Below are 56577 nucleotides of genomic sequence, written 5' to 3'. Positions count from 1 at the left end.
CTGCTTCCCGGCGACCCGGCGCGACTGATTGCCGGGCCGGAAGCGGACGCGCAGGTTATCGCGATGGTTCGCCAGCAGTTAGGGCTGGACCAGCCGCTGTACGTTCAGTTCTGGCACTACATAACCCACGCAATACAGGGTGATTTTGGCACCTCAATGGTGTCGCGCCGCCCGGTATCTGAAGAGATTGCCAGCCGCTTTCTGCCAACGCTTTTCCTGACCCTCGCTAGCATGGTGTGGGCGGTGATTTTTGGTATGGCCGCCGGGATTGCCGCCGCCGTATGGCGCAACCGCTGGCCGGATCGTCTCGGCATGGCGCTGGCGGTCACCGGGATCTCCTTCCCGGCGTTTGCGCTGGGGATGCTGCTGATGCAAATTTTCTCCGTCGAGCTTGGCTGGCTGCCCACCGTGGGCGCCGACAGCTGGCGGCACTACATTCTGCCGTCAATCACCCTCGGTGCTGCCGTGGCCTCGGTGATGGCGCGCTTTACCCGCGCCTCGTTTGTTGACGTGCTTAATGAAGACTATATGCGTACCGCCCGCGCCAAAGGGGTGAGTGAAAAAGTGGTGGTGCTGAAGCACGGGCTGCGTAATGCCATGATCCCGGTGGTGACGATGATGGGGCTGCAGTTTGGCTTCCTGCTTGGCGGCTCGATTGTGGTGGAAAAAGTCTTTAACTGGCCGGGGCTTGGACGCCTGCTGGTGGATTCGGTGGAGATGCGCGATTACCCGGTGATTCAGGCCGAGGTGCTGCTGTTCTCACTGGAGTTTATTCTTATCAACTTAGTGGTGGATGTGCTCTACGCCGCCATTAACCCGGCTATCAGGTATAAATAACGTGCGATTATTCAATTGGCGTCGACAGGCAGTACTTAACGCCATGCCGGTGATGCAGGCGGGCGTTCCGCGCACGCCGTGGCGAGAATTCTGGCGGCGTTTTCGCCAGCAGCCGGTGGCGATGGCTTCCGGTATCTTCGTGCTGCTGCTGATTATCGTGGCGGTGGTCGCTCCGTGGATTGCGCCGTTTGATGCGGAAAACTACTTCGACTACGACCGTCTGAACGACGGCCCATCGCTGATCCACTGGTTCGGCGTCGACTCGCTCGGGCGCGATATTTTCAGCCGGGTACTGGTCGGCGCGCAAATCTCACTCACCGCAGGCGTGTTTGCGGTGCTGATTGGCTCGCTGATTGGCACCGTGCTTGGGCTGCTGGCGGGCTACTACGAAGGCTGGTGGGATCGTATCATCATGCGTATCTGCGACGTGCTGTTCGCCTTCCCCGGCATTCTGCTGGCGATTGCCGTAGTGGCGATTATGGGCAGCGGTATGACCAACGTGATTATCGCGGTGGCGATTTTCTCGGTGCCGGCTTTTGCTCGTCTGGTGCGCGGTAACACGCTGGTGTTGAAGCAGCAGACCTTTATTGAGTCGGCGCGCAGCATCGGCGCCAGCGACCGGGTGATCTTGTTCCAGCATATTCTGCCCGGCACGGTCTCCTCCATTGTGGTCTATTTCACCATGCGCATCGGGGTGTCGATTATCTCCGCCGCTAGCCTGTCGTTCCTCGGCCTCGGCGCACAGCCGCCCACGCCGGAATGGGGCGCGATGCTCAACGAAGCGCGCGCGGATATGGTGATTGCGCCACACGTTGCGGTCTTCCCGGCGCTGGCGATTTTCCTCACGGTGCTGGCGTTTAACCTGCTGGGTGACGGCCTGCGGGATGCGCTTGATCCGAAGCTGAAAGGATAAGGTGTTGTTGCCTGATGGCGCTACGCTTATCAGTCCTACAACGTGTGCCGAACGTAGGCCGGATAAGGCGAAGCCGCCATCCGGCAATGTGCTCGTGGGCCTATCGCCCCGTACCCACTCTCGTTTTCCCCCTCCAAATTCATTTCTATTTTGTTAAAAATGTTATGAATGATGAATTGTTGATATCGCGCAGCATTCCTTCCGTTAAGTAATCTCATAATGAAAAGGCCAATGGGTGGCAAGGGAGGTAAATGCATGACGGATAGCAAACTGAAACGCCAGACGATGAGGCGACTCATCAATGCGCGAATTGACCTTGATGCCTATTTGCAGCTTCGAAAGGCAAAGGGGTATATGTCAGTCGGTGACAACGATCATCTGCGTACTAACCTGCTCGAACTGTGTTGTGAACTACGGGGTAACGCTGTACCGCTGAAGCGGTGTAGTTCGCACAAAGAACTGGAAATGATGCGGCAAGCGGGTGAGGCCTTAGCTTCCGCTGCCGTGTGCTTGATGACGGGTCGTTACGACTGCCCGTCCTATATTGCGGTTAACGTGGAAACGCTTGAGCGCTGCCTGACGGCGTTGACGAACAGCATTCGTAAGCTGGATGCTGAATCACCAATGACTCACGCTTAACATCAGGGGGACGTTTGTCCCCCTGTCTATGATCCTCTCCCTTAGCGCATGATTCGCCGCAGAATACGGTTTGCCTGTTCCTCAAAGTTGGTTGCCGCCTGGTCGACGGTTGCCTTGCCGTAGTCGATGCTTTGCAGCGCGGCCAGGAAGAGGGCGGTGAACTGCGGGTCTTCAAGATAGGGGAGCGCCTTGGCGTTATTAGGTAATGAAGCCGACTGCGTCAGCCCGGTCAGCACCGGATCGTCCTCTTTGAGTAACCCGGCATCGCGCAGGATTTGCGCCCCGGCCTTGCTCAGCGGCACGCCGCGCTCAAGACCCACTGGCACCACGCCTTCTTTTTCGCTCATCAGGAAGTTAATCAGCAGCGCCGCTTCCTGTGGATGGCGAGTGTTTTTACTGATGGAAAGCATCAGCGCGGTCTTATTAAACTGCCCGGCATCTTTGGCCCCTTCACGCATTGGGTAATCGCCCATCACCAGGTCTGTCGGGTTGCTCAGGTTCTGCGATTCGGCGGTGTACATGACGTTCCAGTTATAGATACCGCCCCATTCACCGTTGAGCCACGGCTTCATTTCGTAGGCGACACCTTTACCGTAAGAGGCCATCGTGCGGGCATCCGGTACGGTATGTGCCGCCACCAACTGGCGATAGAAGGTGAAAGCCTGCACCAAGTCGTCATGGTTCCAGCCGAGCTTGCGGGTTTTCTCATCCACCATCGGCTTCTGATTGCCCTGATAGACCCAGGAGTTCAGCAGCAGCAGCGAATCCTGCTCGGTCAGGATCAGCGGATAGTAGTTATCCCCGAGCTTTTCTTTAAATACCGGCCCGGCTTTCAGCAGGTCGTCCCAGCTTTTCGGCAACGGCACGCCGGCTTTTTTCCAGGTCGCCGCATTGTAGTAAAACAGCATCACGTTGGCAGAAACCGGGATAGCGTTGACCTTGCCGTTCACCGTCGTGCTAGCGAGCGCGGCAGGGGAGAACTGATCCAGCCCGATAGGCTGGCTGAGCTTGTTAAGATCGTAAAAACCTTCGCCGGTTTTCGACAGCAGCGTCAGCCAGTTCCAGTTGGTCTGGATGACGTCGGCTTCGGTGTTGCTGTTAATCTGCGTGGTCAGGCGCGAGTAGAAACCGTCCCAGCCGGTGTACTCCGCCTTCACGTTAATGTTCGGGTATTTGGCTTCAAAAGCGTCCAGCGCTTTTAAGGTGGCCTGGTTGCGGGCTTTGCCGCCCCACCAGGCAAAACGGAGTTCCACCTGATCGGCGCTGTGCGCGATAGGCATCGCACCGAAACCGCAGCAGGCAAGCAGGAACAAGGCTGATTTTTTCATGGATGAATCCTCCGTGTAGTTCAATTAACGACGCGTCAGGCGATAGCCGGTCAGCGCTTTCACCAGCTGCATTTCCTCTTCGCACCACGGTTTGCCGTCGGGCGTTAACACGTCGTGGAACCACAGCGATTGAGGATTGGGGTGATCTCTGTTGACGCTGGTCCACGGGATCCAGGTCTGCGTTTTGCCCTGCACCAGCCCCCACTGATAGCAGCCGGTATCGAAGGCGCAGAACAGCGGCAGCTGCTCGCTGAACGTGCAGTCCATATGCCGCGCCAGCCATTCGGTGCACAGCACCGGACGCTGATATGCCGCCAGGCTTTCCAGCACGCCGAGTTGGCGGGCGGCGTTGTTGTAGTTGTGGTAGCTGATGATGTCGGAGAGCCGCAGTGCCGCAAGATCAATCGGGTGTTGCAGCGTGCCGTACTGCGGGTGGTCAATGTGCCACGCGCCCACGGTGAGCGGCTGGCTCGGGCCTACTTCACGCGCCCAGCCGAAGGTGGCGGTCATCAGCTCCAGCGCGAAGGTTTCCAGCGCTTCGTCATACTCGGTCGATTCGGTGGGGGACAGGTTAATGCCACGGTTGCCCGGCTCGTTGTAGAGATCCCAGATAGTGATGCGTTCGTCGTCTTTAAAACGACTGAGCACGTCGCGGACGTAGGCTTCTACGCGCGGCCATTGTGCCGGGTCCATCACCATGGCTCGGCCAGGGCTCGCCGCTGCCTGGCTGTTGTGCACCCCTTCGCGCGGTGGTTTTTGCGGGCCGAGGTAGGGCTCATCGCCGGAGAAACCGCAGTCGTCCATCAGCGTGAGCATCACCTGAATCTGGTGCTTTTTGGCCAGCGCTAAAAAGGTGTCGATGCGCGCCAGCAGGCCGTCGCGGTCGGCTTCCCAGACGATAAACGGCAGGTTGGTGCGCAGCGCGTTATAGCCGCAGTCATGCGCCCAGCCTAGCTCCTGGTCGATGGTCTGAGCATCGAACGTCTCCGCCTGCCACATCTCGGTCCAGTTGACCGCGCTGCGCGGCAAATAGTTAAAGCCGCATGCCCAGCCGTGTTGTTGATACCAGGCCTGCGCCTGTGATTCGCGCCATTGCGAGTGCATTGTTTTTCTCCTTGCTAATAATTATTAGCTAATATTTATTAACCAGCGTGCAGGGCGCAATCCTGATGCGGTTGAAGTGTCGGGTTGTTCACAAAAAAAGCGTGGGATAACTGTGCTATAGTCGGCGGCGACAAGGAGCGAACATGGCGAAGAAAAACAAAATAACGATGAGTGATATTGCCAGGGAGGCGGGCGTTTCTCAGGCGACGGTTTCTCTGGTGCTCAACAATAGCCGGGCGATTCGTCTGAGTGAAGCCACTCGCGAACGCGTCTATGCGGCCGCGGCGGCGCTGGGCTATCAAAAGATTATCGTGCCTCATCGTCAGGAAGGGCAGGAGGAAATTGCCCTGCTGCTGTGTGGGATGCCGAACTACGATCCCTTCGTCGAGGCGATTAGTGATGCCGTCTCTGCCGCCTGGCAGCGGGACACCCTGCTGACCGTTTATGACTATGGCGACGATCTGGAGATGGCGGCGCACATTCTGCGTCAGCTTGACCAGCGCGCCTGTGCGGGGGTGATTCTGGCAAGCCCGGTGACCCGCGCCTTTGATTTCTCGCCGTTCGACGCGCTTATTCATAAGCCAGTGGTGCTGTTAAACCAGTACGACCCGCAGCGTCCGCTGCTGCCGACCTTTCTTCCCGATGATCGCGCCAACGCCTGCCAGATAGTCAGCCATCTTCTGTCCCAGGGGGTAACGCGCATTGCGCATATCATGGGCGATGACTGGATGGATGCCAGCGTGCTGCGCCTCGACGGATATCGCCAGACGCTGGAGCAGGCCGGTATTGCGGTGGATGAGACGCTTATCAAACAGACCGACTGGTCGCTCAATGCCACCTTTAACGCCACGCTTGAGCTGATGCGTTTGCCCGAGCCGCCGCAGGCTATTTTCTGCGCCAGCGACTGGATGACCCTCGGCTGCTATCAGGCGCTCGCTATGCTCAATATCGCCATTCCGCGCGACGTGCTGGTGTGTGGCTATGACGATCAGCGCATTGCGCATCAACTGACGCCGGCACTAACCAGCGTGCAGTTAGCCTATAACGAGCTGGGCAGAATGGCGGTGAACTACCTGTGTGAAGGGGATGATACGGCGGCGCATGTCCGGCTGGTGGGGAAATTGCAGGTGCGCGGAAGTAGCCTGCGCACCTGAAGATATTAACTGACCGGGATCATCACTACGTCGCGGAAGGCCGGGCGCTCGCCCAACTGCTGGTACCAGCGCGCCAGGTGCGGTCGCGGCTGCCAGGTTTTGACGGTTTCCAGCACGTTATAAACAAACGGCGCAACGGCGATATCGCCCACGCCGAAGCGGTCGCCGGAGAGCCAGGTCTGGTTTGCCAGGGTGTTATCCAGAATGGCCAGCAGCGGCTCGCAGGCTTCAATCGCCGCGTTGATTTCATCCATGTTGCGCTGCTCTACCGGGGTTCTCACCAGCCCGAAGAGAATTTTACGGTGCACCGGCGATAGGGTTTCGTTGGCCCAGTCCATCCATTTTTCGCTTTTCGCACGTTGAACAGGCTGCGCCTGCCACAGACTTTCTGCGCCGTACTGCGCTGCCAGATAACGCACGATGGAGTTTGATTCCCACAGTACGTCGTCGCCGTCTTTTAGCATCGGGACCAGGCCGTTAGGGTTGAGCGCCAGATAGGCCGCATCGCGGTTCACGCCAAATCCCTGACCCGCCATAATTTGCTCATAAGGCAGGCCAAGCTCTGCCAGCGTCCAGCGCACTTTTTTCACGTTTGTTGAGTTATTTCTTCCCCACAGCGTTAGCATATCCACTCCCGTTTTTTTAGCAGAGATTAAATGTGGGCCAAAGTAAACGCTTACGCAATCTCTCTCAAAAAAAATGTCAGGTTTTCAGCACAATCAGGGGATCTTGCGTAAACTTAAAAAACTTTACCAACTCACTGTTTCTTTAAGAGAGTTTCTACGCTATTACTCACGGCCGGGTGCAGCACGGTACTGTCGTGGCGCGTTTTTGGGAATGGATACTTGGGTGGCTTTTATGATGTGTAACGCTAACTCCTTCAAGAGCCTGATGGCAGGCTCTGCGCTTTTACTTTTAGTGGCACCGGCGGTGCAGGCGGCGGAACAACTTCCGGACGCGCCGGCAATCGACGCCCGTGCCTTTATATTAATGGATTACGCCAGCGGTAAAGTCCTGACCGAGGGCAACGCCGATGAGAAACTCGACCCGGCTAGCCTGACCAAAATCATGACCAGCTACGTGGTCGGTCAGGCGCTGAAGGCGAATAAAATCAAGCTCACCGATATGGTGACTATCGGTCGCGACGCGTGGGCCACCGGCAACCCGGCGCTGCGCGGCTCTTCGGTGATGTTCCTCAAGCCCGGCGAGCAGGTGTCCGTTGAGAACCTCAATAAAGGGGTGATTATCCAGTCGGGCAACGATGCCAGCATCGCCATTGCCGACTACGTTGCCGGCAGCCAGGATTCCTTCGTCAGCCTGATGAACGGCTACGCGCAGAAAATCGGCCTCACCAATACTACCTTCAAAACCGTTCACGGCCTGGATGCGCCGGGGCAGTTCAGCACCGCGCGCGACATGGCGCTGCTGACCAAAGCGATGATCCACGATGTGCCGGAAGAGTACGCGATACATAAAGAGAAAGAGTTCACTTTCAACAATATCCGTCAGCCGAACCGTAACCGTCTGCTGTGGAGCTCCAACCTCAACGTCGATGGCGTGAAAACCGGGACCACGGCGGGGGCGGGCTATAACCTGGTTTCCTCGGCCACTCAGGGCGATATGCGCCTGATTGCAGTCGTGCTGGGCACCAAGAGCGACCGCGTACGTTTTAACGAGTCGGAAAAGCTGCTGACCTGGGGCTTCCGGTTCTATGAAACCGTCACGCCAATCAAGCCGGATGCCACCTTTATTAGCCAGCGCGTCTGGTTCGGTGATAAGCGCGAGGTGAATCTGGGCGCGGGGGAAGCCGGTTCGGTGACCATTCCAAAAGGCCAGCTCAAAAACCTGAAGGCCAGCTACACCTTAACGCAGCCGCAGTTGACCGCGCCGTTAACCAAAGGTCAGGTCGTCGGCACTATCGACTTTAAGCTTAACGACAAAACCATTGAACAGCGTCCGCTGATCGTGATGGAAGCGGTCGAAGAGGGCGGCTTCTTCAGCCGCATGATGGACTTCGTACTGATGAAATTCCACGAATGGTTCGGTAGCTGGTTCTCGTAATATCCCGCTAATACAGCAGCGAAATTTGCTGCTGTTTCGCCAGCGCGACCAGTTCGTCATCCGGGCAGGTATCGCTGGCAATCACATCAAAGCGCGTCAGTTCGCCCATGCGGGCCGGGCGCACTTTGCCAAACTTGCTGTGATCCGCCACCAGCACATGGTAGCGCGCCTGGCGCATCGCCCAGTGCTTTACCGGCAACTCTTCAAGATTAAAACAGGTCGCGCCCATTTCAATATCGATACCCGCTGCGGAATAAAACGCAATGTCCGGGCAGAGGTGCGAGAGCGTGTCCTGCTCGCTCAGCGGTTTGAAAATAGCGTTGCTGGCGTGGAATTCGCCGCCGCAGAGAATGGGCCGACAGTTGGGTTTATCCTGCAGCGCTAAAAAAGTGTTTAGCGAGTAACAGACGGCGGTAAACGGCAGGTCGTTATCAATGGCGTCAATAATCCACGGCGTGGTGGTGCCACAGTCGAAGAAGGCCATCTGATGAGGTTTGAGAAGCTTTGCCGCGTGGCCTGCCGCCCGTTTTTTCTCTTCAACCAGTCGGGTTTTCTGGTCGCTTAACAGGTAATGTGGAACGCTGCGCGGTTCCAGTACCACGTAGCCGCCGAGCAGCACGACGGGCCCGCTTTCGCTGTTGAGATCGCGACGAATCGTCATTTCAGAAACGCCAAGCAGAGCTGCCGCTTCTTTGAGATGGAGCTTATCGCTGCGTTTCAGTGCCTGAATCAGTTGACCTATTCGCTCGTCGCGTCGTGTTTCCATAGTTCCTCTACCGGAAATGCCCCGGTAAGGATACCGGGGTCAGCGCGTTATTTTACCTGTGAGCGGCCACTTCGGAAAGGCTTCAGGAGCGTCAAAGATATTGTGCGAGCAAGGTTTCCAGACTGTTCTGGTCTACGGCGAACAGACGAATACCCTCGGCCAGCTTTTCGACTGCCATGGCGTCCTGGTTGTGTGCCCAATAGAATTCAGCTTCGCTGACAGCATCAGGCTTCGGCTGTACTTCTCCGGCATAGTGCAGCGGTGCCGGGATGTCGGCATCGCGCTGCTGAAGCGTTGCCAGTAGCGACGGTGAAACCGTCAGACGATCGCAGCCGTTCAGGGCCAGAACCTGCTCTGGCGTGCGGAAGCTCGCGCCCATCACCACCGTCTGGTAGCCGTACATTTTGTAGAAACGGTAGATATTGCGCACCGATTCCACGCCCGGATCGTTATCGACGGTATAGACGGTGTCCGGGTTATTTTTCTTGTACCAATCGTAGATGCGTCCGACAAACGGGGAGATGAGAAATACGCCGGCATCGGCGCAGGCGCGTGCCTGAGCGAAAGAGAAGAGCAGGGTCAGGTTGCAGCGGATCCCCTCTTTTTCCAGCACTTCAGCGGCGCGAATACCTTGCCAGGTGGCGGCAAGCTTAATCAGGACCCGTTCTTTACCTACGCCTTGTTCGGCATACAGCGCAATCAGTTCGCGCGCTTTGCGAATGCTGGCCTCGGTATCAAACGACAGGCGAGCATCAACCTCGGTGGAGATTCGCCCCGGTACGCTTTTCAGAATCAGTGCCCCGATACTGACCGCCAGATGATCGGCAACGGTGGAGGGCAGGAGTTCCTTTCCGGCATAGCGCGATTTTAGCGCGGCGACCGTCTCTTTAATCAGCCCCTGATATTGCGGTAGCTGTGCGGCTTTATAAATAAGAGAAGGGTTCGTGGTGGCATCTTCGGGTTGATAGGCAATGATGCTATCAATGTCCCCGCTGTCAGCGACAATAATGGTGCGCTGCTTTAATTGTTCAAGCTGATTCATAACCAGTACCTGTTTTTATTGGGTCGCGAGTAAAGAGTAGGCCGGATAAGCGAAGCGCCATCCGGCAGGTTGGGGCGGATAGCCGGATGGCGCTTCGCTTATCCGGCCTACGACGTTATTTTTTATGGCATTAACGGGCTTGTGCGACGCGGGTGGTCAGGCCCGGCATGTTAAAGCACTCGGCTTCATTCTGAATCATGTCTTTAATTTTGTTCACCACGTAGCGTTCTGGCTCAACGCCAAATGATTTCAGGTTGGCAAACATGGTCTGCATTTCTTTCACCACCGCCGGTTTTTCGTAGTTATAGTGGCCGCTAAGCTCAAGAATCTCCTTCAGCAGCGCGGGCTCGCTGAAGATCTGCTCTTCAGATTTATTTTTATGCTCGTCGGTCATCCATTTTTCCCACTTGTGGCTCAACACGCACTCACGGGTCAGCACGGTTTTTAAATCTGATGCCGATTTAATAAACCCTTTGGCCGCCAGATCTTTTTCCACTTCCGCGAGCTTCAGATAGGCGCGAGTTTCAATGGTGCCGTACGCCGGGGCGACGTTCATGGCGGTGATCCCAAGGCCCGGGTGTTTAAGCAGAATTTCGTCCGGCAGATAGTCGCCGTTGTGCTCTTTCAGCCCCACGCCGTAGCGGGTGCTGATAGCCGACAGCTCCGCCGACTGGGTGTCGTTGAAGTGGCCAACGTTTTTGGTCAGGCGGGTGAGGGTACCGGTCTGACCGACGATAAACAGCGGCTGCGGCAGACCTTCGTCGTTCAGACGCTTGTTCAGTTCAACGATAAAGCCTTCGTAGGCGCTGATGTCGGTCAGGCCGCCGTTGGTCTCTTCGGTGCCCACTTCGTAGAAGAACTCTTTCAGGTTGTTCTTTTTACGATACGCTTCGCAGAAGCGAATCAGCTCGACGGTGCGGCTCAATACCAGCTCGATATCAATCACTTTGCCCATGACGTACGGGTCCTTAGTGGGGTCGATGTGCAACAGATCGAACCCGGCATCCATATCAATCTGGTAGGAGCGGCGCGCCAGCTCCATCGCCTGCGCTTCCGGAATATGGTCTTTACGCTCTTTATCACGCTGCCACGGGCCGCCGTGGTCGCGGCAGAGGAAGTAATCGCCGTCGAAGCCGACTTTATCAGCCATCGCTTTCAGGTCGGCGGCGAAGCGGAACTGGTCCCAGTTATTAACGTAGCCTGCGCCAAATTCATCGGCATCAACCTGGTTACGGCTGGCAATAAACATTAGCGGCAGATCTTTTTCTTTGCCTAATTCAAAACATGCCTGAATAAGCGCCGGAGACATTGGGCCAATACCCAGCATCGTGGACTTACCACCCTTAACGATATAATCAACGTACTGCTTCATGGTGTTTTTCATGACAACTCCTTAGGCTTTATTCATATCTGAAGTGACAGTTTTTTTAGCGTCGGTTTTCTTCACCGGCTCGCTAATATTTGGACGCAAAATATGCAGACAGATGGCGGTCACAATGACGCCGATGGCCATATCGAGGACGTACCACAGCGGAGCTTTATTGACGCCCGCGATGGCGATTAACCCGCCGTGCGGCACCATCGATTCCACGCCGTGAATCATCGCCAGGCCCGCACCGACGGCGCTGCCGATAATGATTGACGGCAGAACGGTCTTGAGGTTTTTCACCGCGAAGGGAATAGCGCCTTCGGTAATCCCGATAAGGCCCATAAAGGCGGCGGAGGTACCCATGCGGCGTTCATCCTCGGCCCATTTGCGCTGCGAAATGAACGTAGAAAGGGCGATACCCAGCGGTGGAATCGCGCAGGCAATACGGTAAGCGCCGTTCGGGCCGTAAATGCCTTCGGCCATCAGCGCCAGGGTGAAGGCGGTTGCGGTTTTGTTGACCGGGCCGCCCATATCGAAGGCCGCCATGGCGCCAAGGATCAGCCCCAGTACGATGCCGCTGCTGCCCTGCATATTGGAGAGCATGGAGACCAGCCATTTCATGGCGGCGCCAATTGGCCCAATCAGAACGTACAGGTAGAGCATGCCGACGATGCAGGTTGAGACGATAGGGATAATCATGATTGGCATGACCGGCATCAGCGCCTTGCCAACCTTCCAGGTTTTAATCCATTTCGCGACGTAGCCACTGAGGATGCCAAGCAGCATCGCCCCGAGGAACCCGGTCACCACGTGATCGGCACCCAGTGGAGTGCTGGCCATAAAGCCGGTAATGACCCCCGGCGTCAGCCCCGGTTTACCGGCGATGGAGTAGGCGATATAAGCGGCGAGCACCGGGATCATCATCCCAAGACCCGCGCTGCCGATAGCGCCCAGATTCAGTAAGAATGGGTTAGTGACCACCATCCCTTTGCCCGCGACCGGCTCACCGCCAACCAGCGACAGCGCGAGGCAGATCCCGCCAACCACCACCACCGGCATCATGTATGACACACCGGTACTGAACGCTTTAACCAGCTCATCCTTTACGGCTTTCATATTTTCCGACATTTTCAATCCTCCTGGTTCCCGCTATTTTTTATTAGGCGCACGCCATATTCAGGGTGTCGTAATCCCCCAGACATGAATGTCTGGTTAAAAAAGTAACGGGCTCGCAGAAATTAAATTACGTTTTATTTGCCTTCCCGGATGCCGAAATAAATCCGGGAAAGGTCGCTTAAATTAACGCACCAGCTTTTCAGCTTTATCGATAATCGCCGCAGGGTCGCGCACGACTTCGGCAGGGTTGAGTGAAATCACCAGCCCGGCATCTTCTTTTTCTTCAAAGCGCTCAACGCCTTCGATGCCGATGGCAATCGCCAGAATTACCACATCGGCTTCGGCGATTTCGTCTTCAGTTAATTCATTCTCAATGCCCATGCCGCCCTGGGTTTCGACCTTCACGTCGTAACCGCGTTTTTTACATTCTTGCTCAATGGCTTCCTGCGCCATATAGGTATGGGCAACACCGGTAATACATGCAGCAACTCCGACAATTTTCATGAGTGACTCCTGATTTTTTATTTTGGCTGTTTATTTAAAATTCTAATTCGAGACCATGAAGTTATACGTCTAAGGTTCTGGTCATCAGGTTGTAGAGTACGTCGACGCTATCGGCATTTTTTATTTCATTGCGGAATTCCTCTTTCATTAATTTACGGGCGAGAGTGGAGAAATATTTCATATGCGCATTGGGATCGGCAGATTTGCTGACCGTGAGCATAAAGACGGTTTCCACCTGCTGGTCACCCCAGGTAATAGGGGTTTCCAACGTCGCCATACTGATGGTCGAATCGGTAATATGGTCAGATTTGGTATGTGGAATGGCAAAGCCGTAGCCGACGGCAGTGGAGAACGAGTCCTCCCGCGTCCAGATGTCGTCGCACAGACGCTCCCGGTTGTCGGTGCGGTGGTGCAACCACAGGTTATCGGTCATTTTCTTGATGGCTTCGTTTTTATCCCGGGCATCAAGATTAAAGAGAATAAATTCCGGCGCGAGAATTGGTTTCTGACTTTCTGCCTTCACCACGGGAGCCTGAAGCGCGGCTTTCACCGCCGCGGATCGCGTCAACGCGAGGGCTTCCAGCGCCAGCCGTTGGCATTGGGCAAAGTTAAATTCACGCAGCGCGTGCTTCACGCCGGGGATCGCGGTTCCACTCATGCTGAGTTCGTCGAACCCCATGCCGGTGAGCAGCGGCAGAAAATCTTTGCTGGCACCCAGTTCGCCGCACAGGCCAATCCATTTCCCGGCGCGGTGGACTTCATCAATGGCGAACTGCAACGCACGCAGGAAGGACGAGGCGTAGTTGTCATAGACGTTCGCTACCTGCGAATTACCGCGGTCGGCGGCGAAAAAGTACTGCGTCAGATCGTTGCTGCCGACGCTAAAGAAGTCGGCGTACTCGGCCATTTCAGGAATGGCGAAGATAACGGACGGCACTTCCAGCATAACGCCGAGCGAGATAGCATCGTTGAACGGTAAACCTTCTTCGCGCATGGTCTGCTTGACGGATTCCAGCACCTCACGACACCAGATAATCTCTTCCACGCTAGCGATCATCGGGATCATCACCTTCGCGTTACCCACGGCCGAGGCGCTGAGAATGGCCTTGAGTTGCATAGCAAACAGCTCGCGATAGCGCGGATAGGTACGCACCGCACGATAGCCGAGGAACGGGTTCTCTTCATCGCCGAGATTCAGGTAGTCGACGGGTTTATCGCCGCCGATATCAAAGGTGCGGAAAATAACCGGCTTACCGTTGGCGCAGGTCATTACGCGGGTATAAAGTTCGGCCAACTCGACGTAGTCCGGCGGCGTTTCGCGGTCCATAAACGACATTTCGGTACGGAACAGCCCGATTCCTTCAGCCCCGTTATTAAACGCGGCCTCGGCTTCCTCGAAGCTGGCAATATTGGCGGCAATTTCAAGGCGATGGCCGTCGGCGGTGACCGCAGGCTGATGGACGTTGCTCAGCATCTGCTGTTGCATCGTATGCTGTACCGCCATTTCGTTGCGGTAATAACGCAGCACCTGCTCATCAGGCGCGGTGACTAAGATAGCCGGGTCGCCGTCAATAATAATGTCCTGCTGTGGTTGCAGATTGAGCGCGGAAAAATCGATATCGGTCAGCGTCGGGATGCCCAGCGAGCGGGCAAGGATCGCGGTATGTGATGTTTTGCCGGTGGCGGTAAGTACCATGCCCGCAAGCATCTGCTTATTAATGCCGAGGAATTTACTCGGCGTCAGGCTATCAGCAAAAATAATTGACGGTGCGCTAAGCTCAAGGCCATGTTGTGGGAGAGCATGCTCGCCATAAACGGTAGTTAGCAGCTGGCTGGTAATATCCAGCACGTCCAGCACTCTTTCTTTAATATATTTACTGGACGAGCGGTTAAGTATTTCGCAGAAATCCATTGCCGCTAATACGATGGCGCGCCAGCTATTCTCACCGTTATCAATAAAGTGAACTATCGCTTGCTGGAAGGCGCTATCGGTAATAATGGATAAATGTGCCTGGATAATATCGTGTTCGACGCCGACTTTGCTTTCCAGCGCATCCAGTTTGGCCTGTTTTAATGCTCCAATACCGGCTTTCAGCGCCTGTTTTTCCTCGGCGGCGGCACCGGTTTTCATCGGGGCGCGTGCCATGATGTCGTCAAAACTCAGGCTCTGGACCACCACTGGGCGTGCAATCGCTACGCCGCCGCTGATACGCGAGCCCTGAATAAAACTGAGCTGGGTTTCGCGCAGTGAGCGGGGAAGATAGCCGGCGGGTGCCTGCGTTTCTTCTGCTGAAACAACCTCAAACTGCGGGAGCTTTTTCAACAGCGCGGAGAGCTCAGCCGTTGCGGTGTGGGCGTCTTCGCCGCTAAGGGTAATTTCGCAATCGTCGTTCAGCAACGTATCGGTGGCGACGAGAGAGAGTGCGCTTTTGGCGCTGCCCTGTAACCCGGTACGGATGTTCTTCCAGCACACCTCAGACTGAAAGGTGTTACAAAGGCGCTCAATATGTCCTGCCGGTCTGGCATGGATACCGTCCTTGAGCTCACACTGATAGGTAATCAATTCCGACATAACCACTCCCAAAACTTTTCGCCAATGCGGGTGAATTTTGCTTTGCAGAACGCTGTCTGCATTTCATGTATCTATCCTTGACCGTTCGCCTTGCAGTTTGAATATAAAAAAAGTGACGTTTTCTTGAAAAAAATAGCCTGGTATTTATTTTGTGACCCTAATCATAAAAATGAGTTTGAATGCGGGGAAATAAATTCGTGATAACGGAATTACTATGAAAACCACTTTATTTATATTTATTCATCATCGCTGGCTGCGATAAAAATAAAGAATGTTATTGGCGGCTGATGGTGGTAAATATGCATTTTCGTGGACTGCTTTTTGATTTAGATGGCACGCTGGTGAACTCGCTGGATTTTGTTGAGGCCTCGTGGAGCGCCTGGGCGGTACGTAAGGGATTCAGCGCGCAGGCGGTGCGTCATTATCTGCACGGTAAACCGGCAGTCAGCACGTTGCGCCATTTTATGCCGGGAGCAAGTGACGCGGTAATTGAGCAGGAGTTCCTGGCGCTTGAAGCGTATGAAGCCAGCCATGCGGAGGGCATGACGCCGGTGCCCGGTGCGGCGGCGTTTCTCCAGTCGCTCAATACGCTCAATGTCCCCTGGGCTATTGTCACGTCCGGCTCGCTTAAGGTGGCTTCGGCGCGCATTCACCATGCGGGGCTGCCTTTCCCTGACATCCTGGTCACCAGCGAGGATATTACGCGCGGCAAGCCCGACCCGGAGCCCTTTCTGCTGGGCGCGCAGCGTCTGAATCTTTCCGCTGCTCACTGCGTGGCGTTTGAGGATTCTCACGCTGGCTTACTGTCGGCACAGGCAGCCCAAAGCGTGGTGGTTGAAGTGCTAACCGCGCAGTCTACTACCCACGATATCGACGCCTTCGCCACTATTCCGCACTACCAGAATCTCTCCGTCTGCCATAAAGGCGGGGCCGAATTTTTCCTCAGAATTGAAAATGGAGCAGGTCATGATCGCTAAAAAAACGCTGGCGAATGCAATTCGCTTTCTTAGCATTGATGCGGTGCAGCAGGCGAAATCGGGTCACCCCGGCGCGCCGATGGGGATGGCAGATATCGCGGAGGTGCTGTGGCGAGATTTTCTCAACCATAACCCGGCGAACCCGGGCTGGGCTAACCGCGATCGCTTTGTGTTGTCGAATGGCCACGGTTCGATGCTTATCTACAGCCTGCTGCACCTTACCGGCTACGATTTGCCGCTGAGTGAGCTGAAAAACTTCCGCCAGTTGCACTCAAAAACGCCAGGGCACCCGGAGGTGGGTTACACCGCAGGCGTAGAAACTACCACTGGCCCGCTGGGACAAGGGATTGCTAACGCCGTGGGAATGGCGGTTGCCGAGAAAACGCTGGCGGCACAGTTTAACCGCCCAAATCATAAAGTGATTGACCATTTTACCTACGTTTTTATGGGTGATGGCTGCATGATGGAAGGAATTTCGCACGAAGTCTGCTCGCTGGCGGGTACGCTGAAACTGGGTAAGCTGGTGGCATTTTATGACGATAACGGTATCTCAATTGACGGTGACGTAGAGGGTTGGTTTACCGACGACACCGCTCTGCGTTTTGAAGCCTACGGCTGGCACGTGGTGCGTGATATTGATGGTCACGATGCCCAGGCGATACAACGTGCCGTCGAGGCCGCCCGCGCGCAGACGGATAAGCCTTCTTTGCTGATGTGTAAAACGGTGATTGGCTTTGGCTCACCGAACAAGGCAGGCACCCATGATGTCCACGGCGCACCGCTCGGTGAGGCTGAAATTGCCGCCACCCGTGAAGCGTTGAACTGGCCTTACGCACCGTTTGATATTCCTTCTGAGATTTATGCGCACTGGGATGCCAGGGAAACCGGTGAAGCCAAAGAGTTGCAGTGGCAGCAAAAGTTTGCCGCCTATGCGCAGGCTTTCCCGGAGGCGGCGGCTGAGCTGACTCGTCGTCTGAATGGCGAACTCCCGGCGGAATTTGACGCAAAATCGCAGGCCTTTATTGAGCGCCTGCAGGCTAAACCGGCAAAGATTGCCAGCCGTAAAGCGTCGCAAAATGCCATTGAGGCCTTCGGCCCGCTGCTGCCGGAGTTTCTCGGCGGCTCGGCGGATTTAGCCCCCAGCAACCTGACGCTGTGGTCGGGCTCAAAGGCCATCAATGACGATAGCGCCGGTAACTACATCCACTATGGCGTACGTGAGTTTGGCATGACCGCCATTGCCAACGGCATTGCGCTGCACGGTGGTTTTCTGCCTTACACCTCCACTTTCCTGATGTTCGTTGAGTATGCCCGCAACGCGGTGCGCATGGCGGCGCTGATGAAGCAGCGCCACGTGATGGTCTATACCCATGATTCGATTGGTCTGGGGGAGGATGGCCCGACGCATCAGCCGGTGGAGCAGATTGCCTCGCTGCGTCTGACGCCGAACCTCAGCGTGTGGCGACCGTGCTGCCAGGTTGAAACCGCCGTGGCCTGGAAACAGGGCGTGGAGCGCACAGACGGGCCAACGGCGCTGATCCTCTCAAGGCAGAACCTGACCCAGCCGGAGCGTACCTGGCAGCAAATTCAGGATATTGCGCGGGGTGGCTACGTGCTGAAGGGCGGCGAGGGAGAGCCGCAGGTGATTCTGATTGCCACCGGTTCAGAGGTAGAGTTGGCCGTAGCCGCCTGGCAGCAGCTGACCAGCGAAGGCATTCGCGCTCGTGTGGTATCGATGCCCTGTACCGACCGCTTTGATAAACAGGATGCAGACTATCGTGAATCGGTGCTACCCGCAGCGGTGACCGCGCGTGTGGCGGTCGAAGCCGGTATCACCGATTACTGGTACAAATATACCGGGCTGGGTGGGGCGATTATGGGCATGCACGGCTTTGGCGAGTCGGCCCCTGCAGAACAGCTGTATGAAGCCTTTGGTATCACCGCTGAGGGCGTGGTTCGTCAGGCTAAAGCGTTGCTGGCGTAATCACGCAGGCCCCTTCATATGGGGGCCACTTTTCACCAGGAGGAGCCATGTTCAACGTCGATTTACATCTGCATACCGTGGCCAGCACCCATGCGTACAGTACCGTTCACGATTATCTCGCCGCTGCCGTACGTAAAGGTATCCGGCTAATTGCCATTACCGATCACGGCCCGGAGATGGTCGATGCGCCTCATGCATTTCACTTTAACAATATGCGCATTCTGCCGAGAGTGGTGGAGGGCGTGGGCCTGCTGCGCGGTATTGAGGCCAACATTAAAGCCAACGGCGAGACCGACTGTAGCGACAAAATGCGCAGCGCATTGGATCTTATTATCGCCGGTTTTCATAAGCAGGTTTTTGCCCCCGCCGACGTGGTGACTAACACCGAGGCGATGATTGCGGCGATCGCCAGTGGCAAGGTGCATATCATCAGCCACCCAGGTAATCCGGAATACCCAATTGATATTCCGGCAGTTGTTGCCGCCGCCCGTGAATATGATGTGGCGCTGGAGGTAAACAACGCCTCGTTTCTGCTTTCCCGGCGGGGCAGCGAAGGTAACTGTCGCAAAATTGTGGAAGCGGTGCGAGATGGCGGCGGCTTACTGTCGCTGGGAACGGACTCGCACAGCGCCTTTGCATTGGGTGATTTCAGCGCCTGTCAGCCGCTGCTGGTGGAGAGCGGATTCCCTGAAGCGCGAATTTTAAACCGCTCGCCGCAGCGGGTTCTGGCATTTCTTGAACGTCGCGGCGGCGAACCTATTGCAGAGCTGAATGCGTTGTTCGCTAGAGATCGATAATGTTGCCTCTGGGGAGATTCAGCGATTTGCGGATAGCAGAAATGACCTCGGCGGGCTTGAGCAGCAGCGAATTGATGCAGACGTTGAGAATGCGGCAACCGTCGAAGCGCGTCGGGTTATCGATGGTGATGTCAGAGGCAATGATGGCAAGTTCGGCCTCAACTAAGTCTTTTTCGGTGATCTCATTTTTCAGCCCCAGCACGCCCTGGGTCTCGATTTTGATCGAAAAGCGGTAGGTTTTTGCCAGCTTTTCCAGCTGTTCCGCGGCCATATAGGTATGCGCCACGCCGGTAGCGCAGGCAGTGACCGCCACGATATGCAGATGGCGATCGCTGGAAAAGGGCTGCACGTCATCTTTTGCGGTACGGGTCATGATAAGTTTGCTCCCTTGTTCTTACGCCGGTACTCAAGCGGCGTACAATCGTTGATATCCCGGAACACTTTGCAAAAATAGTTGGTATCGGTGAAACCGCACTTCTCGGCGACCTCGTTAATTTTCATGGTGGTGTTGGTCAGCAGCGTTTTCGACCGTGAGATCCGGGCGAGCTTCAGGTACTCATTAAACTTCACGTCTGATTCGCGGGAGAACAGACGTGAAAGATAACCGGGGGAAATATTAAAAGCTTCCGCGACGCTTTCGCGGCTGATCTCCTGATGATAGTGGCTATCAATATGGCTTTTGATGTCGTCCAGCAGCGAAAAGGGCCCCCTTGGGTTGTTCATCCCTTCGGCCACCTGATAAAGCAGGTCGTTAAGCAGCGCGTAGACGATGTGAGCGAAGGTCTCGCTGGTTTTATCCTGTGCCCACGCCATCGATTCTGCTAGCTCCAGCAGCCGGTCGCGTACCGTACTGCTGGAGTTTTGCAGGTTAAATTTTTCCACCTCTTTGAATTGCGTACCGTCCCAGTTGCTGATGCTAAAGCCGACGTCCTGCTTCCAGAAAACAATCGACATACAGATAACCGGGCTTTCCCACTGCGGTGAATTCCAGCTGTTGGCGGGAATGTAGGTGATGGTGCCGACAGCACGCTCGCACTTAATGATGCGGTCGCTGCCCTTTGGCAGCAGCATACTGAGCGCGCCTTTCACCGTCAGCTCAATGCGCGGCACGTGCAGATGGTAGGCCATCACCGGCGGCTGGGCGTCGCCGTTGGCGACCAGCACGCCTTCGCCGGTGGCGCTTTGCGCGCTGAACTCGCTTAAAATTGACTGGATAAATGCGGCCATTGTCTGCGTCCTTATTGCTCATCCTGGGGTTTAACCACGGTTTTCAGCACTTTCACCGCAATGGCGGTAGTCAGCGTGCCGGCAATCACCGAAACGATATAGCCGAAATGGTTACCCACCACCGGCAGCACGATTAGCCCGCCCCAGGGCGCGGCGTTGGTCGCGCCAAACCACAGCGATGAAATCGCTGCCACGGCGCTCCCCAGCATGATGGCCGGGATCACGCGGATGGGGTCGGCGGCGGCAAAGGGGATGGCTCCTTCGGTGATCCCCATAAAACCCATGATGATCGCGGGTTTACCGGCTTCGCGCTCCACGTCGTTAAAGATGCCTTTAAACATAAAGGTGGCCAGGGCAAGACCGAGCGGCGGCGTGCAGTCGGCGGCGGCGACGGCGGCCATGAGCTGTGGGTTGGTGGAAATCAGCGCGACGGCAAAAAAGAAGGCGGTTTTGTTCATCGGGCCGCCCATATCGACGGCAATCATGCAGCCCAGAATTCCGCCGAGGATGATAAATGACACTCCCTGCATATTGGCGAGCCATTCACTCAGCCACTTCATGAGCCCGGCAATTGGGTCGCCGATGATGTAGTACACCGCCATCCCGGTCACAAAGGTGCCCAACAGCGGGATAATAAAAATCGGCAGTACCATGCGCAGAAATCCGGGGATCTTCAGACGGGCAATCACCGCCAGCAGCACCCAGACCACCAGCCCGGCGATGATGCCCGCGAGCATGCCGCCCAAAAAGCCTGCGCCCATTTGATAGGCCATCAGGCCGCCGATGGCACCAGGAGCAATACCCGGTTTATCCACCATCGACCAAGCGATAAACCCGGCCAGAATGGGAATAAATAGCGTTAATCCGGCCATGCCAATTTGCGACATTGCTTTCAGGAAACCGCTCTCAGGTACTGCCGCATGGCCGCTGAACATAACGGCCAGCGCCAGCAGTACGCCTCCCGCGACGACAAACGGCACCATATAGGACACGCCGGTCATGAAATGCCGCTTGGTATTTTTTAAGAGTTTTAACATACCGGCCTCGTTGCAGGGGTGAGCGAATCAGCGCGTTAACGCGCTAAAAATCAGGTTATAGAGCGCATTGGGGGTGGTGGCCGCTTTGGCTTTGCTGACGAATTCGTCGTTCATCAATAAACGGGCAAGGCTTGAGAAATGGCGCATATGCTCGTTTTCCGCTGCAATTGCGCTGATGGACAACATAAAAACGGTATCCACCGGTACGCCGCCCCAGGCAATCGGCTGGCGTAAGCGAGCGATGCTAATGGTGGAATGTTCGACAGACGTAGTACGCGCGTGCGGAATGGCAAAACCTGCGCCAACCACGGTCGGGAACGGGGTTTCTCGCGCCCAGATGTCGTGGCAAAGCTGATCGCGCGCATCCGTACGCTGGTGTAGCCAGAGGTTATCGACCATGCTTTTGATCGTTTCGTTTTTATCCTCGGCATCCAGATCCCACTGGATCAATTCCGGCGTCAATAAAGGCCACTCGCTCCGGTTAACGGCGGCCTGCTGTCGTTTTTGTTTCTGCACATCCATTTCGCGGCGGAAGTAGCGCTCGATTTTGTTATCGACCTCGGTAATCAGAATGCCGTGTTCGCCGTCGAGTATCAGAAGCGGCTGTTGAGAAAGTGCGGCAGGATCGACATCGATATCCGCAAGCGTTGGAATATCCAGCGCTTGGGCGAGGATCGCGGTATGTGAACTTTTCCCCGTCTTGGAGAGCACCAGGCCCGCCAGATTTTTCCGCTCCAGCGACATCAGTTGGCTCGGGGTAAGCGCGCTGGCAAATACTAAGCCAGGGCGCGTGAGAGAAGGGGCAGGCTGCAGCAGCGGGTGGTCTGGATAGAGCACATGCAGAATTTGCGTGGCGATATCAAGAATATCCAGCGTGCGCTGCTGAATATAGCGGCTCGGCGAACGCGCCAGCAGGGCGCTAAAATCCATAGAGGCCTGGATAACGGCAGACCAGACGTTCATTCCCCGATGGAGATAATCGCTGATGCTGGCCTGAAACTCGCTATCGGTGATCAACGTCTGATGTGCTTCCAGCAGATCTCGTTCGATGCCGTTCGTGCGCTGGAGGTCGATTTCTTTTGTCTGCCCCAGGATTTCCAGCGCGGCCTGCAGTCGCTGCTGGGCGCGCTCTGCGCTTTCAAATTCGTCAGGGCTCTGCACGAGCAGGGCGTCAAGGTTGGCACCTGCAATAAAGACCGGTGGCGCGATGGCTATCCCGGCGCTGATACGCGCACCGGTGAAATAGTGCGGGTGCAGCTCTTCAAGGCAGCGTGGAAGCTGTCCGGGTGACGATTCCTGAGCGGTACTGAAATCTGGCAGACACTGGAGCAACGTGGTCAGCGCAATGGCTGCACTCTGGCAGTCCGGCCCACTTAAGGTAATGCGGCAGATATCGCCGGGTAAGGTATCGGTGGCGACCAGAGAGAGCGCATTTCTCGCGCTGCCAGTGATCCCGGTGCGTAGGTTCTGCCAGACAACATCGGCCTGCCAGCTATTGCACAGACGAGCAATATGCCCCGCAGGTCTGGCATGGACCCCCTCGCTTAACGAACAGTGGTAGGTGATTTCCTTCGCCATGGTGACTCCTGAGGGCATAACACGGATGGGTCGGATAGACACCTGCTATCTTTTACCGATCCCTCAGGGGTTAATATAGTAAAAATGTCACCTTTCCTTGAAAATAGTGACCTGATTGTGAATTTGTGACGTTAGTCATACTTTGCTTTGCGAGGAGTGTGCGCTATCTGTTTGTTTTTAATAATGATAATTATTCATCAAGCGCGAGTGGAGTTTGCGAAGTTAGTCACAAAATTTAAGCAATGGGGGGAGTAAGACAAACCGCCCATTTCTGGGCGGTAGCGGGAGATTTATTCGCGAACCCAGCCTTTACGAATAGGTACCGAGAACACAATGCGGTACAGCTGTTGCAGACGCGGATAAACCGTCGCACCGATGTATTGCCACAGCATTTGTGCCACCATGCAGCCGGTAAGGCCGCTGAGAAAACCGCCAAGCATATCCATTGGCCAGTGGACGCCAAGATAGACGCGAGACCAGGCAATCGCCACGCCAACCACCATCAGCACCAGCCCGGACCACAGGCGATGCCAGAACAAAAACGCCAGCGCAAAGGTGAAGATTACCGTGCCGTGGTCGCTTGGGAAGGAGTTATCCGGTGCGTGGTGCAGGAAGGTGTGACCGATGTTGTCAACGAATGGACGTTCATGCGGGAATAGCTGACCAATCATCCACGACAGCGAGAGGCTGACGGCGATAGCCAGTGCGACTTTAATCACCAGATGGCGCTGCGCATGAACCTGACGACGTTCACCCCAAAGCCACATTGCTGCGGCCAGCAGGGGAACAATCAGGATCAGGTCCTGAGCAATAAATGTGGCAAATGAAATTGCCCATGGGGCTGACGCTGGGGTGGCGTTGATCAGCAAAAACAGCGAGTGGTTAAGATTTTCCAGCATAACGTTCCGGTTTCGCAAATGACGGTTTTATGACAGCCACCTTAAGAAGCCAATCCTGGACCGTAAAGCGGCATTGTCTGAATCGCGCCATCGGTGTACAAGCATCTGTCATTAAGGTGGATCATTAAGTGGCGTAGAGTATAGCGCGCACTACCTTAAGCCAATCTTAACAGCGTCAATTTGTGCGAAATTGTTAAGCGGCGTGATAATTAACTATCACCACTACTGCGCATTGATTAAACTTGCGCGTTTTTATGATGGATGCGAGCCATATGGACACTTCTTCTTCCCGGAAACGCTTAGGGCGCAAGGCGATTCTGTTCCCGCTTTGCCTGGTGCTCTACGAATTTTCCACCTATATCGGCAACGATATGATCCAGCCGGGCATGCTTGCGGTCGTCAAAGAATTTAATGCGGGCAACGAGTGGGTTCCGACCTCAATGACCGCCTACCTGGCAGGCGGGATGTTCCTGCAATGGCTGCTTGGGCCGCTGTCGGACCGCATCGGCCGTCGCCCGGTGATGCTGACCGGCGTTATCTGGTTTATCGTGACCTGCCTTGCCACGCTGCTGGTGAACAATATTGAGCAGTTCACGTTCTTGCGCTTCTTGCAGGGGGTGAGCCTGTGCTTTATCGGCGCGGTGGGCTACGCGGCAATTCAGGAATCATTCGACGAGGCAACCTGTATCAAAATTACGGCGCTGATGGCGAACGTGGCGCTGATAGCCCCACTGCTGGGGCCGCTGGTGGGCGCGGCGTGGATCCACGTGGCGCGCTGGGAAGGGATGTTTGTGCTCTTCGCGGCGCTGTCGGCCATTGCTTTCGTCGGGCTGTTTAAATCGATGCCGGAAACGGCGACCCGCATCGGTGAAACGCTGTCGCTCAAAACGCTGGGTCGTGATTATCGCGAAGTGCTGAAAAACGGCCGTTTTGTGGCCGGTTCGCTGGCGACGGGCTTTGTCAGCCTGCCGCTGCTGGCGTGGATTGCGCAGTCACCGGTCATTATCATCAGCGGCGAACATGCCAGCAGCTATGAATATGGCCTGCTGCAGGTGCCGATTTTTGGCGCGCTGATCCTCGGCAACCTGGTGCTGGCGCGTCTGACCTCACGCCGTACGGTGCGCGCGCTGATTATTGCCGGGGGCTACCCGATTATGTTTGGTCTGGTGCTGGCGGCTGCCGCAACGGTGGTGTCGTCACACGCTTATTTATGGATGACTGCCGGGTTAAGCTTCTACGCCTTCGGCATTGGTCTTGCTAACGCCGGACTGGTGCGTCTGACGCTGTTTGCCAGCGATATGAGTAAAGGTACGGTGTCGGCGGCGATGGGGATGCTGCAAATGCTGATCTTTACGGTGGGGATTGAGCTCAGTAAACATTGCTATGAGCTGGGCGGTATTGGCCTGTTCAGCCTGTTTAACCTCGCGGGTGGCCTGCTGTGGCTGGGGCTGATGGTGATGTTCCTGCGGGATAAAGCGGTGGGTAGTGGGTTGCAGCCGCAGTAATTAATCCCGGAGTCGGTGCTTCGCACCTCGTCCGGGCTACATGATGGGTAGCCCGGCCAAGCGAAGCGCCGCCGGGACTGGCACCATCAAGCAAACGGCGCTTCACCCTTCAACGCCTTATCAATCATCTCCAGCACGCCTTCTTCATTGTTGTGCGGCGCATGATAGCCCGCCACGGCTTTCACCGCGTCGTTGGCGTTTGCCATCGCAAAACCGAAGCCTGCCTGCTTCACCATCTCAATATCATTGCCGCTGTCGCCAAAGGCCACGACTTCATCGTCGTTAACGCCCCAGCGCGCCTGCAATAATCGCAGACCGTTGGCTTTATGGACGCCTGGAATAATCAGGTCGATACTGCCGTGGCCGGTGGTCACAGCGGTCAACATATGGCCAAGTTTTTCATCGAGGAGCGCCTGCATCTGCGGCACTTTCTCATCCGGGATATTGAGCGCAAACTTCAGAATGGTGTCATCGAGGTTATCGAAATTGTCGACTAGCTCCAGGCGGTGATAATAGCGCACGGCAATATCGTGGAAGCTTTGGTCGTAGTTTTTCAGGGTGTAGGCGCTCTTTTTACCGCAGACGATAATTTCGACTTCCGGGAGCGTGTGCAGGAAGGCGGCGATTTTATCAACGTGGTCGCGTGGCATGGCACAGTTATACACGTCTTCACCAGCGTCCTGAACCCAGCCGCCGTTCTCGGCGACGAAGGCGATTTCATTGACGATGTCCGGGAAGAACGAGGCCAACTGGTAATACTGGTTGCCGCTGGCTACGACAAAGCGGATGTTTTGCGCTTTCATCTGCTGGTACTGCTGACGAAAGCGCTCGCGGTTATACGATTTTTTATCGTCCAGGAACGTGCCATCCATGTCGACGGCGATAAGTTTTACGCTCATCAATGACTCTCCATTACAACACGGGGCTCAGGTTTTGCCACCGCTTTCGCCACCAGAGCGGCAATAAGAACCAGCGCCAGTACGGCCAGCATTGCGCTGCGCAGGCCGTAGTGTTCGCCGAGGAAACCGAGCAGCGGTGGGCCAACCAGGAAGGCCAGATACCCGGTGGTGGCAACAACGCTCACGCGGGTAGGGGCATCCGGGCCGGTGTCGCTGGCGGCGGAAATGGTCAACGGGAAGCCGAGCGATGCGCCAAGTCCCCACAGAATAACCGACACGCCGGCAACCCAGGCGCTGTCGACGAAGATAATCAGGGCAATGCCCAGCGCGCCCATTAATGCACTGGCGCGAACGACGGTAACACGGCTGTAGCGGTCGATAAACCAGCCGCCGGTAAATCGCCCGACCGTCATGCCCAGCGTGAAGCCGGCGTAGATGAGCGAGCCGGAGGTTGGGCTAAAGCCGTGGCCGTCGACCATCAGCAGCGGCAGCCAGTCGTTGGCGGAGCCTTCGGCAAAGGCCATTGCCAGCACCACGACGCCAATCAGCATCAGCTGCATATCGCGCCAGAACGGCACCCCTTTTTCCTGATGGTGCGCGTCTTCCGCCGCGTTTTTGCCGGTGCCTTCAGGAATGGCTTTAATGGCGATAGCGATAGGCGCAATGCCTATCAACGCCGCCACGAAAATGTGCCACATCGCCGGTAAACCAAACGCGGTGACCGCCATACCGACGCCCGCGCCCACTAACGTCCCGAAGCTGTAAAAACCATGCATCATCGGCAGCACGGTTTTTTTCATCTCGCGCTCAACCGCCGCGCCTTCGACGTTGATAGCCACTTCAGCGGAACCGAAGCTGGCACCAAAAATCGCCAGACCGACGGCAAAGATCCACGCAGAGCTGAAGTGCAGCGCCAGGCTTAAAATCAACATGCCAAAGACCGCGCATGACATGGTGGTGCGGATGACCTTACGGGTCCCGAATCGTTTCACCAGAAACGCGGAACAAAGAATGCCGCTCATCGAGCCTATCGACAGGCCAAACAGGACGATGCCCATTTCAGCCGTTGAGACCGATAAAATATCGCGGATTGCCGGTGTGCGCGTGGCCCACGAGGCCATCAGTAAACCGGGTAAAAAGAAGAACATAAAGAGCGCCCACATGCGTAGCTGCAGGGCTTTACGGGAGGTTAACGTTGTCATCCATTCGCGTCGGGTCGGAAAGTGTGCAGACAACACTAACAAGGTTGTGTACATTTGTACATAACCAGAAAGAGGAGAATTATGGCTCGCCGACCGAATGACCCGCAGCGCCGGGAGCGCATCCTTGATGCGACCCTCGAGACCATCGCGACGCACGGGATCAGCGCGGTAACCCACCGCAAAATAGCCAGCTGTGCCGACGTACCGCTCGGCTCGATGACCTACTATTTCGAGGGAATCGAAGCCCTGTTGGGCGAAGCGTTCAGTACCTTTACCGAACGAATGTCGCTGGAGTACACCGCCTTTTTTGAGGGGGTTGTAACGACAAGCGACGCCTGCGACTCGGTGGCGGAGCTTATCTTCAGCAGCCAGGTGACCACCCCGAAAAACATGACGCTGATGTACCAGCTCTATGCGCTGGCGAGCAGCTCTCCGGCCATGAAAGCGGTGATGCAACGCTGGATGCAGCGCAGCCAGCAGACGCTGGAGCAGTGGTTCGACCCGGTGACCGCCCGTGCGCTGGATGCTTTTATTGAAGGGATGACGCTGCATTTTGTCACTGACCGCCAGCCGCTAGACCGCCAGGCCATCCGAAAAATGGTAGGGCGGATCGCCGGGGAGAGCGCCTGAAAAGCGTGTACGCTTAGCGAGAATACCAAACGGAGATCTCGTGATGACAACCCTGCTTTTCGGCGGCTGCCTGTGCGGCCACATCACCTTTACCGCCGCTAATCCCGGCGCTTCCCACAGCTGTTCATGCGATTTATGCCAGAAGCATACCGGCGCCCAGTCGGTTATTTGGCTGGAGTTTGCTGCGGACGATGTGCAATGGACGGGAGAGGGCGGAAGGCCTGCGACCTGGCGCTCTTCCGAGGCATCCAGCCGCGCCTTCTGCCCGCGCTGCGGCAGCTCGCTGGGCGCGATTGACGATGGCCCGGTTATCGCGCTGCTGAGCGGCGTATTTGATCAGAACCAGGAGGCGCAATTTGCTCCGATCTCCCACTCGTTTGAAGATATGAAACCGCAGTGGTGGCGGGTGTTGTTTGCGGATGCATGAAGACTGGAGATAAGAGTAGTGGGTTCATTTCTAATGAGGATATGAAATTCAGGCAACAAAAAACCCATCAACCTTGAACCAAAGATGGCGGGGTTGATGGGCTCCACAAAATGGGGACATCAAAGAAAAGCAGTGGCACTAATTAAGACTCGCACCCTGATAAAAAGTTCTGCGTTGCGCAAAAATATTTTTCTTTTCTTTGTTTCCCCTTGGCCTGGGCTAGCCGCCTAGCCCAGGCCAGATGATGATAATCAGCGTACCGGCGAGGGTAAGCAGCACGTTGGCGATGGCGTAGGTGCCCGCATAGCCCAGCGCTGGAATGTTGCTGCGCGCGGTGTCGCTGATGATTTCCATTGCCGGGGCACAGGTGCGTGCGCCCATGATGGCGCCGAACAGCAGCGCGCGGTTCATGCGCAGCACGTAGGCGCCGAACAGGAAGCAAATCACTACCGGGATCAGGCTGACCAACAGACCGGCGACCAGCATTTGACCGCCGACCACGCCGAGACTCTTACCGATGCCGCCGCCCGCGCTTAATCCCACGCCTGCCATAAAGACCATCAGGCCGAACTCTTTCACCATATTCAGCGCACCCTGTGGGATATAGCCGAAGGTTGGGTGGTTGGCACGCAGGAAGCCGAGCATGATACCGGCAAACAGCAGACCGGCGGCGTTACCGATGCCGAAGTTAAAGTTGCTGAACTGGAAGGTGATCATGCCGATCATCAGGCCGACGATAAAGAAGGCGCAGAAGGCCAGCAGGTCAGTAACCTGGCTGTGAATGGAAACGAAGCCGATACGATCGGCAACGGTTTTCACGCGACGAGCGTCGCCGCTCACCTGTAGCACATCGCCTTTGTTCAGTACGATGTTGTCATCGATTGGCATTTCAATCTGGCTGCGGATAACGCGGTTAAGGAAGCAGCCGTGGTCGGTCAGCTTCAGCTGCGCCAGACGGCGTCCGACGGCATTGTGGTTTTTGACCACGATCTCTTCGGTGACGATGCGCATGTCCAGCAGGTCGCGGTCGAACACCTCTTTGCCGTTACGGAAGCTTGGGTCGAGGCGTGCGTGCGCGTCCGGGTAGCCGACCAGCGAAATTTCATCGCCCATCTGCAGCACAGCGTCGCCGTCAGGGTTGGCGAGAATACCGTTGCGGCGGATACGCTCGATATAGCAGCCGGTCTGGCGGTAGATGCCAAGCTCGCGCAGGTTTTTACCGTCTGCCCATGCCACTAATTCAGGGCCTACGCGATAGGCACGGATAACCGGTAGATACACTTTACGATTGGTATCGGTATCCAGACCACGCTCGCGAGCGATTTGCTGGGCGCTGGTCTGCAGATCCTGATGCTGAAATTTTGGCAGGTAGCGGGCGGCGACAATCAGGCTGACGAGACCAATCAGATAGGTAAGCGCATAGCCGAGGCTTAAGTGATCCTGCGCTTGCGCCAGCAGGCTGGCTTCCATACCGGAGTGGCGAAGCGTATCGCCCGCGCCGACCAGCACCGGGGTGGAGGTCATTGAGCCGGCGAGTAAACCAGCCGTCAGGCCGATGTCCCAGCCAAATAGCTTACCGAGGCCTAGGGCAATTAGCAGTGCGCTACCGACCATCACCAGGCCGAGCATTAGATAATTCTTACCGTCGCGGAAGAAAATAGAAAAAAAGTTCGGCCCGGCTTCTACACCTACGCAGAAAATAAATAGCATAAATCCGAGATTCAGCGCATCGGTGTTAATACTGAAGTGTTGCTGTCCTAATAGGAGAGAAACCACTAAAACGCCAATGGAATTACCGAGTTGGATGGGGCCAAGGCGTAATTTGCCAAGACAAAGCCCCAGCGCTAATACCACGAATAATAACAGGATGTAATTCCCGTTTAACAAATCTGCGACGTTTATATTCACGGAGTCTAACTTATCGTTTACCAGTAACGTGTTGAAAGGAATGGTTATTTGGTCTACTGTTTACCACGGGCTAGGGTATGCGTTTTGCTATCCGGAACCCGAAGAATAACCAGAAAATAGCGGTCAGTAGTTTAATCGTTCCTGATAGCTACGGCTAGCAACAATCGCTTTTAATACACATTACATATGATCAATCAGTCTGCATCGCGACGGTCAGAGAGTGAATCATCGGGCGCACGATATTTTTGCCCGGGAGAACGCTCCAAAAGTACTGATAGATAAAATGTAGCGAAGTTTTGGCAGGGAAGGCCAACAACTTTATCTGACTGGGTGTCCGTAAGGGCGAAGTCTGGGGTTTGATAGAGATATTTTCAGGAGATGCGTGTGAAATCTGAACGCGGTTGGGCAGGGGTTATTTGCTGCTTCTTACTCTTTATAGTGGTCTTTTTTTCACTGATTCTGAACGTGAAAGGTGCGTTTCGCGCTAACGGAAGCCCTGAGCTGGGGCTGCTGTTTTTTATTATTCCGGGCGTAGTCTCAAGCTTTCTTTCGTCGCGTCGTCGTGTGTTGCGTCCGCTGGTTGGCGCTATTCTCGCCGCGCCGCTCTGTCTTGTCCTGATGCGGCTTTTTTTCAGTAGCGATCGTTCGTTCTGGCAGGAGCTGGCATGGCTGTTTAGCGCGGTGTTCTGGTGTGCGCTCGGCGCGCTGTGCTATCTGTTTATCAGTTCACTGCTGCACGATAAACGTCGGATAAACAAACGCCCGCTATAAGTGCGGGCGTTGATGATGTTATCAGGCAAACAGTCCAAGATTCTCTTTTGCCCAGGCTTCAAAGTCTGTGCACCCGCCAATGTGTTTCTGATCGACGAAAATCTGTGGAACGGTTTCAACCGGCTTGCCGACGGTTTTTTCCAGGTCGGCTTTGGTGATGCCTTCCGCGTGGATATCGACGTAACGGTAGTTGAAATCATCACGCTCCTGGGTCAGCTTTTCCGCCAGCTCTTTTGCACGAACGCAGTAAGGGCAGCCTGGACGACCAAAAATTACGGTAAACATAGTGTCTCTCCTCAAACGAGCGGAATAATCAACGTGCCTGTCGGCGAATGGGGCTTATCATGCCGCGTGAAGCGCGGAGGGGAAAGAAGGTTCTACCTGTTGTTCTGATTCATTCTGGCTATGTTTGGATAAATATTTTTCAGCGGCTTGCCGTTATACTCGTCGTAAATAAGTAATCAAAATGCGCTAAGGATTCACAGGAGAAGAAGCATGCGTTCGCTTGGAGCACTACCCAAAAGCGTTTTAATTCTGGAGGCCATTGGCATGGTTGTACTGGCGGCGGCGTGGCTATCGCTCAATCAGTACATCACGCTGCCCGCGCCGTTTGCCAGCCAACTGGCGGCGGTGGTGATGATCTTTATTGGAATTGCGCTGATGCTGCCTGCGGCTGGCGTGCTCTTTTGGGGTATAGCCCGTGCCGTTGCGCCACAGCTGATGAATCCTGGCCTGCCGCGAGATAAGGAAAAAAAAGATGACTCCGACCATTGAGGTTCTGCTTAACCATCGCTCCATTCGCCAGTTTACCGGCGAGCCGATAAATGACGAACAGCGCAGCGCGATTATCGCTAGCGCCCAGGCAACCTCTAGCTCCAGCTTTTTACAGTGCAGTTCGATTATCCGCATCACTGATAGCGACATGCGCAAACAGCTGGTGGCGCTGACAGGCGGGCAGGAGCACGTAGCTCAAGCCGCTGAGTTCTGGGTATTTTGCGCTGATTTTAACCGCCATCTACAGATTTGCCCTGAGGCACAGCTGGGCCTGGCGGAGCAGTTGCTGCTTGGCGTGGTGGATACCGCGCTGATGGCGCAAAACGCGCTGACCGCCGCGGAATCGCTGGGATTAGGCGGCGTCTATATTGGCGGCCTGCGTAATAATATTGCGCAGGTGACGGAACTGCTTAAGCTGCCAAAGCATGTACTGCCGCTGTTTGGTCTGTGCCTTGGCTGGCCTGCCAGCCATCCGGATCTCAAGCCGCGCCTGCCGGCCGCGCTGGTGGTGCATGAAAATCACTATCAGCCGATGGACGCTGCGGTGCTGGCGCAGTACGACGAAGAACTTGCGCAGTACTATTTATCGCGCAGTACCAACGCGCGGCGGGATACCTGGAGCGACCATATTCGCCGTACGCTTATCAAAGAGAGTCGCCCGTTTATTCTTGATTACCTGCACCAGCAGGGGTTTGCTACGCGCTGATTTATGCCCGATGACGCTTCGCTTATCGGGCCTACGGCATGGCGCTGCAAATGCCTGAATCTGTGTCAGGGCTCAATCCTCCGTGGAGGCGAAAACGGTATGATACGCCGGTTAATTTAGCGGCTTTTTTGGAGAGTTAAAGGGTGAAGATCGCCATATTGTCCCGGGATGGAACGCTCTTTTCGTGTAAGCGTCTGCGCGAAGCCGCCCAGCGTCGCGGCCATATTGTTGAAGTGCTGGACCCGCTGTCTTGCTATATGAACGTCGACCCGGCCGCATCGTCGATTCACTACAAAGGTCGACAATTGCCGCACTACGACGCGGTGATCCCGCGGATTGGCTCGGCGATTACCTACTATGGGATGGCGACCCTGCGCCAGTTCGAGATGCTGGGTAGCTATCCGCTCAACGAATCGGTGGCGATTACCCGTGCTCGCGACAAGCTGCGTTCGCTGCAGCTACTGGCCCGTCAGGGTATCGACCTGCCGGTGACCGGCATTGCCCATTCACCGGATGATACCAGCGACCTTATCGACATGGTCGGCGGCGCGCCGCTGGTGGTCAAACTGGTAGAAGGCACCCAAGGAATTGGCGTGGTGCTGGCCGAAACGCGGCAGGCGGCGGAAAGCGTAATTGATGCGTTTCGTGGACTGAACGCGCATATCCTGGTGCAGGAATATATCGAAGAGGCTAAAGGGTGCGATATTCGCTGCCTGGTGGTCGGTAATGAAGTGGTTGCGTCAATTGAGCGTCGGGCGAAATCAGGCGATTTTCGCTCTAACCTGCACCGTGGCGGCGTGGCGACAGTCGCTACCATCACCCCGGCTGAACGAGCGATAGCCATTAAGGCGGCGCAAACGCTCGGCCTGGATGTCGCGGGGGTGGATATTCTGCGCGCCAACCGCGGCCCGCTGGTGATGGAGGTCAATGCATCGCCGGGGCTGGAAGGGGTGGAGACCACCACCGGTATCGATATCGCCGGTAAAATGATCGAGTGGATCGAGCGTCAGGCGCATCCGGGATTTTGTCTGAAAATCGGTGGATAGCGCGCTTTCATGGTATGTGACACCTTTTTTGCGTAAGCTATGCGCTACTCTCGTACTGATACCGGGCTGCTGCCCGGTCATTTGTTTGTCTGGAATGTTTTACTTTACCGCATGAGGTCATAGGCAATATGGATTCTCTCGTCGTCCCGAGTCTGGATACGTTACGTCAGTGGCTCGACGAAATGGGCATGAGCTTTTTTGAGTGCGACACCTGTCAGGCGCTGCACCTGCCGCATATGCAAAATTTTGAAGGCGTCTTCGATGCCAAAATTGATCTCATCGATAACGTCGTGCTTTTCTCGGCGCTGGCTGAGGTCAAGCCATCCGCGCTGCTGGCGCTGGGGGCCGATCTCTCCGCCATTAACGCCAGTTCGCTGACGGTGAAGGCGTTTCTCGATATGCAGGATGATAATCTGCCAAAGCTGGTAGTTTGCCAGTCTTTATCCGTCGGCGCCGGGGTGACTTTCGAACAGTTCGCTGCTTTCGCGACGCAGAGCGAAGAGCAGGTATCGATGGTGATCCTCGAGGCAAACGCGCATCAGCTGCTTTATAAGCCGGAAGACGAAGAGCAGCCGCCGGAAGATATTCAATACCATTTTCTTCACTAATCATCCCCGTGAATTAACGCAGTCACTGCCATAGTGGCTGCGTATTACCTGCTTTTATTCTGTCTTTAACCTATTTTTAAAGATTCATTCACTACCTGATTGCCCCTTTTGGCTTATCAGATAGAGTGATCTTGCATAAAAAATTGATAAAAGGCGTTTTTTACACTGACCTATAGCCTCCGGTGCGGGCTACAGTTATTCTTGCGACATATCGATGCCCCCTATTTATTGCTGACAATTTCCCTTGTTGGCGAGGTTCTTGCATTGATAAAGCGAGCAATGACTGCAGGGGAGCCGGGTCTCTTCTCTTTCATGCAGTACGAAAAAATATGCATGATTTCTGCATACTCTAAATTGCGTATATTTCGTCCGTTTGTTAACGGTCGACGAGAAGGATAAGAGATATGGCCGCCTTAAATAAAAAATGGTTAACAGGTCTGGTGACGGGTGCGCTGATGGCCGCCTCGGCAAGCGTGCTCGCTGCAGAACAAAAAACGCTGCATGTCTATAACTGGTCTGACTATATCGCGCCGGACACCGTAGCGAATTTTGAGAAAGAGACCGGAATTAAAGTCGTTTACGACGTGTTTGATTCCAACGAAGTGCTGGAAGGCAAACTGATGGCGGGCAGCACCGGTTTTGACCTGGTGGTGCCGTCGGCAAGCTTCCTGGAACGTCAGCTCACCGCAGGTGTGTTCCAGCCGCTCGATAAGAGCAAGCTGCCAAACTGGCAAAATCTCGATCCGGATGTGTTGAAGCTGGTAGCTAAACACGACCCGGACAACAAATACGCGATGCCTTATCTGTGGGCGACGACCGGTATCGGCTACAACGTCGACAAAGTCAAAGCCGTGCTGGGCAAAGATGTTCCGCTGAACAGCTGGGATCTGGTGATGAAGCCGGAAAACCTGGAGAAACTGAAAAGCTGCGGCGTCTCTTTCCTCGATGCACCGGAAGAAATCTTCGCCACTGTGCTTAACTACTTAGGCAAAGATCCGAACAGCACCAAGGCTGATGACTACACCGGCCCGGCGACCGATCTGCTGCTGAAACTGCGTCCTAACATTCGCTACTTCCACTCTTCTCAGTACATTAACGACCTGGCAAACGGTGATATCTGCGTGGCTATCGGCTGGGCGGGTGACGTGTGGCAGGCGGCGAATCGCGCGAAAGAAGCGAAAAATGGGGTGAATGTTTCTTACTTCATTCCAAAAGAGGGCGCTCTGGCGTTCTTTGATGTCTTCGCAATGCCAGCCGATGCGAAGAATAAAGATGAAGCCTACCAGTTCCTTAACTACCTGATGCGTCCGGATGTGATTGCCCATATCAGCGACCACGTGTTCTATGCGAACGGCAACAAAGCATCAACGCCGTTGGTGAGCGCCGAGATTCGTGACAACCCGGCAATTTATCCGCCAGCGGATGTCTTCTCCAAGCTGTTTACGCTGAAGGTCCAGGATCCAAAAATCGACCGCGTAAGAACGCGTGCGTGGACCAAAGTAAAAAGCGGGAAATAATTCATTCACCTATTACGTGATGAATATGCACCGGGGCAGTGCATCTGCCCCAATCTGGACACCGGCTCTACGGTCGGTGTCCAGAGGTTGATATGACAACCGGGTCATATCGATATTTGTATTTTGCCGGAGAGCACCAGATTGAACGACGCTATTTCCCGCCCACAGGCGAAACCCCGCAAAGCGCTCACCCCGCTGCTGGAAATCCGTAACCTGACCAAATCTTTTGACGGTCAGCACGCCGTAGACGACGTTAACCTCACCATTTATAAAGGCGAAATTTTTGCGCTGCTGGGCGCTTCTGGCTGCGGTAAATCAACCCTGCTGCGAATGCTGGCGGGCTTTGAGCAGCCTACCGCCGGGCAGATTATGCTGGACGGCGTCGACCTGGCGCACGTGCCGCCTTATCTGCGCCCGATTAACATGATGTTCCAGTCCTATGCGCTTTTCCCGCATATGACGGTGGAGCAGAATATTGCTTTCGGCCTCAAGCAGGACAAACTACCGAAAGCGGAAATTACCGCCCGCGTGGCCGAAATGCTGGCGCTGGTGCATATGCAGGAATTTGCCAAACGCAAACCGCACCAGCTTTCCGGCGGACAGCGTCAGCGCGTGGCGCTGGCGCGCAGCCTGGCGAAACGGCCTAAGCTGCTGCTGCTGGATGAGCCGATGGGTGCGCTGGACAAAAAGCTGCGCGATCGTATGCAGTTGGAAGTGGTCGATATTCTGGAACGCGTCGGCGTGACCTGTGTGATGGTGACTCATGACCAGGAAGAGGCGATGACCATGGCCGGACGTATCGCCATTATGAACCGCGGTAAGTTCGTGCAGATTGGCGAGCCGGAAGAGATTTACGAGCACCCGACCACGCGCTACAGCGCCGAGTTTATCGGCTCGGTCAACGTCTTCGAGGGGCTGTTGAAGTCGCGCGAGGACGATGGTCTGGTGATTGACTCACCTGGGCTGGTTCACCCGCTGAAAGTGGACCCGGATGCCTCGGTTGTCGACAACGTGCCGGTGTACGTTGCGCTGCGGCCAGAAAAAATCATGCTCTGCGAAGAGCCGCCTGCGGATGGTTATAACTTTGCCGTCGGTGAAGTGGTGCATATTGCCTATCTGGGCGATCTCTCCATTTACCACGTGCGGCTCAAGAGCGGGCAGATGATCAGCGCCCAGTTGCAGAATGCCCATCGCTACCAGAAAGGATTACCGACCTGGGGCGACGAGGTGCGTTTGTGCTGGGATGCCGATAGCTGCGTGGTGTTAACGGTTTAAGGAGGGGGCTATGAGTACGTTTGAACCACCGGCCCGTCCGCGCAAACCGGGCGGCTTCGTGCTGTGGCTGGCGCGCATCAATATGAAACACGGGCGCAAGCTGGTTATCGCCATGCCGTACGTGTGGCTGATATTGCTGTTCTTGTTGCCATTCCTGATTGTTTTCAAAATCAGCCTGGCAGAGATGGCGCGCGCGATCCCGCCGTATACCGATCTGATGGAGTGGGCCGACGGTCAGCTCACCCTTGCGCTGAACTTCGGTAACTTCCTGCAGCTCACCGACGATCCGCTCTACTTTGAGGCCTATCTGCAATCATTGCAGGTGGCAGGGATCTCAACTCTCTGCTGTTTGTTCCTCGGCTACCCGTTGGCGTGGGCGGTGGCGCACAGTAAACCATCAACGCGCAATATTCTACTGCTGTTGGTGATCCTGCCGTCGTGGACCTCGTTCTTAATCCGCGTTTATGCGTGGATGGGGATCCTGAAAAATAACGGCATTCTGAATAACTTCCTGATGTGGTTAGGCGTTATCGATCAGCCGCTGACGATTCTGCACACCAACCTGGCGGTCTATATCGGCATTGTGTACGCCTATCTGCCGTTTATGGTGCTGCCTATCTATACCGCGCTGACCCGCATCGACTATTCGCTGGTGGAAGCCTCGCTGGATCTGGGCGCTCGTCCGCTGAAAACCTTCTTCAGCGTAATTGTGCCGCTCACCAAAGGTGGGATTATTGCCGGGTCGATGCTGGTGTTTATCCCGGCGGTCGGGGAGTTTGTGATTCCAGAACTGTTAGGCGGCCCGGACAGCATTATGATTGGCCGCGTGCTGTGGCAGGAGTTCTTTAACAACCGCGACTGGCCGGTCGCCTCGGCAGTGGCGATTGTGATGCTGCTGCTGCTGATCGTGCCGATCATGTGGTTCCATAAACATCAGCAAAAACAGATAGGAGACCACGGATGAATAACCTGCCTGTCGTAAGATCGCCGTGGCGCATTCTGATCCTGGTGATTGGCTTTACCTTCCTTTATGCGCCGATGCTGATGCTGGTGATCTATTCGTTTAACAGTTCGAAACTGGTCACCGTCTGGGCGGGCTGGTCGACGCGCTGGTACGGCGAGCTGTTCCGTGACGATGCAATGATGAGCGCCGTGGGGCTGAGCCTGACGATTGCGGCCTGTGCGGCAACCATGGCGGCCATTCTCGGTACCATTGCTGCCGTGGTGATGGTGCGCTTTGGCCGTTTCCGCGGGTCCACCGGCTTTGCCTTTATGATAACGGCGCCGCTGGTTATGCCAGATGTCATCACCGGGCTGTCGCTGCTGCTGCTGTTCGTCGCGCTGGGTCACGCTATAGGCTGGCCTGCCGACCGCGGCATGTTGACCATCTGGCTGGCGCACGTCACCTTCTGTACGGCGTACGTGGCGGTGGTTATCTCCTCGCGCCTGCGTGAACTTGACCGTTCGATTGAAGAGGCGGCGATGGATCTTGGCGCGACGCCGCTGAAGGTCTTTTTCATCATTACGCTGCCGATGATCATGCCCGCTGTGATCTCCGGCTGGCTGCTGGCCTTCACGCTGTCGCTCGACGATCTGGTGATCGCCAGCTTTGTTTCTGGCCCGGGTGCGACAACGCTGCCGATGCTGGTCTTCTCCAGCGTGCGTATGGGGGTGAATCCAGAGATTAACGCCCTGGCAACGCTCATCCTCGGCGTGGTCGGAATTGTCGGATTTATCGCCTGGTATCTGATGGCGCGCGCAGAAAAACAGCGAGTGCGTGATATCCAGCGTGCAAGACGCGGATAATCCTCTTAAAATCGATACGGATATGCAGTCGATGCCGCGAACGTTCGCGGCATCGTTTTCATGGAAGGCAATACATTGGATCTGTTTACTCGAAGCCGTTCGCATGCTCGCCTGAATGTCCCTGCTTTGGTGCAGGTGGCGGCGCTCGCCATTATTTTAATCCGCTGTCTCGACCTGATTATGATAATCAACCTGCTCGGGCTGCATGGCATTGGCGAGTTTATTCACCGCAGCGTACAAACCTGGACGCTAACGCTGGTTTTTCTCAGTAGTCTGGTGCTGGTGTTTGTTGAGATAGGCTGCGCGTTTTCGCTAGTAAAAGGGCGTAACTGGGCGCGCTGGGTCTATCTGTTGACGCAGGTGATTGCCGCCAGCTATCTGTGGGCGGCCTCGCTTGGCTATGGTTATCCTGAGCTGTTCAGCATTGCGGGCGAATCAAAGCGGGAGATCTTCCGCTCGCTGGTGATGCAAAAAATGCCGGACCTGCTGGTTTTATGCCTGCTTTTTGTGCCCGCAACCTCCCGCCGATTTTTCCGCTATCAATAACGGTGATACAATCCACGCCCCCGATTTTCTCAAGGTCTTTCTATGCAGTGCGCACTTTATGATGCCCATCGTTGCCGTTCCTGTCAGTGGATTGAGCAGCCGATAGCCGAGCAGTTGGCGGTCAAAATGGCCGATCTCCAGAGTTTGCTGGCGGATTTTTCCGTTAACGGCTGGTGCGCACCGGTATCCGGCCCGGAACAGGGTTTTCGTAATAAAGCCAAAATGGTGGTCAGCGGTAGCGTAGAACGCCCGCTGCTCGGCATGCTGCACCGCGACGGTACGCCGGAAGACTTGACCGACTGCCCGCTTTACCCCGATTCGTTTGCCCCGGTCTTTGCCGCGCTGAAGCCGTTTATCGCCCGTGCGGGTTTAACGCCTTATAACGTGGCGCGTAAGCGCGGTGAGCTTAAATATCTGCTGCTCACCGAAAGCCAGCTGGACGGCGGCATGATGCTGCGTTTCGTCCTGCGCTCAGAAGCCAAGCTGGAGCAGCTTCGCGCGGCGCTGCCGCGGCTACAGGCGCAGCTGCCGCAGTTGAAGGTGATTACCGCCAATATTCAGCCGGTACATATGGCGATCATGGAAGGCGAGCAGGAAATCTTCTTTACCGAACAGCAGGCGCTGGCGGAAAGCTTTAACGATGTACCGTTGTGGATCCGCCCGCAGAGCTTCTTCCAGACCAACCCAACGGTGGCGAGCGCGCTGTACGCCACCGCGCGCGACTGGGTGAGGGCGCTGCCGGTTAATCATATGTGGGATCTGTTTTGCGGTGTAGGCGGTTTTGGTCTGCACTGTGCAACGCCGGAAATGACGCTGACCGGCATTGAGATTGCGCCGGAAGCTATCGCCTGTGCCAAACAGTCGGCGGCGGCGCTGGGCCTGGAGAAACTTCATTTTCAGGCGCTGGACTCGACCCAGTTTGCTACCGCCCAGGCGGATGTCCCTCAACTGGTGCTGGTCAACCCGCCGCGACGCGGTATTGGTAAGGCGCTGTGTGACTATTTAAGCGAGATGTCACCGGAATTTATTATCTATTCCAGCTGTAATGCGCAGACGATGGCGAAGGATTTTGCCCATCTGTCAGGGTATCGCGTGGAGAAGGTGAAGCTGTTTGATATGTTCCCGCATACGGCGCATTACGAGGTGTTGACGCTGTTGGTGCGGAGATAGTCCCGGCGGCGCTTCGCTTGGCCGGGCTACAGAAAGACAAAACCCGGCATTAGCCGGGTTATTTATTGGTAGCCTGGGCGAGCGTTAGCGACCCCGGGAACGGCTGATTACTCAGCAAACCACTTATCGTTAATCTTCTGATAGGTACCGTCAGCTTTAATCGCTTTCAGCGCGCCGTTCAGTTTTTCCAGCAGCGCTTTGTTGTCAGGACGTACCGCAATCCCCAGACCAATGCCGAAATACTGCGGGTCGGTCACTTTCTCAGTAGCTGCACCCAGCTGTGGGTTGGTTTTCAGCCATTCGTTAACCACCGCGGTATCACCAAACACGCCATCGATACGGCCATTTTTCAGGTCGATAATCGCGTTCTGGTAGCTGTCATAGGCTACGGTTTTCACTTCCGGGTGCTTATCCATCAGGTATTTCTGGTGGGTGGTGCCGTTTTCCATCCCGATACGTTTGCCTTTCAGGTCGTCAAAGGTTTTGAACTCGCCTTTTTTAGCAATCACCAGCGCCGAGTTAGCATAATAGGCATCGGTAAAGGCAACCTGTTTGCTACGCTCCGGGGTGATGTCCATGCCGGAGATGACCGCGTCGTATTTCTTAAACTTCAGCGCCGGGATCAGGCTATCGAACGCATGGTTGGTGAATGTACATTCAGCCTGCATCTGCTTACAGAGCGCGTTAGCGAGATCGATATCAAAGCCGACAATCTGGTTGCTGGCATCCATGGATTCAAACGGCGGGTAGGTGGCGGAAACGCCAAAGCTGATTTTATCTGCGGCCTGGGCGCCTACGGCGACGGTGGCAAGTAAGGCGGCCAATACTAATTTTTTCATGGATGAGCTCCTGTCTGTCTCGCTTATTGGGTGCTGCCCTGCGTGTGGCATGGAGCTACAATGCCACTATGTGAATTTATATGCAATATATTTGATTAAATATTTTATTAGTGGCAAAAAAAAACGGACAGGCCAATGGCTTATCCGTTTTCACGAACGCAGTTTATGCAGAAACTAGTCGCGGTGCTCGAAGGCCAACGCTTTGCGCTCGATTAAACGCATCATCAGCGTCAGCAGGCCGTTAACGACCAGATAAACCAGTCCGGCAGCGCCAAAGACCATTACATCGTAGGTGCGCCCGTAGAGCAGCTGGCCGTGGCCCATCACTTCCATCAGCGTGATGGTATAGGCGAGAGACGTACTCTTAAACACCAGCACCACTTCGTTAGAGTAGGAAGAGAGCGCGCGTTTAAACGCGTAGGGCAGCAAAATTGCCAGCGTATCTTTCTTACTCATCCCCAGCGCATTACAGGACTGCCACTGACCTTCCGGAATCGCGCGAATCGCCCCGTAGAACAGTTGGGTGGTGTAGGCCGCACTGTTCAGCGACAGGGCTATCAGGGCGCACAGCCACGGCTCAGAGAGCAGGTGCCACAGCACCGGGTAGTTCTGCAGCGTCGGGAACTGGCCCGGACCGTAGTAAATGAGGAAGATCTGCACCAGCAGCGGCGTACCGGTGAACAGCGTAATGTAGCCGCGAACCAGCCACACCAGCACCGGCGTTTTCAGCGTCAGGATGATGGTGAAAATCAGCGCCAGCACCAGCGCCACCACGATGGAGGCCACGGTCAGCGTCAGGCTGGTGTGCAGCCCTTTCATCAGTTCCGGTAAATACTCGAGCATCAGCCTGGTCTCCGTTCAAAGCGAGTGGTACGCAGGTCAATGCGTTTGAGAATGTACTGGCTGAGGAGGGTTATCACCAGATAGATAGCCGCCGCCACGATATACCAGGTAAACGGCTCCTGGGTGCGGGTGGCGATACTCTTGGTTTGCAGCATCAGATCGTTCACGCTAATCAGCGAGACCAGCGCGGTATCTTTCAGCAGCACCAGCCACTGGTTGCCAAGACCCGGCAGCGCGTGACGCCACATCTGCGGCATCACCAGACGGAAGAAGATAGCGCTTTTCGACATCCCCAGCGCCTGGCCGGACTCCCACTGACCCGCTGGCACCGCTTTCAGCGCGCCGCGCAGGGTCTGCGAAGCGTAGGCGGAATAGAGCAGGGAGAGGGCAATCACGCCGCACAGGAACGGGCTGACGTCGAAGTTTTCGATCTGCATCTGCACGGGGATCTGTACGAAGCCGAGGTTGATAGTAAAACCGTCGGACAGCGTTAACAGCAGCTGAGAAGAGCCGAAGTAGATAAACAGCACCACCAGAATTTCCGGCAGGCCGCGCAGCACGGTAACCAGCGCAGAGCCGAGCCATGCGATAGGGCGCCATTTCACTGACTCCCATACCGCAAAGAACATCGCCAGCGCGAGGCCGATTATCAGTGCACAAACGGCAAGGCCGACGGTCATGCCGGCGGCGCTTGCTAAAGGAAACATTTCGTTCATCAAGTCTTACTTCTGGAACCATTTAGCGTAGATGGTTTCGTAAGTGCCATCTTTCTTCACTTTTTCCAGCGCAGCGTTGAATTTCTGCTGCAGCTCGGTGTTGCCCTGACGGACCGCAATGCCCAGACCTGTGCCGAAGTAGCCTTTATCGGTCACTTTATCGCCGACGGCGGCCAGCTTGTCGTTGGCTTTCAGCCATTCGGTGACGACGGCGGTGTCACCAAACACCGCATCAATACGCCCGTTTTGCAGATCCAGCTTGGCGTTCTGATAGCTATCGTAAGGGACGGTAGTGATTTCTGGATGTTTATCCATGATGAATTTCTGGTGCGTGGTGCCGTTCTGCACGCCGACTTTTTTGCCTTTCAGCTGGTCAATGCCGGTGAATTTACCCTTCACGCCGACGAATAACGCGGAGTTGTCGTAGTACGGAGTGGTGAACAGCACCTGCTTTTCACGCTCAGGGGTGATATCCATACCGGCCATGACGGCGTCAATACGACGGAATTTCAGGCTTGGGATCAGGCTATCGAAAGACTGGTTGCTGAAAGTACAGGTCGCGTCGATCTCTTTACACAGGGCGTTAGCGAGATCCACATCGAAGCCGACGATCTTATTGTTGGCATCCATGGATTCAAACGGAGGGTAAGAAGCTTCGGTCGCGAAACGGATAGTTTGAGCGGCGGCAGCGGAGAGGCTGACGCTAGCAAGCAGCGCGGCAATCAGTACTTTTTTCATCGTCATTGTCCTGAATCTCAGTGAGAAAGATAACTTCTAAATGCATCAGTCTGTGGGCTGTTAAAGCAGCTTGCATCGCCTTGTTCGACGATATAACCGTTTTCCATGTACACCACGCGGCTGGCCGTTTTACGCGCCACTTCCACTTCGTGGGTGACGATAACCTGGGTAATGTTGGTTTCAGCCAGTTCATGAATGATGCTGACTATCTGGGCGGTGATTTCCGGGTCAAGGGCGGCGGTCGGTTCATCAAACAGCAGAACCTGCGGTTCCATCATTAGCGCACGCGCAATGGCAACGCGCTGCTGCTGGCCGCCGGAAAGGTGCAGCGGATAGCGATCGCTGAACGGCTTGAGGCGTAAACGCTCCAGCAGTTTTTCCGCACGCGCCATCGCCTGGTCTTTGCTCAAGCCCAGCACGCGGCACGGTGCTTCAATCAGGTTTTGCACCACCGTCAGGTGAGGCCAGAGATTGTACTGCTGGAAGACCATGCCGACGTTTTGACGCAGTTCGCGAATGGCTTTGTCTGACGGGGTCTTAGCAAAATCGAAGTGGTTACCCGCAATCGCCAGAGTACCGGATTTCGGCATTTCCAGCAGATTCAGCACGCGCAGGAGTGAGCTTTTACCTGCGCCGCTCGGGCCAAGCAGTACCAGCGTTTCGCCCTCAGGGCATTGCAGCGTGATGTCGAACAGCGCCTGATGCGCGCCATAAAAGCAGTTAATGCCGTCTAATTTAATGCTCATTGATACCCGTCACGAATGTGTTGTTCTCGCCCTGGAAAGGCCAGGTGCATGCTCTGCTGTCGTTGTTGGATTTCTCCGCTGAAGGTATCAGCCCATAGAGAATTATCAGCAATTGAGGCCGCAAATAGTACCTTTGACAGAATAGTTATGCAATATTTGTGCGTTAAAACTTAAATATAAACCAACTTTTCTTTTAAAGTTAGCACAAAATAACGGTCGGGGTGGGCGAGGGGTATAAATGTCGGCATTCCAGGAGGAATGCCAGACATTTTGCCGGAATAAGGCATTTGACAGAATTACGTTACAATTTATTAACGTTTTTCAAGAGATTGGCGCAATGTGCCTGCCGGTGCGTGGGTATTGTTGCCAAGGTAGCGCACGTCATCAACGGCCCAACAGTTGCCTTCGCGGATCATCAGCACTTCATCTTTCCAGCTCTGGGTACCCTGTTTTAACTCAACGCGCAGTGGGATATTGCGGGCATCGGTATTCGGGATGGTCGACGCGCTGGCAACATCGGCGCTATCAGGCGTGCCCGCGCTGCTGGAGAACAGGTTCGATTGCAGCAGCGAACGTTTGTCTGGGTCCTGGCTGCTGTCGCTCAGTAGTTTTGCCAGACCGTCGCTCAGGTAAGGGCGAAGGGCGGTAAAGTCGGTGCTACGTTGCTGTTTTTGTGCGTCGTAAAACTTCTGCGCCACGGCGTCCGGGCCGCCTTCCACGCACTGTCCCATACGAGTTCCGGTATCTTTATAGGCCGGCGTCACGGTGGTACAGGCGCTCAGCAGTAGCGCTGCGGGAAGAAGAAGTGCAAGGTTGGTGTAACGCATAGTGATTCCTTGTTAGCTGTCTCAACATTCATCGCCCATATGCCGCCATGCAGCGGGCGCGATTTATGTATACGATAATGGAGTATTCCCTTTTCAAGCATAGCGTATCGGTCCGATAATGCGTTTAGCGCAGAGAGCTAAGGCATTGAACGTTAAAGAAGGAGCAGTCCATGCAATTTTCTACGACCCCCACCCTCGAAGGGCAGCCGATTACTGAATACTGCGGCGTGGTCACGGGCGAGGCAATTTTAGGGGCCAATATTTTCCGCGATTTTTTTGCCGGTATTCGCGACATTGTCGGCGGCCGTTCCGGTGCTTATGAAAAAGAGCTGCGCGCGGCGCGCGAAATTGCGTTCAAGGAGATGGGAGAGCAGGCCAAAGCGCTGGGGGCCGATGCGGTTGTCGGGATTGATATCGATTATGAAACCGTCGGCAAAGACAGCAGCATGCTAATGGTGAGCGTGAGCGGTACGGCGGTTAAAACGCGCCGATGAAACGCTTACTCACCGTGGTAATGCTGGCGATGGTGCTGGCGGGGTGTGCCGGGGAAGACAAAAAGGCCGTTATTGAAAAGCAGGACTATGTGCTGGATACCAGCCAGTCATCGCCACAGGCGTATCCGCGCGTTAAAGAACTGGTGATTCACTACACGGCGGATGATTTCGACGTCTCCCTCGCGACGTTAGTTGGCCAGCAGGTGAGCGTGCATTACCTCATTCCGGCGGTACCGCCGCTGCTGCACGGCAAGCCGAAAATCTGGCAACTGGTACCGGAGTCGAAGCTTGCCTGGCATGCGGGCATCAGCTTCTGGCGCGGCGCAACGCGCATCAACGATACTTCTATCGGCATTGAGCTTGAGAACCGCGGCTGGCAGAAAGCCGATGGCGCGAAGTTCTTTACGCCGTTTGAACCCGCGCAGATCCAGGCGCTGGTGCCGCTGGCGAAAGACATTATCAAGCGCTACAACATTGAGCCGCAAAACGTGGTTGCTCACTCGGACATTGCGCCGCAGCGTAAAGACGATCCGGGGCCACTGTTCCCCTGGAAGTCGCTGGCGCAGCAGGGGATTGGCGCCTGGCCGGATGAGCATCGGGTGGCATTCTACCTGAACGGGCGTTCACCTAACGCGCCGGTGGCGACCAGCAATCTGCTCGACCTGTTGGCGCGATATGGTTACGAGGTGAAACCGGGGATGACCAGAATGCAGCAAATCAGGGTGATTGCCGCCTTCCAGATGCACTTCCGCCCGACGCGCTATGACGGCGTTGCCGACGCGGAAAGCCTGGCGATTGCTGAGGCGCTGCTTGAGAAATACGGTCAGGGCTAAACCCTAGCGAGGCAGCTTACCGTGATCTTCCAGCCAGGCGGCGGTACGCACGATACCGTCGTCGAGCGAAACGATAGGCTCATAGCCCAGCTCTTCGCGGGCGCGGCTGATATCCAGCGTAAAATCGAAGTTCAGCTTTGAGACGCCGTAGTGGGTGAGAGAAGGTTCTTTCGCTTTTTTATCACCAAAGCGTTCCATGCTGCGGGCAATCATGTCCAGCATTGGATAAGGCACTGAACGGATCCGGCAGGGGATATCCAGTTCGTCAATCAAACGCTCTACGATGCTGCGCAGAGTGCGCGGTTCACCGTTGGTGATGTTGTAGGCGCGACCGGAAGGCAGGTCGTCACAGCGCGGTTGGCTGGCGAGCCACATGGCGTGAACCGCATTCTCGTAGTAGGTCATATCGACCATCGCGTGTCCGCCGCGCGGCAGCAGCACGCTGCCGTAGTGGTGCATCATCTGCGCCAGACGTGGAATAAACACTTTATCGTGCGGCCCAAAGACGCTCTGCGGACGAAGAATAGTAAAACGGGTATTCGGGTTCGCTTGCGCCAGCAGTTGGACCACCTCTTCGCTGGCCGCTTTGCTGCGGGCAAACTCGTTGGCGAAACGGTGCGGGCGGAAATCTTCGGTAATGTCGCGATGGTGGTGGTAATCAAAGTATAGCGACGGCGAAGAGATGTGAATGAAGTTACGAACGCCCCACGCGACGGCCCATTCGCCCAGACGGCGGGTGGCGCGAACGTTGGCTAAGTCGAAGGCGGCCTGGGTGCCCCACGGCGAAGTAAAGCTGGAGCAGTGCCACAGTGTGTCGACGCCAGCCAGCATCACTTTGGCCTGGGAGGAAACCAACTCGGTCAGGTCAGCATGGACGAACTCCGCGCCCATTTTCTCCAGCAGTTTGCCCATCGCTTCATTGCGACCGCTCGCTCTGACGCTGATGCCTCTGCTACGCAGATATTCAACCGCGTTTCTGCCTAACCCGCTGGTGGCGCCGGTGACCAGTACCTTCATAATCATCCACAGTGTTAAAAAAGTTTTTCGTGCGCATTCTTCCGTTTATTTCACTCGTATGCAATGGGAAACTAAGACGAAAAAGGGTTATTGCGCACTTTTTCCTGTCGCTTCTTCTGCCAGACGGGTGATACGCCGCGCCATTCCCCGGAAGATAAACAGATGCGCCGGGATCATCAACAGCCAGTACAGTAATCCTGGCATACCGTGGGGATGCCACCAGGCGCGCACGTCAAGCTCACGATGCGTGCCCTTATCGACCATGGTAAAGCTCAGGCGACCAAGGCCGGGGGCTTTCATGCCGAACAGTAAGGTTAGCGCTTTTTCGGGCTCAACGATGATGACTTTCCAGCTGTCGACGCCATCACCCACCTGCAGCATTTCCCGTTCCGGGCGGCCTTTGGCGAGCCGGTGTCCTACCAGCAGGTCCATCGCCGCGCGGGTTTTCCACAGCGCGTTACCGAAGAAATAGCCCTCTTTGCCGCCCAGACGGTTCACCACCTGCCACAGCGCAGAAAGGCTTGCCGACGTCTGAACCGTAAAGCCTGCCTGTTTGGCAAAAAAACCGTACTCGGGTCGCCAGCGGGCAAAGGCCTGCGCGTCGTAGCCCCAGTCGCTGGAGTTGGCGAGTTTTTTCTCTTCTTCCAGCGTGCGGCGCACCGCTTCGTCAAAGGGGATCAACGGTTGTGGGATCAGCGCCCGCAGCGTGCGATCGTCGGCCAGTAGATCATGCTTTAGTCCCTGGATCAGCGCTTTGGCGATCGTCGGCGGCACGGATGTAATCACGTTTAAGAACCACACCGAGATCCAACTGGTGGGCAGTGGGATAGGGATCAGCGGACGATGGCGGCCGCTGACCGCCATAAAATGTTCAAACTGCTGCTGATAGGTCAACTCCTCCGGGCCTGCCGCTTCAAACACGCGGTGCTCAGGTGACGGATGGTTCAGTAGCTCAACCAGATAGAACAGCAGGTTTTCCAGCGCGATAGGCGTTGTGCGTGATCGTACCCAGCGCGGTGGGGTGAGCACCGGCAGGTTGTAGACCATGTCGCGCATCACTTCAAAAGCGGCCGAACCCGCGCCAACGATGATGCCTGCACGAAGTTCACTGACAGGCACATCCGCGCTGCGCAGAATATCGGCGGTGAGCTGACGGGCCTTCAGATGCGGTGACTGTTCATGCTCCGGCGCTTGTAGTGAGCTTAAGAAGATCAGCTGTTTTACCGGGGTTATCAGCAGCGCATCGCGTACGTTTTCCGCCACGCGGCGCTCGTGTTTAATAAAGTCCTTACTCTCGCCCATACCGTGTACCAGGTAGTAGACGGTATCGACGCCGTTGAGCAGTCGGGCGACATCGGTGGTTTTTTCCAGGTCGACCGAATAGCAGGTTACGCCTGGAAGCTGTCGCTTTTGCAGCCGCTCAATGCGACGTGCCACCGCTCGCACGGTATACCCGCGCTGGCTTAATTCAGACACCAGGTGCTGGCCGATATAGCCGCTGGCACCAAAAACCAGAATAGTACGTGGCACGTCAGGCTCCTTAACGGGCTAAAAAGGCTTTCCAGTGTGTAACAACGTCTTCGAGCTGCTGACGATTAACGTCCAGATGGGTCACCAGGCGCACGATAGGCGAGGCATTAAGCAATACGCCGCGTGCTTTCATAAACTCGCCAAGCGCGGTGGCCTGAGCGTCACCGACGCGCACGAACAGCATATTGGTATCGTGACGCATAACATCTGCGCCAATTTCACGCAGCTGCTCGGCAAGCCATGCGGCGTTATCGTGGTCGTCCTGCAGGCGCACGACGTTATTTTTCAGCGCATACAATCCGGCGGCTGCCAGAATGCCGGCCTGACGCATACCGCCGCCGGTCATTTTGCGCCAGCGGTTGGCGTGGTTGATATAGTCGTGGCTGCCGACCAGCAGTGAACCGACCGGTGTGCCGAGGCCTTTAGAGAGGCAGATGGTGAACGAGTCGCAGTACTGGGCGATATCTTTCAGTTCACAGCCGTAGCTGACCAGGGCATTAAAGATACGTGCGCCGTCCACGTGCAGCGCCAGGCCGCGCTCGCGGGTAAATTCCCATGCGTCTTTCAGGTAGGCCCGCGGCAGTACTTTACCGTTGTGGGTGTTTTCGATGCTCAGGAGTTTGGTGCGGGCAAAGTGGATATCGTCGGCTTTGATTTTTGCCGCGACTTTATCGAGCGGCAGCGTACCGTCTGAAGCCGCATCAATAGGCTGCGGCTGAATGCTACCCAGTACCGCCGCGCCACCCGCTTCATACAGGTAGTTATGCGCCCCCTGGCCAACGATATACTCTTCGCCGCGCTCGCAATGACTGAGCAGGGCCACCAGGTTGGCCTGGGTACCCGTAGGCAGGAAAAGCGCCGCCTCTTTACCAGACAGCTCGGCGGCGTATTGTTGAAGGGCGTTAACGGTAGGGTCGTCGCCATAAACGTCATCACCGACCGGCGCGGCCATCATCTCTTCCAGCATGGCGCGCGTCGGGCGGGTTACGGTATCACTGCGTAGGTCGATCACGGCATTTCCTTTTTAACTCAGAATAATGCCTCCATTTTTACCTGAGCCAGTTGGTTTTCGCCAGTTCGATGACTTCATCCCCCCGTCCGCTGATAATGGCACGCAGCATATACAGGCTGAAACCTTTGGCCTGCTCAAGTTTTACCTGCGGTGGAATCGCCAGCTCTTCTTTCGCGACGGTTACGTCGACCAGCACCGGGCCGTCAATACTGAAGGCACGTTGCAGGGCTGCATCGACGTCAGCGGATTTCTCGACGCGAATACCGGTTATCCCGCAGGCTTCAGCAATGCGGGCAAAGTTGGTGTCGCCAAGCTCCGTACCGTCGGTGAGGTAACCCCCGGCTTTCATCTCCATCGCCACAAAGCCCAGTATGCTGTTGTTAAAGACCACAATTTTTATCGGCAGCTTCATTTGCACCACCGAGAGGAAATCACCCATTAACATGCTGAAACCGCCGTCACCGCACATTGCCACGACCTGACGTCCGGGTTCAGTGGCTTGAGCACCTAGCGCCTGCGGCATCGCGTTAGCCATGGAGCCGTGGTTAAACGACCCGAGAAGGCGACGTTTGCCGTTCATTTGCAGATAGCGCGCGGCCCATACGGTTGGCGTACCCACGTCGCAGGTGAAGATGGCATCTTCAGCGGCAAAGCGGCTGATTTGCTGCGCCAGATACTGCGGGTGGATGACCTTATCGCTCGGCTTGGCTAAATCGTCTAATCCTTTACGCGCGCTGTGATAGTGTTCCAGTGCTTTATCGAGGAAGCTTCGATCGCTTTTCTCTTCTAGCAGCGGCAGCAGCGCCGCCAGCGTGGCTTTCACGTCACCCACTAACGCCATATCCACTTTGCTATGCGCGCCGATGCTGGCCGGGTTGATATCTATCTGGATGATGGTGCTTTCGGTTGGGTAGAACGGACGGTAGGGGAACTGAGTACCGAGCAAGATAAGCGTGTCGGCGTTCATCATGGCGTGGAAACCGGATGAGAAACCGATAAGCCCGGTCATGCCGACATCATAGGGGTTGTCATATTCTACGTGTTCTTTGCCGCGCAGCGCATGCACGATAGGGGATTTTATTTTTTCTGCGAAAGCGGTGAGTTCACTGTGCGCCCCTGCGCAGCCGCTGCCGCACAGCAGGGTAATATTACGTGAAGACTTGAGCTTCTCGGCCAGTTTCTCCAGCTCGCTTTGCGGCGGTATGACGATAGGATGCGGCGCAGGGTACCAGTTTGTGCTGGCGCTTTCTGGCGCGGCCTTCAGCGCGACGTCGCCCGGTAGAACCACCACCGACACGCCGCGGTTAAGCACCGCTTTGCGCATCGCAATGGCCAGCACCTGTGGGATTTGTTCCGGCGTAGACACCAGCTCACAGTAGTGGCTGCATTCGCGGAACAGCTCCTGTGGGTGGGTTTCCTGGAAATAGCCGCTGCCGATTTCACTCGACGGAATATGCGCGGCAATGGCAAGCACCGGTACGTGGTTGCGGTGGCAGTCAAAAAGTCCGTTGATTAAGTGCAGGTTTCCCGGCCCGCAGGAACCGGCACATATAGCCAGTTCGCCGGTGAGCTGTGCCTCCGCGCCCGCGGCGAAAGCAGCCACTTCTTCATGTCGCGTCGGCATCCATTCAATGGTGCCCATTCGGTTGAGGCTGTCGCTAAGGCCGTTGAGCGAATCGCCCGTCACGCCCCAGATTCGTTTCACTCCTGCTTGTTCTAATGTTTTCGCAATGTAGTTAGCTACGGTCTGTTTCATGGTTTTCCATCTCCGGAATTGTGATACCGGTTACAAGTTTAGATGAAACTCGTCGTTTCGCTGGAAATATACCCTTATTTTCAGCGGGTATATTTAGTAAATGAGAAGCAGTACCGTAGACGTTCTACAGGGATAAACAGGGAAAAATTCAAATGATTATAAAGTTGCTCCAGGCAGTAAACCGCACGTTGTCACACGAAGATTTCGGCAAATTATTACTGCGTCTTGTCGTCGGGGGACTGATGTTGTTCCACGGGCTGCACAAGCTGTTTGACGGGGTTGATGGCATCAGCGCCATGCTGGTGGCAAAAGGGCTGCCGGGCTTTATCGCCTATGGCGTGTTGGTGGGGGAGGTGGTGGCGCCTATCCTGCTGATCCTCGGTGTGCTGACGCGTCCGGCGGCGCTGGTGTTAGCGTTTACCATGGTGGTCGCATGGCTGATGGTGGGGCTGGACAAGACCGTTGCGCTGGATAAAACCGGGGCTTGGGCGATTGAGAGCCTGGTGTACTTCTTTGTAGCGGCACTGGCGATTGCGTTTATTGGCGCGGGGAAATATGCGCTGGGCGGGAAGTCGGCCTGGCAGTAGTCCCTATTCGACCAACAATTAAGGGATGATGGAATACCTGAAGCGTGAACTGCTTCCGAAAGCTATCGGCTGTTGGTTGCTTTCAAAGCACTCACAGACGTAAAAAAGGCCACCCGGTAAAACCGGGTGGCCTTTTCACATCTTGATGTAGCTTACGCCAGTACCAGGTCGCCCTGTGGGTGACAGGAACACGCCAGTACGTAACCGTCAGCGATTTCCGCGTCGGTCAACGTCATGGTGCTAGTGACCGTATACTCACCGGATACCACTTTGGTTTTGCAGCAACCGCAAACGCCCGCGCGGCATGCAGCAACCACCGGAACCTTGTTGCTTTCCAGCGCGTCCAGCAACGTAGTACCGACCGGTGCGTAGAACTCCTTCGCCGGTTGCAGCTTGGTGAACTTCAGGCCGCTCGTTGCAGCATCAGCTACCGGGGTGAAGAACTTCTCTTTAAAGAAGCGCGTCACGCCAAGCGCCTTCACCTCTTTCTCAACCATATCCATGTATGGCGCTGGGCCGCAGGTCATGACGGTACGAGAGGAGAGGCCCGGCACGCTTTTCAGCAGTTCGGTGCTCAGGCGACCAGAAACAAAGCCGTGAGTGGCGTTGTTTTCTGCAACCAGCGTGACCGGATACTGTCGCCATTCCTCGGCAAAAATCACATCCTGCGGTGAGCGCACGTTAAAGATAACCTGCACATCGACCTCTGGACGGTACTTCGCCAACCAGCGGCGCATCGACATAATCGGCGTAACGCCGCAGCCGGCGGCCAGCATCAGGAATTTGTCGTCTGCTTTATCTTCACAGGTAAATTCACCCATCGCATCAGACAGCCAGATATAGTCGCCGCGCTTTACGTCGCGGGTCAGCCACTGTGAGCCGGCACCGTCGTCAATACGGCGGACGGTCAGCGTGATGTACTCGCTGACGCCCGGCGTAGAGGAGAGGGTGTAGGCACGCAGCGTATCCGCCGAGTTGCGCACGCTGACCAGTGCATACTGCCCGGCGTGGTACGGATAATAGTCGTGGCAGAGCAACGAAATTGTCCAGACGTCCGGCGTTTCCTGATGGATATGGTGAACCTGCATCCGCCATGGGCACTGATTTGTTGGCATGGTCATTCTGTACTCCTTACGCGCTCAGCAGCTGCTTCATATCTTCTTCAACGGTGGTCACGGAACGCAGACCGAACTTCTCGTTGAGCACAGCCAGCAGGTCCGGCGTGAAGAAGCCCGGTGCGGTTGGGCCAGTGACGATGTTTTTCACGCCCAGAGAGAGCAGGGTCAGCAGAATAACAATCGCTTTCTGTTCGAACCAGGAGAGCACCAGAGACAGCGGCAGGTCGTTCACGCCGCAGCCCAGTTTTTCTGCCAGCGTGACCGCCAGGATGATAGCTGAGTAGGCATCGTTACACTGACCGGCATCGACCAGACGCGGCAGACCTTCGATATCGCCGAACTCCAGTTTGTTGAAACGGTATTTACCGCACGCCAGGGTCAGGATCAGACAGTCGTCCGGTACGCTGGTGGCGAAGTCGGTGAAGTAGTTACGCTCGCCGCGTGCGCCGTCGCAGCCGCCAACCAGGAAGATGTGACGCAGTTTTTCGCGGCTCACCAGGTCAATCAGGGTATCGGCAGCGCCCAGCAAGGTCTGACGGCCAAAACCAACGGTGATCAGATGTGGGATTTCGCTGTACGGGAAGCCTGCCATCTGCTGCGCCTGAGCGATAACCGGACCGAAGTTGTCGCCTTCGAGGTGACTCACGCCTGGCCAACCGACAATGCTACGGGTCCAGATACGGTCGTCGTAAGCGCCCACGGTTGGGTCGATGATGCAGTTAGAGGTCATCACGATTGGGCCAGGGAAGCGAGCAAATTCCACCTGCTGGTTCTGCCAGCCGCTGCCGTAGTTACCGATCAGGTGTTTGAATTTACGCAGCTCAGGGTAGCCGTGTGCTGGCAGCATTTCACCGTGGGTATAGACATTAACGCCGGTGCCTTCGGTTTGTTCCAGCAGGTTATAGAGATCTTTCAGGTCGTGACCGGAGATCAGAATGCATTTGCCTTCGGTCGCTTTTACGTTGACCTGAGTTGGCGTTGGGTGACCGTATTTGGTGGTTTCACCGGCATCCAGAATGCTCATCACTTTGAAGTTCATCTGGCCGATTTCCATTGAGCACTCCAGCAGAGCGTTCATATCGGAAGGCCAGGTACCCAGCCACGCCATAATTTTGTGGTATTGCGCGTAGATGTCGTTGTCGTACTGGCCGAGTACATGCGCGTGTTCCATATAGGCAGCCGCACCTTTCAGGCCGTACAGACACAGCAGACGCAGGCCCATAATGTTTTCGCCGATAGCGGCTTTATCTTTGTTTGGCGTGAACTCAGCGGCCTGCTGTTGCAGGGCACCCAGATCGTCGCTTGCCAGCTGCAGGTCGGCCATTGGGTTATCAACGGTGGCGTTGGCGTCTACGGCCAGGCACTGCGCTTTCAGCGCTTCACGCAGGGCGATCGCTTCACGGGCATAACCGACAATGCGTGGGGAGTCGAAGTTAACGTTAGTCAGGGTAGAGAAGAACGCGCGCGGGGCGAAGTTATCGACATCATGGCTGATAATGCCGTATTCGCGAGCTTTAATCGCCCATGCGGACAGACCTTGCAGGGCCGCAATCAGCAGATCCTGCAGATCGGATGTTTCAGCGGTCTTACCGCACATACCCTGTGCATAAGAGCAGCCGTTCCCTGCCGGAGTACGGATGGTTTGTTCACATTGCACACAAAACATGGTCACACCTTTTTAAAGTTATATTTAATATACATGTTTAAGGGTAAGCCTGGTGCTAAGCCTTGAAAAGGGATTTCTGGTGCAACTTAAAGGGAGGTTGATTTAGCGCAATTTTGGCGGCAGCCGGGGCTACCGCCATAGAGGTATCAGGCGGTGAAGAAGGCCATCATCAGAGGAACCAGCAGGCTCAGCAGGAAGCCGTGGACGATGGCGGGAGGAACCATTTCGACGCCGCCAGAGCGTTGCAGCACTGGTAGGGTAAAGTCCATCGAGGTGGCACCGCAAAGTCCCAGCGCGGTGGAGCGGCTACGGCGAACCAGTCCTGGAATTAACATGATGGCGAGCAGTTCACGCGCCAGGTCGTTAAAGAAGGTGGCGCTGCCGATGACCGGGCCATAAGCATCAGTCAGAAGAATACCTGATAGCGAATACCAGCCAAATCCGGACGCCATCGCCATCCCGGTTTTAATCGGTAGTCCGAGCAGAAAAGCGTTAATCACCCCAGCTACCATGGAGCTGGCGACGACGACCAGCGCAATGACCATGCCGCGGCGGTTGAGAATTATTTGCCGCAATGTCATACCACTATTTCTCAGCTGAATACCTACAAGGAACAGCAGGAAGATAAGGGTATATTCGCTGGCATCGGTTGCGTGCTGTAAAAAAGAGAATCCGCTGAGTCCGACTGCGAAACCGGCAATAACCACAAAGCACAACTTTAATGATTCCAGCGCCATGGCTAAACGCGAAGGCAATTTTTCCTGGTGGTGAGGATGTCCCCAGGGCAGGGCTTTTTCAAGCCAAAAAAGCGCCAGCGTATTGCACAATAAAATAACCACAATACTAATGGCAGAATAGTGAAAAATGGATAGCAGGTTGTCGGCCAGATTATCCAGGAATGCCAGGCTGATCCCCATAAAAAAGAGAATAAGGTACACAATCCAGCTCAGCAGACGATTGATTAATTGCAGTGCGCTGCGGTGGGTAAGGGGGATGAGGTAGCCGATAATTAGCGGCACCAGAATGATTAGCAATCCCGATAACATGACGTGCTCAGTTCCTTGCAGTATTGAAATAGCGCACAGACACTACCGAAAACCCCATTGTGAGTAAAGCCACGAAAAAAGAAAGACCCGACTATGCGGGTCCTGGTAGGCCGGA

The 56577-nt window shown here is 55.6% G+C and carries 56 protein-coding genes (1 of these 56 running past the window's edge); 25 read left to right on the top strand and 31 right to left on the bottom strand.

Translation table 11 applies throughout. The features are described 5' to 3' along the window. From gsiC to ACH1XZ_RS09625, 3 genes are all read left to right on the top strand, one after another. Positions 1–837, top strand: partial view of a glutathione ABC transporter permease GsiC gene (gene gsiC, locus ACH1XZ_RS09635; RefSeq protein WP_395595362.1) — the 3' portion only. 84 nt of this gene lie to the left of the window's left edge; 837 of the gene's 921 nt are visible here — the last part of the coding sequence; the start codon falls outside the window, past its left edge; its stop codon occupies positions 835–837. Position 838: 1 nt separating this feature from the next. Beyond that, on the top strand, positions 839–1750 hold the full coding sequence (gsiD, locus tag ACH1XZ_RS09630; RefSeq protein WP_035894491.1) for a glutathione ABC transporter permease GsiD: 912 nt from the start codon (positions 839–841) through the stop codon (positions 1748–1750). Between the two features lie 255 nt (positions 1751–2005). Beyond that, the gene (locus tag ACH1XZ_RS09625) at positions 2006–2389 is read left to right on the top strand and encodes a biofilm formation regulator BssR (RefSeq protein WP_395595361.1); all 384 of its coding nucleotides are present in this window, start codon (positions 2006–2008) and stop codon (positions 2387–2389) included. A 41-nt stretch (positions 2390–2430) separates the two neighbouring features. Here ACH1XZ_RS09625 and ACH1XZ_RS09620 read toward each other — a convergent pair whose 3' ends face one another. Both ACH1XZ_RS09620 and ACH1XZ_RS09615 read right to left on the bottom strand, forming a co-directional pair. Then, complete coding sequence (locus ACH1XZ_RS09620) at positions 2431–3717, bottom strand: ABC transporter substrate-binding protein (RefSeq protein WP_395595360.1); 1287 nt, start codon at positions 3715–3717, stop codon at positions 2431–2433. A gap of 24 nt (positions 3718–3741) precedes the next feature. Beyond that, positions 3742–4821, bottom strand: coding sequence for a glycoside hydrolase 5 family protein (locus ACH1XZ_RS09615; protein WP_395595359.1), 1080 nt, complete (start codon positions 4819–4821; stop codon positions 3742–3744). Between the two features lie 143 nt (positions 4822–4964). Here ACH1XZ_RS09615 and ACH1XZ_RS09610 point away from each other — a divergent pair, with 143 nt between their 5' ends. Then, positions 4965–5975 carry a LacI family DNA-binding transcriptional regulator gene (locus ACH1XZ_RS09610; RefSeq protein WP_395595358.1) on the top strand — a complete coding sequence of 337 codons (1011 nt, stop codon included), beginning with the start codon at positions 4965–4967 and terminating at the stop codon, positions 5973–5975. Positions 5976–5980: 5 nt separating this feature from the next. Here ACH1XZ_RS09610 and ACH1XZ_RS09605 read toward each other — a convergent pair whose 3' ends face one another. Further along, positions 5981–6601, bottom strand: coding sequence for a glutathione S-transferase family protein (locus tag ACH1XZ_RS09605; RefSeq protein WP_395595357.1), 621 nt, complete (start codon positions 6599–6601; stop codon positions 5981–5983). Positions 6602–6833: 232 nt separating this feature from the next. On the opposite strand from ACH1XZ_RS09605, the gene dacC reads away from it, so the two are divergent. Further along, on the top strand, positions 6834–8036 hold the full coding sequence (gene dacC, locus ACH1XZ_RS09600; RefSeq protein ID WP_395595356.1) for a serine-type D-Ala-D-Ala carboxypeptidase: 1203 nt from the start codon (positions 6834–6836) through the stop codon (positions 8034–8036). 7 nt (positions 8037–8043) lie between these two features. Here the strand turns inward: dacC and deoR are convergent, their stop codons facing one another. The 6 genes from deoR to ptsP all read right to left on the bottom strand — a co-directional run bounded on the left by deoR (position 8044) and on the right by ptsP (position 15405). After that, positions 8044–8802: a DNA-binding transcriptional repressor DeoR gene (deoR, locus tag ACH1XZ_RS09595; protein WP_395595355.1), complete on the bottom strand. Its 759-nt coding sequence runs from the start codon at positions 8800–8802 to the stop codon at positions 8044–8046. Between the two features lie 91 nt (positions 8803–8893). Continuing rightward, entirely contained in the window at positions 8894–9844 is a 951-nt protein-coding gene (tal, locus tag ACH1XZ_RS09590; RefSeq protein ID WP_395595354.1) for a transaldolase, read from the bottom strand. 130 nt (positions 9845–9974) lie between these two features. Beyond that, positions 9975–11228 carry a class II D-tagatose-bisphosphate aldolase non-catalytic subunit gene (locus ACH1XZ_RS09585; protein WP_395595353.1) on the bottom strand — a complete coding sequence of 418 codons (1254 nt, stop codon included), beginning with the start codon at positions 11226–11228 and terminating at the stop codon, positions 9975–9977. A 9-nt stretch (positions 11229–11237) separates the two neighbouring features. Continuing rightward, positions 11238–12341, bottom strand: coding sequence for a PTS fructose transporter subunit IIC (locus tag ACH1XZ_RS09580; protein WP_395595352.1), 1104 nt, complete (start codon positions 12339–12341; stop codon positions 11238–11240). Positions 12342–12512: 171 nt separating this feature from the next. Beyond that, entirely contained in the window at positions 12513–12833 is a 321-nt protein-coding gene (locus ACH1XZ_RS09575; RefSeq protein WP_395595351.1) for a PTS fructose transporter subunit IIB, read from the bottom strand. Positions 12834–12894: 61 nt separating this feature from the next. Then, the gene (ptsP, locus tag ACH1XZ_RS09570) at positions 12895–15405 is read right to left on the bottom strand and encodes a phosphoenolpyruvate--protein phosphotransferase (protein ID WP_395595350.1); all 2511 of its coding nucleotides are present in this window, start codon (positions 15403–15405) and stop codon (positions 12895–12897) included. 299 nt (positions 15406–15704) lie between these two features. Between ptsP and ACH1XZ_RS09565 the strand changes: the two genes are divergently transcribed. Genes ACH1XZ_RS09565 through ACH1XZ_RS09555 form a run of 3 tightly spaced genes read left to right on the top strand, consistent with a single transcriptional unit; the run spans position 15705 to position 19163 of the window. Next, entirely contained in the window at positions 15705–16382 is a 678-nt protein-coding gene (locus ACH1XZ_RS09565; RefSeq protein WP_395595349.1) for an HAD-IA family hydrolase, read from the top strand. Then, a complete protein-coding gene (tkt, locus tag ACH1XZ_RS09560) occupies positions 16372–18366 on the top strand; it encodes a transketolase (protein WP_395595348.1) in 1995 nt (664 codons plus the stop codon). The genes ACH1XZ_RS09565 and tkt overlap by 11 nt, the downstream gene beginning before the upstream one ends. A gap of 47 nt (positions 18367–18413) precedes the next feature. Beyond that, complete coding sequence (locus ACH1XZ_RS09555; protein WP_395595347.1) at positions 18414–19163, top strand: phosphatase; 750 nt, start codon at positions 18414–18416, stop codon at positions 19161–19163. Here ACH1XZ_RS09555 and ACH1XZ_RS09550 read toward each other — a convergent pair. The 5 genes from ACH1XZ_RS09550 to ybjG form a co-directional block, all read right to left on the bottom strand. Beyond that, positions 19150–19536 (bottom strand): PTS fructose transporter subunit IIB, encoded by a 387-nt coding sequence (locus ACH1XZ_RS09550; RefSeq protein ID WP_395595346.1) that lies wholly within the window; start codon positions 19534–19536, stop codon positions 19150–19152. The genes ACH1XZ_RS09555 and ACH1XZ_RS09550 overlap by 14 nt on opposite strands. Further along, a complete protein-coding gene (locus tag ACH1XZ_RS09545; RefSeq protein WP_395595345.1) occupies positions 19533–20390 on the bottom strand; it encodes an AraC family transcriptional regulator in 858 nt (285 codons plus the stop codon). Before ACH1XZ_RS09545 ends, ACH1XZ_RS09550 begins: the two co-directional genes overlap by 4 nt. Before the next feature lie 11 nt (positions 20391–20401). Then, a complete protein-coding gene (locus tag ACH1XZ_RS09540; protein ID WP_395595344.1) occupies positions 20402–21427 on the bottom strand; it encodes a PTS fructose transporter subunit IIC in 1026 nt (341 codons plus the stop codon). Between the two features lie 27 nt (positions 21428–21454). Beyond that, complete coding sequence (locus tag ACH1XZ_RS09535; protein ID WP_395595343.1) at positions 21455–23005, bottom strand: PTS sugar transporter subunit IIA; 1551 nt, start codon at positions 23003–23005, stop codon at positions 21455–21457. Between the two features lie 290 nt (positions 23006–23295). Further along, on the bottom strand, positions 23296–23904 hold the full coding sequence (ybjG, locus tag ACH1XZ_RS09530; protein WP_395595342.1) for an undecaprenyl-diphosphate phosphatase: 609 nt from the start codon (positions 23902–23904) through the stop codon (positions 23296–23298). A gap of 272 nt (positions 23905–24176) precedes the next feature. Between ybjG and ACH1XZ_RS09525 the strand changes: the two genes are divergently transcribed. Continuing rightward, the gene (locus ACH1XZ_RS09525; protein WP_395595341.1) at positions 24177–25409 is read left to right on the top strand and encodes an MFS transporter; all 1233 of its coding nucleotides are present in this window, start codon (positions 24177–24179) and stop codon (positions 25407–25409) included. 86 nt (positions 25410–25495) lie between these two features. On the opposite strand, the gene ACH1XZ_RS09520 is transcribed toward ACH1XZ_RS09525, so the two are convergent. Both ACH1XZ_RS09520 and ACH1XZ_RS09515 read right to left on the bottom strand, forming a co-directional pair. Then, positions 25496–26308 (bottom strand): Cof-type HAD-IIB family hydrolase, encoded by an 813-nt coding sequence (locus tag ACH1XZ_RS09520; protein ID WP_395595340.1) that lies wholly within the window; start codon positions 26306–26308, stop codon positions 25496–25498. Next, complete coding sequence (locus ACH1XZ_RS09515; protein WP_395595339.1) at positions 26308–27510, bottom strand: MFS transporter; 1203 nt, start codon at positions 27508–27510, stop codon at positions 26308–26310. The genes ACH1XZ_RS09520 and ACH1XZ_RS09515 overlap by 1 nt, the downstream gene beginning before the upstream one ends. An 81-nt stretch (positions 27511–27591) precedes the next feature. Between ACH1XZ_RS09515 and ACH1XZ_RS09510 the strand changes: the two genes are divergently transcribed. Together ACH1XZ_RS09510 and ACH1XZ_RS09505 are read left to right on the top strand one after the other, a co-directional pair. Beyond that, entirely contained in the window at positions 27592–28140 is a 549-nt protein-coding gene (locus tag ACH1XZ_RS09510; protein WP_395595338.1) for a TetR/AcrR family transcriptional regulator, read from the top strand. A gap of 43 nt (positions 28141–28183) precedes the next feature. Continuing rightward, on the top strand, positions 28184–28567 hold the full coding sequence (locus ACH1XZ_RS09505; RefSeq protein WP_395595337.1) for a GFA family protein: 384 nt from the start codon (positions 28184–28186) through the stop codon (positions 28565–28567). 219 nt (positions 28568–28786) lie between these two features. On the opposite strand, the gene ACH1XZ_RS09500 is transcribed toward ACH1XZ_RS09505, so the two are convergent. After that, positions 28787–30475 carry an aspartate:alanine antiporter gene (locus ACH1XZ_RS09500; RefSeq protein ID WP_395595336.1) on the bottom strand — a complete coding sequence of 563 codons (1689 nt, stop codon included), beginning with the start codon at positions 30473–30475 and terminating at the stop codon, positions 28787–28789. 384 nt (positions 30476–30859) lie between these two features. On the opposite strand from ACH1XZ_RS09500, the gene ACH1XZ_RS09495 reads away from it, so the two are divergent. Beyond that, positions 30860–31246: an inner membrane protein YbjM gene (locus ACH1XZ_RS09495; RefSeq protein WP_395595335.1), complete on the top strand. Its 387-nt coding sequence runs from the start codon at positions 30860–30862 to the stop codon at positions 31244–31246. 21 nt (positions 31247–31267) lie between these two features. Here the strand turns inward: ACH1XZ_RS09495 and ACH1XZ_RS09490 are convergent, their stop codons facing one another. Then, positions 31268–31531: a GrxA family glutaredoxin gene (locus ACH1XZ_RS09490; RefSeq protein WP_035894505.1), complete on the bottom strand. Its 264-nt coding sequence runs from the start codon at positions 31529–31531 to the stop codon at positions 31268–31270. Between the two features lie 210 nt (positions 31532–31741). On the opposite strand from ACH1XZ_RS09490, the gene ACH1XZ_RS09485 reads away from it, so the two are divergent. The 10 genes from ACH1XZ_RS09485 (at position 31742) to rlmC (ending at position 40694) form a co-directional block, all read left to right on the top strand. Then, positions 31742–32020, top strand: a complete 279-nt coding sequence (locus ACH1XZ_RS09485) for a DUF1418 family protein (RefSeq protein ID WP_395595334.1) — start codon at positions 31742–31744, stop codon at positions 32018–32020. Next, the gene (gene nfsA, locus ACH1XZ_RS09480) at positions 32004–32726 is read left to right on the top strand and encodes an oxygen-insensitive NADPH nitroreductase (protein WP_395595333.1); all 723 of its coding nucleotides are present in this window, start codon (positions 32004–32006) and stop codon (positions 32724–32726) included. The genes ACH1XZ_RS09485 and nfsA overlap by 17 nt, the downstream gene beginning before the upstream one ends. A gap of 143 nt (positions 32727–32869) precedes the next feature. After that, positions 32870–33772, top strand: coding sequence for a 30S ribosomal protein S6--L-glutamate ligase (rimK, locus tag ACH1XZ_RS09475; RefSeq protein WP_395595332.1), 903 nt, complete (start codon positions 32870–32872; stop codon positions 33770–33772). 128 nt (positions 33773–33900) lie between these two features. Beyond that, positions 33901–34380: a type III secretion system chaperone family protein gene (locus tag ACH1XZ_RS09470; protein WP_395595331.1), complete on the top strand. Its 480-nt coding sequence runs from the start codon at positions 33901–33903 to the stop codon at positions 34378–34380. A gap of 404 nt (positions 34381–34784) precedes the next feature. Further along, positions 34785–35897: a spermidine/putrescine ABC transporter substrate-binding protein PotF gene (gene potF, locus ACH1XZ_RS09465; RefSeq protein WP_395595330.1), complete on the top strand. Its 1113-nt coding sequence runs from the start codon at positions 34785–34787 to the stop codon at positions 35895–35897. 141 nt (positions 35898–36038) lie between these two features. Beyond that, positions 36039–37172, top strand: a complete 1134-nt coding sequence (potG, locus tag ACH1XZ_RS09460; protein ID WP_395595329.1) for a putrescine ABC transporter ATP-binding subunit PotG — start codon at positions 36039–36041, stop codon at positions 37170–37172. Between the two features lie 10 nt (positions 37173–37182). Further along, positions 37183–38136 (top strand): putrescine ABC transporter permease PotH, encoded by a 954-nt coding sequence (gene potH / locus ACH1XZ_RS09455; RefSeq protein ID WP_395595328.1) that lies wholly within the window; start codon positions 37183–37185, stop codon positions 38134–38136. Then, positions 38133–38978, top strand: coding sequence for a putrescine ABC transporter permease PotI (gene potI, locus ACH1XZ_RS09450; protein ID WP_395595327.1), 846 nt, complete (start codon positions 38133–38135; stop codon positions 38976–38978). The genes potH and potI overlap by 4 nt, the downstream gene beginning before the upstream one ends. A 60-nt stretch (positions 38979–39038) precedes the next feature. Continuing rightward, positions 39039–39524 (top strand): YbjO family protein, encoded by a 486-nt coding sequence (locus ACH1XZ_RS09445; protein WP_395595326.1) that lies wholly within the window; start codon positions 39039–39041, stop codon positions 39522–39524. Positions 39525–39566: 42 nt separating this feature from the next. After that, positions 39567–40694 (top strand): 23S rRNA (uracil(747)-C(5))-methyltransferase RlmC, encoded by a 1128-nt coding sequence (rlmC, locus tag ACH1XZ_RS09440; RefSeq protein WP_395595325.1) that lies wholly within the window; start codon positions 39567–39569, stop codon positions 40692–40694. Between the two features lie 107 nt (positions 40695–40801). Here rlmC and artJ read toward each other — a convergent pair whose 3' ends face one another. The 6 genes from artJ to ACH1XZ_RS09410 all read right to left on the bottom strand — a co-directional run bounded on the left by artJ (position 40802) and on the right by ACH1XZ_RS09410 (position 45403). Then, positions 40802–41533, bottom strand: a complete 732-nt coding sequence (gene artJ / locus ACH1XZ_RS09435) for an arginine ABC transporter substrate-binding protein ArtJ (RefSeq protein ID WP_333495824.1) — start codon at positions 41531–41533, stop codon at positions 40802–40804. Positions 41534–41707: 174 nt separating this feature from the next. After that, positions 41708–42376, bottom strand: a complete 669-nt coding sequence (gene artM, locus ACH1XZ_RS09430; RefSeq protein ID WP_395595324.1) for an arginine ABC transporter permease ArtM — start codon at positions 42374–42376, stop codon at positions 41708–41710. Continuing rightward, positions 42376–43092, bottom strand: a complete 717-nt coding sequence (gene artQ / locus ACH1XZ_RS09425; protein ID WP_395595323.1) for an arginine ABC transporter permease ArtQ — start codon at positions 43090–43092, stop codon at positions 42376–42378. Before artQ ends, artM begins: the two co-directional genes overlap by 1 nt. Positions 43093–43098: 6 nt before the next feature. Next, entirely contained in the window at positions 43099–43830 is a 732-nt protein-coding gene (gene artI, locus ACH1XZ_RS09420; protein WP_395595322.1) for an arginine ABC transporter substrate-binding protein ArtI, read from the bottom strand. Positions 43831–43847: 17 nt separating this feature from the next. Then, positions 43848–44576, bottom strand: a complete 729-nt coding sequence (artP, locus tag ACH1XZ_RS09415; protein ID WP_035894661.1) for an arginine ABC transporter ATP-binding protein ArtP — start codon at positions 44574–44576, stop codon at positions 43848–43850. 311 nt (positions 44577–44887) lie between these two features. After that, entirely contained in the window at positions 44888–45403 is a 516-nt protein-coding gene (locus tag ACH1XZ_RS09410; protein WP_395595321.1) for a lipoprotein, read from the bottom strand. 170 nt (positions 45404–45573) lie between these two features. Between ACH1XZ_RS09410 and ACH1XZ_RS09405 the strand changes: the two genes are divergently transcribed. Together ACH1XZ_RS09405 and ACH1XZ_RS09400 are read left to right on the top strand one after the other, a co-directional pair. Continuing rightward, positions 45574–45897: a heavy metal-binding domain-containing protein gene (locus tag ACH1XZ_RS09405; protein ID WP_395595320.1), complete on the top strand. Its 324-nt coding sequence runs from the start codon at positions 45574–45576 to the stop codon at positions 45895–45897. Then, on the top strand, positions 45894–46730 hold the full coding sequence (locus ACH1XZ_RS09400) for an N-acetylmuramoyl-L-alanine amidase (RefSeq protein WP_395595319.1): 837 nt from the start codon (positions 45894–45896) through the stop codon (positions 46728–46730). Before ACH1XZ_RS09405 ends, ACH1XZ_RS09400 begins: the two co-directional genes overlap by 4 nt. Positions 46731–46733: 3 nt before the next feature. Here the strand turns inward: ACH1XZ_RS09400 and ACH1XZ_RS09395 are convergent, their stop codons facing one another. The 4 genes from ACH1XZ_RS09395 to poxB all read right to left on the bottom strand — a co-directional run bounded on the left by ACH1XZ_RS09395 (position 46734) and on the right by poxB (position 52045). Then, positions 46734–47747 carry an NAD-dependent epimerase/dehydratase family protein gene (locus ACH1XZ_RS09395; protein ID WP_395595318.1) on the bottom strand — a complete coding sequence of 338 codons (1014 nt, stop codon included), beginning with the start codon at positions 47745–47747 and terminating at the stop codon, positions 46734–46736. Between the two features lie 87 nt (positions 47748–47834). Then, positions 47835–49277, bottom strand: a complete 1443-nt coding sequence (locus ACH1XZ_RS09390) for a DUF2867 domain-containing protein (RefSeq protein ID WP_395595317.1) — start codon at positions 49275–49277, stop codon at positions 47835–47837. A gap of 10 nt (positions 49278–49287) precedes the next feature. After that, on the bottom strand, positions 49288–50289 hold the full coding sequence (ltaE, locus tag ACH1XZ_RS09385; RefSeq protein ID WP_395595316.1) for a low-specificity L-threonine aldolase: 1002 nt from the start codon (positions 50287–50289) through the stop codon (positions 49288–49290). Between the two features lie 37 nt (positions 50290–50326). Next, positions 50327–52045, bottom strand: coding sequence for a ubiquinone-dependent pyruvate dehydrogenase (gene poxB / locus ACH1XZ_RS09380; protein WP_395595315.1), 1719 nt, complete (start codon positions 52043–52045; stop codon positions 50327–50329). A 152-nt stretch (positions 52046–52197) separates the two neighbouring features. On the opposite strand from poxB, the gene ACH1XZ_RS09375 reads away from it, so the two are divergent. After that, a complete protein-coding gene (locus ACH1XZ_RS09375) occupies positions 52198–52632 on the top strand; it encodes a DoxX family protein (protein ID WP_395595314.1) in 435 nt (144 codons plus the stop codon). Between the two features lie 152 nt (positions 52633–52784). Here the strand turns inward: ACH1XZ_RS09375 and hcr are convergent, their stop codons facing one another. From hcr to ACH1XZ_RS09360, 3 genes are all read right to left on the bottom strand, one after another. Beyond that, positions 52785–53753: an NADH oxidoreductase gene (hcr, locus tag ACH1XZ_RS09370; RefSeq protein WP_395595313.1), complete on the bottom strand. Its 969-nt coding sequence runs from the start codon at positions 53751–53753 to the stop codon at positions 52785–52787. Positions 53754–53763: 10 nt separating this feature from the next. Next, the gene (hcp, locus tag ACH1XZ_RS09365) at positions 53764–55416 is read right to left on the bottom strand and encodes a hydroxylamine reductase (protein ID WP_035894671.1); all 1653 of its coding nucleotides are present in this window, start codon (positions 55414–55416) and stop codon (positions 53764–53766) included. A gap of 146 nt (positions 55417–55562) precedes the next feature. After that, a complete protein-coding gene (locus ACH1XZ_RS09360) occupies positions 55563–56462 on the bottom strand; it encodes a LysO family transporter (RefSeq protein WP_395595312.1) in 900 nt (299 codons plus the stop codon). Between the last annotated feature and the right edge of the window lie 115 nt (positions 56463–56577).

Source organism: Kluyvera chengduensis (assembly GCF_044197065.1).
GTDB lineage: Bacteria > Pseudomonadota > Gammaproteobacteria > Enterobacterales > Enterobacteriaceae > Kluyvera > Kluyvera ascorbata_C.
Note: the sequence above shows the minus strand (reverse complement) of the source record. Positions and strands in the feature narration are given on the sequence as shown.

Coding starts and splice junctions, on each gene's coding strand:
- ACH1XZ_RS09410 (WP_395595321.1), bottom strand. CDS start 45,403: ATGCGTTACACCAACCTTGCACTTCTTCTTCCCGCAGCGCTACTGCTG.
- ACH1XZ_RS09540 (WP_395595344.1), bottom strand. CDS start 21,427: ATGTTAAAACTCTTAAAAAATACCAAGCGGCATTTCATGACCGGCGTG.
- ACH1XZ_RS09470 (WP_395595331.1), top strand. CDS start 33,901: ATGGATTCTCTCGTCGTCCCGAGTCTGGATACGTTACGTCAGTGGCTC.
- ACH1XZ_RS09605 (WP_395595357.1), bottom strand. CDS start 6,601: ATGCTAACGCTGTGGGGAAGAAATAACTCAACAAACGTGAAAAAAGTG.
- ACH1XZ_RS09405 (WP_395595320.1), top strand. CDS start 45,574: ATGCAATTTTCTACGACCCCCACCCTCGAAGGGCAGCCGATTACTGAA.
- ACH1XZ_RS09395 (WP_395595318.1), bottom strand. CDS start 47,747: ATGAAGGTACTGGTCACCGGCGCCACCAGCGGGTTAGGCAGAAACGCG.
- ACH1XZ_RS09550 (WP_395595346.1), bottom strand. CDS start 19,536: ATGACCCGTACCGCAAAAGATGACGTGCAGCCCTTTTCCAGCGATCGC.
- ACH1XZ_RS09375 (WP_395595314.1), top strand. CDS start 52,198: ATGATTATAAAGTTGCTCCAGGCAGTAAACCGCACGTTGTCACACGAA.
- ACH1XZ_RS09565 (WP_395595349.1), top strand. CDS start 15,705: ATGCATTTTCGTGGACTGCTTTTTGATTTAGATGGCACGCTGGTGAAC.
- tkt (WP_395595348.1), top strand. CDS start 16,372: ATGATCGCTAAAAAAACGCTGGCGAATGCAATTCGCTTTCTTAGCATT.
- ACH1XZ_RS09535 (WP_395595343.1), bottom strand. CDS start 23,005: ATGGCGAAGGAAATCACCTACCACTGTTCGTTAAGCGAGGGGGTCCAT.
- poxB (WP_395595315.1), bottom strand. CDS start 52,045: ATGAAACAGACCGTAGCTAACTACATTGCGAAAACATTAGAACAAGCA.
- ACH1XZ_RS09520 (WP_395595340.1), bottom strand. CDS start 26,308: ATGAGCGTAAAACTTATCGCCGTCGACATGGATGGCACGTTCCTGGAC.
- artJ (WP_333495824.1), bottom strand. CDS start 41,533: ATGAAAAAATTAGTATTGGCCGCCTTACTTGCCACCGTCGCCGTAGGC.
- deoR (WP_395595355.1), bottom strand. CDS start 8,802: ATGGAAACACGACGCGACGAGCGAATAGGTCAACTGATTCAGGCACTG.
- ACH1XZ_RS09445 (WP_395595326.1), top strand. CDS start 39,039: ATGGAAGGCAATACATTGGATCTGTTTACTCGAAGCCGTTCGCATGCT.
- ACH1XZ_RS09555 (WP_395595347.1), top strand. CDS start 18,414: ATGTTCAACGTCGATTTACATCTGCATACCGTGGCCAGCACCCATGCG.
- ACH1XZ_RS09525 (WP_395595341.1), top strand. CDS start 24,177: ATGGACACTTCTTCTTCCCGGAAACGCTTAGGGCGCAAGGCGATTCTG.
- nfsA (WP_395595333.1), top strand. CDS start 32,004: ATGACTCCGACCATTGAGGTTCTGCTTAACCATCGCTCCATTCGCCAG.
- ACH1XZ_RS09360 (WP_395595312.1), bottom strand. CDS start 56,462: ATGTTATCGGGATTGCTAATCATTCTGGTGCCGCTAATTATCGGCTAC.
- artQ (WP_395595323.1), bottom strand. CDS start 43,092: ATGAACGAAATGTTTCCTTTAGCAAGCGCCGCCGGCATGACCGTCGGC.
- potF (WP_395595330.1), top strand. CDS start 34,785: ATGGCCGCCTTAAATAAAAAATGGTTAACAGGTCTGGTGACGGGTGCG.
- dacC (WP_395595356.1), top strand. CDS start 6,834: ATGATGTGTAACGCTAACTCCTTCAAGAGCCTGATGGCAGGCTCTGCG.
- rlmC (WP_395595325.1), top strand. CDS start 39,567: ATGCAGTGCGCACTTTATGATGCCCATCGTTGCCGTTCCTGTCAGTGG.
- ACH1XZ_RS09625 (WP_395595361.1), top strand. CDS start 2,006: ATGACGGATAGCAAACTGAAACGCCAGACGATGAGGCGACTCATCAAT.
- ACH1XZ_RS09575 (WP_395595351.1), bottom strand. CDS start 12,833: ATGAAAATTGTCGGAGTTGCTGCATGTATTACCGGTGTTGCCCATACC.
- tal (WP_395595354.1), bottom strand. CDS start 9,844: ATGAATCAGCTTGAACAATTAAAGCAGCGCACCATTATTGTCGCTGAC.
- artI (WP_395595322.1), bottom strand. CDS start 43,830: ATGAAAAAAGTACTGATTGCCGCGCTGCTTGCTAGCGTCAGCCTCTCC.
- ACH1XZ_RS09615 (WP_395595359.1), bottom strand. CDS start 4,821: ATGCACTCGCAATGGCGCGAATCACAGGCGCAGGCCTGGTATCAACAA.
- ACH1XZ_RS09545 (WP_395595345.1), bottom strand. CDS start 20,390: ATGGCCGCATTTATCCAGTCAATTTTAAGCGAGTTCAGCGCGCAAAGC.
- potI (WP_395595327.1), top strand. CDS start 38,133: ATGAATAACCTGCCTGTCGTAAGATCGCCGTGGCGCATTCTGATCCTG.
- ACH1XZ_RS09490 (WP_035894505.1), bottom strand. CDS start 31,531: ATGTTTACCGTAATTTTTGGTCGTCCAGGCTGCCCTTACTGCGTTCGT.
- ACH1XZ_RS09620 (WP_395595360.1), bottom strand. CDS start 3,717: ATGAAAAAATCAGCCTTGTTCCTGCTTGCCTGCTGCGGTTTCGGTGCG.
- ACH1XZ_RS09585 (WP_395595353.1), bottom strand. CDS start 11,228: ATGAAAAACACCATGAAGCAGTACGTTGATTATATCGTTAAGGGTGGT.
- hcr (WP_395595313.1), bottom strand. CDS start 53,753: ATGACCATGCCAACAAATCAGTGCCCATGGCGGATGCAGGTTCACCAT.
- ACH1XZ_RS09400 (WP_395595319.1), top strand. CDS start 45,894: ATGAAACGCTTACTCACCGTGGTAATGCTGGCGATGGTGCTGGCGGGG.
- ptsP (WP_395595350.1), bottom strand. CDS start 15,405: ATGTCGGAATTGATTACCTATCAGTGTGAGCTCAAGGACGGTATCCAT.
- potH (WP_395595328.1), top strand. CDS start 37,183: ATGAGTACGTTTGAACCACCGGCCCGTCCGCGCAAACCGGGCGGCTTC.
- ACH1XZ_RS09505 (WP_395595337.1), top strand. CDS start 28,184: ATGACAACCCTGCTTTTCGGCGGCTGCCTGTGCGGCCACATCACCTTT.
- ACH1XZ_RS09515 (WP_395595339.1), bottom strand. CDS start 27,510: ATGACAACGTTAACCTCCCGTAAAGCCCTGCAGCTACGCATGTGGGCG.
- hcp (WP_035894671.1), bottom strand. CDS start 55,416: ATGTTTTGTGTGCAATGTGAACAAACCATCCGTACTCCGGCAGGGAAC.
- artM (WP_395595324.1), bottom strand. CDS start 42,376: ATGCTCGAGTATTTACCGGAACTGATGAAAGGGCTGCACACCAGCCTG.
- ybjG (WP_395595342.1), bottom strand. CDS start 23,904: ATGCTGGAAAATCTTAACCACTCGCTGTTTTTGCTGATCAACGCCACC.
- artP (WP_035894661.1), bottom strand. CDS start 44,576: ATGAGCATTAAATTAGACGGCATTAACTGCTTTTATGGCGCGCATCAG.
- ACH1XZ_RS09580 (WP_395595352.1), bottom strand. CDS start 12,341: ATGTCGGAAAATATGAAAGCCGTAAAGGATGAGCTGGTTAAAGCGTTC.
- ACH1XZ_RS09610 (WP_395595358.1), top strand. CDS start 4,965: ATGGCGAAGAAAAACAAAATAACGATGAGTGATATTGCCAGGGAGGCG.
- ACH1XZ_RS09485 (WP_395595334.1), top strand. CDS start 31,742: ATGCGTTCGCTTGGAGCACTACCCAAAAGCGTTTTAATTCTGGAGGCC.
- ACH1XZ_RS09510 (WP_395595338.1), top strand. CDS start 27,592: ATGGCTCGCCGACCGAATGACCCGCAGCGCCGGGAGCGCATCCTTGAT.